General features: G+C 62.0%; 53 protein-coding genes, 1 tRNA gene and 1 riboswitch (1 of these 55 cut by a window edge). Of the genes, 8 read left to right on the top strand and 46 right to left on the bottom strand.

All coding sequences use genetic code 11. The annotated features are described in order from the left end of the window. The 32 genes from hisG to JFX23_RS07255 all read right to left on the bottom strand — a co-directional run. A protein-coding gene (gene hisG / locus JFX23_RS07410) for an ATP phosphoribosyltransferase (protein WP_198776360.1) crosses the window boundary here: on the bottom strand, positions 1 to 785 show its 5' portion. Its footprint begins 61 nt before the window's first position; 785 of the gene's 846 nt are visible here — the first part of the coding sequence; it begins with the start codon at positions 783 to 785; the stop codon falls past the left edge of the window. Between the two features lie 157 nt (positions 786 to 942). Next, complete coding sequence (locus JFX23_RS07405) at positions 943 to 1206, bottom strand: phosphoribosyl-ATP diphosphatase (protein ID WP_005963674.1); 264 nt, start codon at positions 1204 to 1206, stop codon at positions 943 to 945. A 112-nt stretch (positions 1207 to 1318) separates the two neighbouring features. Next, positions 1319 to 2344 (bottom strand): ABC transporter substrate-binding protein, encoded by a 1026-nt coding sequence (locus JFX23_RS07400; RefSeq protein ID WP_198776359.1) that lies wholly within the window; start codon positions 2342 to 2344, stop codon positions 1319 to 1321. Between the two features lie 10 nt (positions 2345 to 2354). Further along, complete coding sequence (locus JFX23_RS07395) at positions 2355 to 3128, bottom strand: ABC transporter permease (RefSeq protein ID WP_416153024.1); 774 nt, start codon at positions 3126 to 3128, stop codon at positions 2355 to 2357. Positions 3129 to 3184: 56 nt separating this feature from the next. Continuing rightward, a riboswitch (FMN riboswitch) is annotated at positions 3185 to 3310 on the bottom strand. Positions 3311 to 3377: 67 nt separating this feature from the next. Continuing rightward, positions 3378 to 4040, bottom strand: coding sequence for a ribulose-phosphate 3-epimerase (gene rpe, locus JFX23_RS07390; protein ID WP_198776358.1), 663 nt, complete (start codon positions 4038 to 4040; stop codon positions 3378 to 3380). 36 nt (positions 4041 to 4076) lie between these two features. Then, positions 4077 to 5552, bottom strand: coding sequence for a transcription antitermination factor NusB (locus tag JFX23_RS07385; RefSeq protein WP_198776357.1), 1476 nt, complete (start codon positions 5550 to 5552; stop codon positions 4077 to 4079). Continuing rightward, the gene (gene fmt, locus JFX23_RS07380) at positions 5552 to 6493 is read right to left on the bottom strand and encodes a methionyl-tRNA formyltransferase (protein ID WP_198776356.1); all 942 of its coding nucleotides are present in this window, start codon (positions 6491 to 6493) and stop codon (positions 5552 to 5554) included. Before fmt ends, JFX23_RS07385 begins: the two co-directional genes overlap by 1 nt. 31 nt (positions 6494 to 6524) lie before the next feature. Next, complete coding sequence (locus JFX23_RS07375) at positions 6525 to 8474, bottom strand: primosomal protein N' family DNA-binding protein (RefSeq protein WP_198776355.1); 1950 nt, start codon at positions 8472 to 8474, stop codon at positions 6525 to 6527. 81 nt (positions 8475 to 8555) lie between these two features. Next, positions 8556 to 9188 (bottom strand): vitamin K epoxide reductase family protein, encoded by a 633-nt coding sequence (locus JFX23_RS07370; protein ID WP_198776354.1) that lies wholly within the window; start codon positions 9186 to 9188, stop codon positions 8556 to 8558. Next, positions 9185 to 10378 carry a methionine adenosyltransferase gene (metK, locus tag JFX23_RS07365; protein WP_198776353.1) on the bottom strand — a complete coding sequence of 398 codons (1194 nt, stop codon included), beginning with the start codon at positions 10376 to 10378 and terminating at the stop codon, positions 9185 to 9187. Before metK ends, JFX23_RS07370 begins: the two co-directional genes overlap by 4 nt. Continuing rightward, positions 10375 to 11658 carry a bifunctional phosphopantothenoylcysteine decarboxylase/phosphopantothenate--cysteine ligase CoaBC gene (coaBC, locus tag JFX23_RS07360; RefSeq protein ID WP_198776352.1) on the bottom strand — a complete coding sequence of 428 codons (1284 nt, stop codon included), beginning with the start codon at positions 11656 to 11658 and terminating at the stop codon, positions 10375 to 10377. Before coaBC ends, metK begins: the two co-directional genes overlap by 4 nt. Before the next feature lie 5 nt (positions 11659 to 11663). Beyond that, positions 11664 to 11930, bottom strand: a complete 267-nt coding sequence (rpoZ, locus tag JFX23_RS07355; protein ID WP_005963659.1) for a DNA-directed RNA polymerase subunit omega — start codon at positions 11928 to 11930, stop codon at positions 11664 to 11666. A 47-nt stretch (positions 11931 to 11977) separates the two neighbouring features. Beyond that, positions 11978 to 12535: a guanylate kinase gene (gene gmk, locus JFX23_RS07350; protein ID WP_198776351.1), complete on the bottom strand. Its 558-nt coding sequence runs from the start codon at positions 12533 to 12535 to the stop codon at positions 11978 to 11980. A 41-nt stretch (positions 12536 to 12576) separates the two neighbouring features. Beyond that, positions 12577 to 12888 (bottom strand): integration host factor, actinobacterial type, encoded by a 312-nt coding sequence (gene mihF, locus JFX23_RS07345; protein ID WP_005963655.1) that lies wholly within the window; start codon positions 12886 to 12888, stop codon positions 12577 to 12579. A 300-nt stretch (positions 12889 to 13188) separates the two neighbouring features. After that, on the bottom strand, positions 13189 to 14028 hold the full coding sequence (gene pyrF / locus JFX23_RS07340) for an orotidine-5'-phosphate decarboxylase (protein ID WP_198776350.1): 840 nt from the start codon (positions 14026 to 14028) through the stop codon (positions 13189 to 13191). Continuing rightward, positions 14025 to 17321, bottom strand: coding sequence for a carbamoyl-phosphate synthase large subunit (gene carB / locus JFX23_RS07335; protein ID WP_198776349.1), 3297 nt, complete (start codon positions 17319 to 17321; stop codon positions 14025 to 14027). Before carB ends, pyrF begins: the two co-directional genes overlap by 4 nt. Continuing rightward, on the bottom strand, positions 17321 to 17911 hold the full coding sequence (locus JFX23_RS07330) for a carbamoyl-phosphate synthase domain-containing protein (RefSeq protein WP_198776348.1): 591 nt from the start codon (positions 17909 to 17911) through the stop codon (positions 17321 to 17323). The genes carB and JFX23_RS07330 overlap by 1 nt, the downstream gene beginning before the upstream one ends. Next, entirely contained in the window at positions 17911 to 19230 is a 1320-nt protein-coding gene (locus tag JFX23_RS07325) for a dihydroorotase (RefSeq protein WP_005963650.1), read from the bottom strand. Before JFX23_RS07325 ends, JFX23_RS07330 begins: the two co-directional genes overlap by 1 nt. Further along, entirely contained in the window at positions 19223 to 20215 is a 993-nt protein-coding gene (locus tag JFX23_RS07320) for an aspartate carbamoyltransferase catalytic subunit (protein WP_198776347.1), read from the bottom strand. Before JFX23_RS07320 ends, JFX23_RS07325 begins: the two co-directional genes overlap by 8 nt. A 1-nt stretch (position 20216) precedes the next feature. After that, on the bottom strand, positions 20217 to 20786 hold the full coding sequence (gene pyrR / locus JFX23_RS07315; protein WP_198776346.1) for a bifunctional pyr operon transcriptional regulator/uracil phosphoribosyltransferase PyrR: 570 nt from the start codon (positions 20784 to 20786) through the stop codon (positions 20217 to 20219). A 190-nt stretch (positions 20787 to 20976) separates the two neighbouring features. Then, positions 20977 to 21651, bottom strand: coding sequence for a transcription antitermination factor NusB (gene nusB, locus JFX23_RS07310; protein WP_198776345.1), 675 nt, complete (start codon positions 21649 to 21651; stop codon positions 20977 to 20979). Further along, positions 21651 to 22214 (bottom strand): elongation factor P, encoded by a 564-nt coding sequence (efp, locus tag JFX23_RS07305; RefSeq protein WP_005963646.1) that lies wholly within the window; start codon positions 22212 to 22214, stop codon positions 21651 to 21653. Before efp ends, nusB begins: the two co-directional genes overlap by 1 nt. Positions 22215 to 22238: 24 nt before the next feature. Beyond that, positions 22239 to 22769: a shikimate kinase gene (locus JFX23_RS07300; RefSeq protein WP_198776344.1), complete on the bottom strand. Its 531-nt coding sequence runs from the start codon at positions 22767 to 22769 to the stop codon at positions 22239 to 22241. Beyond that, positions 22766 to 24355: a 3-dehydroquinate synthase gene (aroB, locus tag JFX23_RS07295; RefSeq protein ID WP_198776343.1), complete on the bottom strand. Its 1590-nt coding sequence runs from the start codon at positions 24353 to 24355 to the stop codon at positions 22766 to 22768. Before aroB ends, JFX23_RS07300 begins: the two co-directional genes overlap by 4 nt. After that, the gene (gene aroC, locus JFX23_RS07290; RefSeq protein ID WP_198776342.1) at positions 24352 to 25563 is read right to left on the bottom strand and encodes a chorismate synthase; all 1212 of its coding nucleotides are present in this window, start codon (positions 25561 to 25563) and stop codon (positions 24352 to 24354) included. Before aroC ends, aroB begins: the two co-directional genes overlap by 4 nt. Before the next feature lie 43 nt (positions 25564 to 25606). Further along, positions 25607 to 26380, bottom strand: a complete 774-nt coding sequence (gene hisF / locus JFX23_RS07285; protein ID WP_198776341.1) for an imidazole glycerol phosphate synthase subunit HisF — start codon at positions 26378 to 26380, stop codon at positions 25607 to 25609. 76 nt (positions 26381 to 26456) lie between these two features. Continuing rightward, positions 26457 to 27428, bottom strand: a complete 972-nt coding sequence (locus tag JFX23_RS07280) for an FKBP-type peptidyl-prolyl cis-trans isomerase (protein WP_198776340.1) — start codon at positions 27426 to 27428, stop codon at positions 26457 to 26459. Continuing rightward, positions 27425 to 28813 (bottom strand): Pup--protein ligase, encoded by a 1389-nt coding sequence (pafA, locus tag JFX23_RS07275; RefSeq protein WP_198776339.1) that lies wholly within the window; start codon positions 28811 to 28813, stop codon positions 27425 to 27427. Before pafA ends, JFX23_RS07280 begins: the two co-directional genes overlap by 4 nt. Position 28814: 1 nt before the next feature. Further along, positions 28815 to 28997 carry a ubiquitin-like protein Pup gene (locus JFX23_RS07270; protein ID WP_005963634.1) on the bottom strand — a complete coding sequence of 61 codons (183 nt, stop codon included), beginning with the start codon at positions 28995 to 28997 and terminating at the stop codon, positions 28815 to 28817. Between the two features lie 17 nt (positions 28998 to 29014). Continuing rightward, positions 29015 to 30526 carry a depupylase/deamidase Dop gene (dop, locus tag JFX23_RS07265; protein WP_198776338.1) on the bottom strand — a complete coding sequence of 504 codons (1512 nt, stop codon included), beginning with the start codon at positions 30524 to 30526 and terminating at the stop codon, positions 29015 to 29017. Further along, on the bottom strand, positions 30523 to 32082 hold the full coding sequence (gene arc / locus JFX23_RS07260; RefSeq protein WP_198776337.1) for a proteasome ATPase: 1560 nt from the start codon (positions 32080 to 32082) through the stop codon (positions 30523 to 30525). Before arc ends, dop begins: the two co-directional genes overlap by 4 nt. After that, a complete protein-coding gene (locus JFX23_RS07255; protein ID WP_233050671.1) occupies positions 32075 to 33154 on the bottom strand; it encodes a tRNA (adenine-N1)-methyltransferase in 1080 nt (359 codons plus the stop codon). Before JFX23_RS07255 ends, arc begins: the two co-directional genes overlap by 8 nt. Before the next feature lie 79 nt (positions 33155 to 33233). Between JFX23_RS07255 and JFX23_RS07250 the strand changes: the two genes are divergently transcribed. Continuing rightward, the gene (locus tag JFX23_RS07250; RefSeq protein WP_198776336.1) at positions 33234 to 34082 is read left to right on the top strand and encodes a RecB family exonuclease; all 849 of its coding nucleotides are present in this window, start codon (positions 33234 to 33236) and stop codon (positions 34080 to 34082) included. 261 nt (positions 34083 to 34343) lie between these two features. Here the strand turns inward: JFX23_RS07250 and JFX23_RS07245 are convergent, their stop codons facing one another. Next, a complete protein-coding gene (locus JFX23_RS07245) occupies positions 34344 to 35015 on the bottom strand; it encodes an HAD family hydrolase (RefSeq protein ID WP_198776335.1) in 672 nt (223 codons plus the stop codon). Beyond that, positions 35015 to 35872 (bottom strand): undecaprenyl-diphosphate phosphatase, encoded by an 858-nt coding sequence (locus tag JFX23_RS07240; protein ID WP_198776334.1) that lies wholly within the window; start codon positions 35870 to 35872, stop codon positions 35015 to 35017. The genes JFX23_RS07245 and JFX23_RS07240 overlap by 1 nt, the downstream gene beginning before the upstream one ends. 86 nt (positions 35873 to 35958) lie before the next feature. Between JFX23_RS07240 and JFX23_RS07235 the strand changes: the two genes are divergently transcribed. Continuing rightward, positions 35959 to 36897: an aldo/keto reductase gene (locus JFX23_RS07235; protein WP_198776333.1), complete on the top strand. Its 939-nt coding sequence runs from the start codon at positions 35959 to 35961 to the stop codon at positions 36895 to 36897. Positions 36898 to 36964: 67 nt separating this feature from the next. Here JFX23_RS07235 and JFX23_RS07230 read toward each other — a convergent pair whose 3' ends face one another. The 6 genes from JFX23_RS07230 to JFX23_RS07205 form a co-directional block, all read right to left on the bottom strand. Continuing rightward, positions 36965 to 37249, bottom strand: a complete 285-nt coding sequence (locus JFX23_RS07230) for a DNA primase (protein ID WP_198776332.1) — start codon at positions 37247 to 37249, stop codon at positions 36965 to 36967. 32 nt (positions 37250 to 37281) lie between these two features. Next, positions 37282 to 38379, bottom strand: a complete 1098-nt coding sequence (locus tag JFX23_RS07225; RefSeq protein WP_198776376.1) for an FAD-dependent oxidoreductase — start codon at positions 38377 to 38379, stop codon at positions 37282 to 37284. A gap of 91 nt (positions 38380 to 38470) precedes the next feature. Further along, positions 38471 to 39511, bottom strand: a complete 1041-nt coding sequence (locus tag JFX23_RS07220) for a GNAT family N-acetyltransferase (protein ID WP_005963613.1) — start codon at positions 39509 to 39511, stop codon at positions 38471 to 38473. 2 nt (positions 39512 to 39513) lie between these two features. Next, positions 39514 to 40194 (bottom strand): DsbA family oxidoreductase, encoded by a 681-nt coding sequence (locus tag JFX23_RS07215; protein WP_040314123.1) that lies wholly within the window; start codon positions 40192 to 40194, stop codon positions 39514 to 39516. A 74-nt stretch (positions 40195 to 40268) separates the two neighbouring features. Beyond that, positions 40269 to 40354, bottom strand: a tRNA-Leu gene (locus JFX23_RS07210). 161 nt (positions 40355 to 40515) lie between these two features. Then, entirely contained in the window at positions 40516 to 41031 is a 516-nt protein-coding gene (locus JFX23_RS07205) for a MarR family winged helix-turn-helix transcriptional regulator (RefSeq protein ID WP_005963609.1), read from the bottom strand. On the opposite strand from JFX23_RS07205, the gene JFX23_RS07200 reads away from it, so the two are divergent. Continuing rightward, positions 41030 to 41785, top strand: a complete 756-nt coding sequence (locus tag JFX23_RS07200; protein ID WP_198776331.1) for an HAD hydrolase-like protein — start codon at positions 41030 to 41032, stop codon at positions 41783 to 41785. The genes JFX23_RS07205 and JFX23_RS07200 overlap by 2 nt on opposite strands. A gap of 252 nt (positions 41786 to 42037) precedes the next feature. Here the strand turns inward: JFX23_RS07200 and dnaE are convergent, their stop codons facing one another. The 4 genes from dnaE to JFX23_RS07180 all read right to left on the bottom strand — a co-directional run bounded on the left by dnaE (position 42038) and on the right by JFX23_RS07180 (position 51133). Beyond that, a complete protein-coding gene (dnaE, locus tag JFX23_RS07195; RefSeq protein WP_198776330.1) occupies positions 42038 to 45649 on the bottom strand; it encodes a DNA polymerase III subunit alpha in 3612 nt (1203 codons plus the stop codon). 213 nt (positions 45650 to 45862) lie between these two features. Further along, complete coding sequence (locus JFX23_RS07190; RefSeq protein WP_198776329.1) at positions 45863 to 48979, bottom strand: DEAD/DEAH box helicase; 3117 nt, start codon at positions 48977 to 48979, stop codon at positions 45863 to 45865. Between the two features lie 70 nt (positions 48980 to 49049). Next, positions 49050 to 50663: a DNA polymerase Y family protein gene (locus JFX23_RS07185; RefSeq protein WP_198776328.1), complete on the bottom strand. Its 1614-nt coding sequence runs from the start codon at positions 50661 to 50663 to the stop codon at positions 49050 to 49052. Continuing rightward, positions 50660 to 51133 carry a hypothetical protein gene (locus JFX23_RS07180; protein WP_198776327.1) on the bottom strand — a complete coding sequence of 158 codons (474 nt, stop codon included), beginning with the start codon at positions 51131 to 51133 and terminating at the stop codon, positions 50660 to 50662. The genes JFX23_RS07185 and JFX23_RS07180 overlap by 4 nt, the downstream gene beginning before the upstream one ends. A 364-nt stretch (positions 51134 to 51497) precedes the next feature. Here JFX23_RS07180 and JFX23_RS07175 point away from each other — a divergent pair, with 364 nt between their 5' ends. Together JFX23_RS07175 and JFX23_RS07170 are read left to right on the top strand one after the other, a co-directional pair. Continuing rightward, a complete protein-coding gene (locus JFX23_RS07175) occupies positions 51498 to 52031 on the top strand; it encodes a YbhB/YbcL family Raf kinase inhibitor-like protein (RefSeq protein WP_005963599.1) in 534 nt (177 codons plus the stop codon). 63 nt (positions 52032 to 52094) lie between these two features. Then, positions 52095 to 52556, top strand: coding sequence for a tRNA (cytidine(34)-2'-O)-methyltransferase (locus tag JFX23_RS07170; RefSeq protein WP_198776326.1), 462 nt, complete (start codon positions 52095 to 52097; stop codon positions 52554 to 52556). A 159-nt stretch (positions 52557 to 52715) separates the two neighbouring features. Here JFX23_RS07170 and JFX23_RS07165 read toward each other — a convergent pair whose 3' ends face one another. Then, entirely contained in the window at positions 52716 to 53249 is a 534-nt protein-coding gene (locus JFX23_RS07165; protein ID WP_198776325.1) for a hypothetical protein, read from the bottom strand. A 179-nt stretch (positions 53250 to 53428) separates the two neighbouring features. Between JFX23_RS07165 and lpdA the strand changes: the two genes are divergently transcribed. After that, positions 53429 to 54802: a dihydrolipoyl dehydrogenase gene (lpdA, locus tag JFX23_RS07160; protein WP_198776324.1), complete on the top strand. Its 1374-nt coding sequence runs from the start codon at positions 53429 to 53431 to the stop codon at positions 54800 to 54802. A 25-nt stretch (positions 54803 to 54827) separates the two neighbouring features. Next, the gene (sucB, locus tag JFX23_RS07155; protein ID WP_198776323.1) at positions 54828 to 56564 is read left to right on the top strand and encodes a 2-oxoglutarate dehydrogenase, E2 component, dihydrolipoamide succinyltransferase; all 1737 of its coding nucleotides are present in this window, start codon (positions 54828 to 54830) and stop codon (positions 56562 to 56564) included. Between the two features lie 78 nt (positions 56565 to 56642). Here the strand turns inward: sucB and JFX23_RS07150 are convergent, their stop codons facing one another. Continuing rightward, a complete protein-coding gene (locus JFX23_RS07150; RefSeq protein WP_332874690.1) occupies positions 56643 to 57092 on the bottom strand; it encodes an IS3 family transposase in 450 nt (149 codons plus the stop codon). A gap of 32 nt (positions 57093 to 57124) precedes the next feature. Between JFX23_RS07150 and JFX23_RS07145 the strand changes: the two genes are divergently transcribed. Continuing rightward, positions 57125 to 57397: transposase (locus tag JFX23_RS07145; RefSeq protein ID WP_198776321.1), on the top strand; the 273-nt coding region annotated here is incomplete at its 3' end.

Raw genomic sequence — 57397 nt, 5'->3', positions numbered from 1 at the left:
CGATCCATCACAAGATTCACGCCCTTCGCGGGCACCATGACGCGCACGGCCCGCCACTCCGAGTTCATCAGCGGACTCACCGTCGGAGAATCAAAACCGGGGGCGATCTCAATCGTCGCATCCAGATCACCCTCGCGCACGTTGTAGTCGACAAGCACATAGGAGCGGGCGAGTTGCACGCCCTGCAAACGCCGATCCAGGGTCGCGAGGGCGGGGTCGTCCACGCAATCTTCACGGGTGATGAGGACCGCCTCCGACTCCAAGATGGGCTCTTCGAAAACCTCAAGTCCCGCAGCCTTCAAAGTCGAACCGGTTTCCACGACATCAGCGATCAAATCAGCGACGCCCAGTCGGACGGAGGATTCGACGGCGCCATCAAGGTGCACGACCTCAGCCTCGATACCGTGTTGAGTGAGATAGCGGCGGACCAGGTGATCGTAGGAGGCGCCCACTCTCTTGCCCGCAATGTCTGCAAGGGATGTCATCTGGCCGAGGGGGGCTGCGAAACGGAAAGTGGAGTGGGCAAAACCCAATGCACGGTGCTCGATCGCGCTCGTGCCCGAGTCAAGAAGCAGATCCCGGCCGGTGATGCCTACCTGGATGGAACCACGCCCCACGTACACAGCGATGTCTCGGGGACGCAGGAAGAAGAGTTCAACATCGTTCGTTGAATCAGTGAGCACGAGTTCACGGCCACGGCGGCGAGTCTTGTACCCGGCCTCCGCGAGGATCGAGATCGCCGGTTCAGACAGGGACCCTTTGTTGGGGACTGCGATACGGAGCATGTTTTCCTTCAAGTCGATGAGTGAATAACGGGCTTGCGGGGCGTTCACAAGAGGGGACCGCTGAGAGCTGGGGCGGGGGCGCCATCTCCGCTGAAGCCCCGACCATTCGCAAGTGGCGTGAGACTCGGATCAGGCGCAAGCCCCGGTGAAGCCCGGATCAAAGATGCCGGTACACGTCCTCGAGGCTCAGCCCCTTCGCGATCATCATCACCTGAGCATGGTAGAAGAGCTGAGAAATCTCCAAAGCACAGTCATCGAGGCTTTCGTATTCGGCGGCCATCCACACTTCACCGGCCTCCTCAATGATCTTCTTCCCGATGAAATGAACGCCCTTGTCGAGCTCCTCGACTGTGCCCGACCCTTCAGGGCGGGTCTGGGCCTTCTTCGACAATTCGGCAAAAAGATCTTCAAAAGTAGTCACGCGCACACTCTAACCACAGGCGGCGGGGTCCGAGGAATTCAACCACTCCCCGGACCCCGCTCCCACCACTGGGCTCCGATCAGCCTGTTGGGCCGATCAGAACCCTAGAATCTCAGTTGTTCGCATACTCGTTCGTCATCACCTTCGACGCGTCAACCGGGCCTTGGAAAAGCCCCGGCACCTTCGCAAGGAAATCACCCATCCGCGCCCAAGTGTCAGCGTCTTGGACGGGGCTCACCTGATCCGAGGAGTTCTTCAGCAGCGGGATCGTCGCTTCAAGGACCGCCTTCGCAGTCGCCCGAGTGTTGGTGTCCGAAAGGGACTCATCGCGCGTCGCCGTCGAATCGAGAGCCTTCTCCGGGTCGGAAACCGCGAGGGCCGCACCAGCAGAGGTCGCCTGGACGAGCGCCCTCGTCGCTTCCGGATGCGCCTGGGCCCATTCGCGAGTCGTGATCATCGCAGCTGCAACCAGGGGCGTGTCTTCCTTGAGGGGGATGGCGCGCACATCAAGGCCCGCGACCTGCATCTGGACGAGATCATTATTCGAAAAACCAAGGACCGCGTCGACACTGCCCTGGGCGATCGCCGCCCGCTGCGTGTAGCCGATGGAGGTGAGCACGACATCCTCCGTCGTCAAGCCAGCCTCCTGGATTGCGGCGAGAGCTGCGAAATAGCTCGAGCCGTATTCACCGGGAATACCCAGGCTGTGGCCCTTAAGATCCGCCAGAGAGTGGATCGGTGAAGAGGCCGGGACAATGACGACACCCGGAAGGTGCGAGTAGAAAGCGCCGACCGACACCAGGTCCATGCCCTGTGAAGCAGCGACAAGGGCCTCGTCACCGGAGGCGATCACGAAGTTCTCTTCGCCGGACAAAAGCGCGGTGAACAGGCCCTCGTCAGAGCCGTGGTGACGGACCTTCGCGTCAAGGCCTGCTTCCTTGTAGAGGCCTTCGTCCTCCGCGAGGTAGACGGGCGAGAACTGGACATTCGGGATGTATGTCAAGCCGACCGTGACCGCTTCAGCGCTCGTCTTGAGCTCCGGCTCTCCGGTCGAGGATGTGGCCGCCGTTGAGCATGCGGCAAGGGAGAGGGAAGCGAGGAGGGCGAAGGCGCCGGTGAGGAAACGCTTGTGGATCATGAGACTGCTTTCATTCGGAGATCGTGTATTTGCTGGTGCACTCAAGCCGATACACGAAGATGTACACCGCCGTCGCCATGAGACACAGGAGGATGATCGCGACGAACATCCCGGCGGTATCAACATTCGACCTCGCCTGGACCAGGACCTGGCCCAGTCCCTTGCCGCCCATCACCATTTCACCGACGACTGCGCCGGTCACCGAGAGGGTGAATCCGTTGCGCAGGCCGCCAAGAATGGAGGGCGCGGCGAGTGGCAGTTCAACTCCGAACGCCATTCGCCACCCCGAGGCTCCATCAAGTTCGGCCGCCTCCAGCACTTCAATGTCGAGATGGCGAAGGCCCACGACAGTGGAAACGAGGATCGGGAAGAACACAATAAGGGCGCACAAGGCGGTGACCGACCAGAGCCCGTAGCCGATCCATAGGACCAGGAGGGACGCTAGCGCAATCGCAGGGAGAGCTTGAGTGGCGCCGAGGAAGGGTTCGACCGCAGCCGAGACGAGTGGAGAGCGGTAGACGAGATACGCGAGCGGCAAAGCGACGCAAGCGCCGACGAGGGAGCCCGCCAGTGCTTCTAAAGCGGTGAGCGCCGCCATGCGCCACATCGACGTGTTCATCGTCATCGCAACGCCGCGGTTCCACGTATCAAGAGGCGACGGGAGTCGCCAAGATTCGATGCCGGTGAAAGAGGTTGTGGCCCACCACGCTGCGATGAGAACGATGAACAGCACAATGGGTGCCATGATCGTCATGCGTCTCGAGGTGACTCGGCGGCGTGCCACTTCCAGCCCTTCCGGCATCCGGGTACGCGCGGCGCGAAGTACGCGCGAGGCGCGTACTCTTGCTCCTCCCATCCGGACTTTCACCGTCGGTATCGGAATTACACCGATTCAACCGCCCTCTTTGCGAGCGGGTCGCGGACTTTCACCGCCGGTTCGGAATTACACCGACCCCGGAGCTAGCTCCATCATGCCATTGAGCCCCGTCTCATGTGAAACGGGGCTCAAAAAATGAACTGGAATGATCGTGGATCAGTGCTGGTGGCGGGCCGCAAGAGCTCGCAAAGCCTCGACCTCCGCGTAGGCGTCCTCGGCCCTGAACACCGCGGAGCCCGCAACGAAGTTATCCGCACCAGCTTCGGCCGCCAGTTCGATCGTCTTCCTTGACACTCCACCATCAACCTGGATCGACACTTCCAAACCCGAAGCGTTGATCGCTTCGCGAGTGCGGCGAATCTTCGGGATCATCGAGTCAATGAAGGACTGGCCTCCGAATCCGGGTTCGACAGTCATCACGAGGATCATGTCGAACTCGGAGAGGATATCCACGAAAGGCGCAATATCCGTCGCAGGTTTCAACCCCAGACCAACCTTCGAGCCGAGGCGGTGGAGTTCACGGGCCAGACGTAGGGGCGCGTGAGCGGCCTCCGCGTGGAAAGTCACCGAGGAGCATCCGGCTTCAGCGTAGGCGGGCGCCCAGCGGTCCGGGTCTTCGATCATGAGGTGCGCGTCGACCGGGAGGATTCCCGACTTCACGACCGCTTCGGCCACCGGCAGGCCCCATGAAAGGTTCGGGACGAAGTGATTGTCCATGACGTCCACATGAGCCACATCGGCCCCTGAGATCTTCTCGAGTTCAGCGCGCAGATTCGCGATATCGCAGTTGAGGATGGAAGGTGAAATAGTCACTGTCATGGGGGCAATGCTACAGCTCAGAGCACCATCCTGTGATCATTCTCCCACTCGCCGAAGGGCGGCGATGAACATCAGATCCGTCCCATGGCGATGCTCCCAAAGCTGCAAGCTCCTTCCCTTCGCCCCGGCCACGAGTCCCGCGCTTTCGGGGATCTCCAAAGACATTGGAACCAGGTCCTCTGCGATCGCGACAGTATCGAGCAATTCGAGCCCGCCCTCGCTAAGAAGAGCCTCAAGCTGATCGACCGTCTCTTCCTTATGCGGAGAGCAGGTGATGTAGGTAAGGACCCCTCCGGGGCGCACAAGATCACGGGCGCGACGTAAAAGCTGCGCCTGGAGTATCACGAGTTCCCCAACATCCGCCTGTGACCTGCGCCACCGGGATTCAGGACGACGACGCATCGACCCCATTCCCGAGCAAGGCGCATCAACAACCACCCGGTCGAAAGACCCCAGAGCCCAAGAAGTGTTGCGCCCACCGAAGCTACGACCATCGGAAGAGACGACATCAACATTGTCGAGCCTGCGGCAGGCCCGCTCGACAAGGCGGGCGCGGTGAGGGTGGAGTTCATTGGCGACAAGATGAGCCTGACGTTGGCGAGCCAGGGCACCAAGCAACGCCGCTTTACCGCCAGGACCTGCGCAAAGATCCAGCCAGGACACGTCAGGGCCTTCGAGAGGAGCCGCAGCGGCGATCAGAGCCGACAACTGAGAACCCTCATCTTGGACCCCGGCAGCCCCACTGCGGATCGATTCGAGGGCCGCAGGATCACCCGACTCGATCAGGACCGCCCTGGAACTCACAGTGCCCATCGCGACACGCGTGTCGAGCACTTCCTCAGCCTCGTCGGCAAGCTCCTCAGCTTCAATGAGCCCGGGTCGGGCCACGAGAGTCACATGGGGCGCAATGTTATCGCCCTCGAGAAGAGCTTCGAGCTCGTCTGAGGAATACCCGTGGGCTGTGAGGGCCTGGGAGAAAGCCTCCACCATCCACGTCGGATGTGAGGTCAGTGCTCCGAGACGCTCAATGGGATCCTCAATCTGTTCCAAAGCCTCTTCGATCGCGCCCTCCTCCTCACGGGTGATGGAACGAAGAACCGCATTCACCATTCGTGTCGGCCCGTCGGTCAGATTCATCCGCGCAAGATCAACGGTCGTTGAAACCGCCGCATGATCGGGTACACGCATATTGAGGAGCTGATGGGCACCGAGACGCAGGAGCACCGCGACAGGTAAGTCGAGTTCCTCAATGGGGCGCGTCAAATACCGCGCAAGAACCGCGTCGAGGCGACCTCGCCCTCGTAGAGTCCCATTGACGAGTTCCGAAGCGAAAGCGGCGTCCCTCGCATCGATCCTTTCGTGCTGTCGAGCTTGACGCAGAGCCTTCGCGAGGGCGATGTTCCCAAAAGCCCCGTCCCTTTCGACCTGCATGAGCACATCGAAGGCGATCCTCCGCGGGGCATCCGCATCACGAAGAGCACGGTATCCATCCGAGTACTTGCGGGTCCCCATCAGTCCTCCTTCACGCCCAGGCGGGCGCCCTCTTCGAGGCGTGCACCGCGAGCCCAGGCGGCAGCATCCATCCACCCCTTACCCGCCGGGGCGACCCGCCCCAAGCTGACCTGCCCCTGAGCGCAGCCGACCTCGACACTCTTCTTTGAAGCGCGGATCACGCCCGGTCCTGCCTCCCCCTGAGGATCGGGAGTCACGGGTCCGAGTTTGAGGCGCACTCCCCCGGGCAGGAGTGTCCACGCCCCAGGGTTCGGGGTCACGGCACGGATAATGCGGTCGACCTCTTGAGCACTCTTCGTAAAATCAATGAAACCATCATCGTGGGTCAATTGGCGGGCCCGACTCTTCGCCGGATCTTCCTCGTCTTGGGGGACGGCGCACGCACTGCCCTCAGCGATAGAGTCAACGACCTCGAGGATCTGCGCCGCTCCGAGCTCGGACATGATCTCAAGGAGTTCGCCGGCAGTCTCACGCCCAATCGGCACGGGCAGGCGTGAAAAAACCGGCCCCGTGTCGAGCCCTTCTTCGAGTTGGAACACGCTCGACGCGGTTCTTTCATCTCCGGAAAGGACCGCCCATTGGACGGGGGCTGCTCCACGCCAACGCGGCAAATCAGAAAAGTGCAGGTTCACCCAGCCGAATCTCGGCATGTCGAGGACCGCAGGTGGGATGAGCGCACCATAGGCGACCACGACTCCCAGGTCCGCGTTCAAAGCTTCAACAGCATCCAGGACCTTCGTGTCTGTGAAGCCACTCGCTTCGATCAGGGGCACTCCGGCTTCTTCGGCAACAGTGGCGACCGCGGAGGGCACGAGGCTGCGACCGCGCCCGGCCCGTGCGGGCGGACGCGTCACAACCCCAACGACCTCGTGGTGAGAGTCGAGGAGGGCTTGGAGCGTGGGGACGGCAGGGGCGGGTGTTCCCGCGAAGACTATGCGCACCAAGCCAGTGTAACGGGGAGGGGAAGGGAGCTCAGAAGAGCTCAGGGGGATTGACGCTGATGCGCAGCGGATCAAGTTTCCTTGAAGAGCGGTGGGCTTGGAAGGAGGCAAGACTGAGGAGGACCTGTGTGCGTTCCGCACGTTCAACTCTCACCAGCGCCCGCACCGTGGGTTCCGTGTCACTCAGGGGCAGGGTGCCGATCAGCTCCCCTCCTGCAACCTCGGCTGCGGCCGTGACATCTCGTGGCTCGCCGTCAATGGCGATAAGCGTCTTCGCGGGGAAGAAACCGAGGGCGACGCGTTCATCCAAGAGACGCTGGGCGTAGTCAGCCGGGTCGAAACGAATCATGGCCTGCGCCATCGTGGGTTCAACTCCTCCGGCGATGAGCGCGGGAGCTCCTGCACGGGCGAGGGAAAGAGCGTTGAACCAGCGCCTCAAGGCCTCTTCGGGGGCCCAAAGTTCCGCACGGCCCGCGATCGAGCGCGCGTCAAGAATAATGATCCCCGCGTATCCGCCTTCAGCTCTCGGTTCCGCGCCCGCAGTCGCCACGACGATCCTCTTCGAGTTCGGGATCTCTCTGGTGATCTGGTGTGTTGAAGAGGAGACGAGGACCGGGGCTCCTGGAATTGCTCGGGCGATCTCCTCCCCCGTCCGTTCCGAACCGATCCTCGCGTTCCTCAAGCGCGTTCCCGAACAGCTCCGGCAACGCCAATCACTCACGGCCCTGGAACACCATGCGCACGCCACCTGCCCATCCGCATTCATCTGCAGGGGTCCTTGGCAAGAGGGACAACGGGCGATCGCCCGGCAGCGTTGACAAGACACAACCGCGACGTAGCCCGCGGAGGCGACGTGAACGAGGACGGGACCGTGCTCCAGGCTCTCCCTGATGGTGCGGGTCACCTGCGGAGGGATCCTTGAGCTTCCCGCGTCGCCCGCTGCGGCAGCATCAATGTCATCGAGGACCCTGACCGTCGGACACAAGGAACGCCTGATGGGCAGATCATCCGTCAGGGAGACCGCCCAGGAGGAGGAGACGAGGGACTGTGCTTTCACGGAACGCGAATAGGAAGCGAGGACGAGGGCGCACCCTTCGATAAGAACCCGGGTGATCGCCACATCAAGGGCATCGCATCTGGGGGCGCGCCGCTCCCTCAAACGATCATCCCCGTCATCCCAGATGATGATGAGCCCGAGGTCTTTCATTGGAGTCCAGGCCGTCGAACGTGTTCCCACGAGGACGCGAAGCCTGCCCGTCATGGCCTCGAGATGGCATCGGTAGCGCTGCGCCGGAGAAGAATCCGTATCCACGAGACCGACCGGGATCGACAGCGTCTTTGAGAGGATCTGCCAGAAAGCTTCGGCTTGGGCTGCGGTCGGAGCGATGAGAAGTACACCCCTGCCCGAGGAAGCGCAGGCCCAGACCACTTCGATGAGCCGCTGATCGCGCGTCGGCCCCAGAGCCGTCCACACGGCTCTAGGCGCATCCCCCTCACCCAATCGCCTGAGGAGGGCAGGGCCCGCCGGGTGGTCCGCCCAGGCCAGGCCACTCGGCGCACTCGGGGTGGGGGTGTGAACGGCTGGTTCTTCGAGGAAGGCCTTCTCCGTGGAGGCGTGGCGGGCCGGCACCGCCACGGAGAGGGTCTGGGAGAGGGTCGCGACATTCGCGTCGCTGATCCTGCGGGCGGCGGCGAAGATTTCGGGGGTGACGAGGGGAAGCGCTGTGACGACGGCTTCGATCGGGTTGACACGATGGATCGGATGTTCTGTTCGAACATTGAGGACCCAGCCGCTCATTCGCCTGCCTGCGAGTCTGACGCGAACCAGGACCCCCACTTCGACGCGATCAGCGAGCTCGTCGGGGATCTCATAGTCGAGGGGCCGGTCGAGGTGTGCGAGGTCCGCGTCGACGATGACTCCGGCGACCCGGATGGGGGCCGAGTCCTCCTCGAATCCTTCGAACGCACCCTGCATGTCCATGCTCCTATTGGAACACGCGCCATGGGCATTTGCGTGCCTGAAGGGGCCTGCCCACCAGGGTCACGACACGAGTGTGAGCGGTCACGACACGAGTGCAAGCCCGTATCGTCCGACGATCATCGCGGCCATGATGAAAAGCAGCAAGAAGGTGAAAGCCCAGTCGTAGCCCAGGGCGATGATACGGCGCAGCCCCCGGGGGGCGGGCAGTGCGCCCTCGCGGATCGAAATGCGCGTCATTGTCGCAAAAACGAAGACGGTCGTCGCAGCGGTGACAAGGCACCAGGGGCACAGCACGTGGATCACGAAGTAGGACTGGTAGAACAGCCAGCCGGCAAAAAGGAGTCCACCGGCTCCAAGGAGAGTCGCCCCCAGCTGGTACCACCTGGCAAAACGCGTCCCAGAAGCCAAGGCCACTGCAAGAGAAAAAATGACCGCTTCGAAAGCGATCCCCATGAACGCGTTCGGGAAGCCGAAAACCTGGGCTTGGGGGGTCTGCGCGACCGCCGAACAGGACAGGACCGAGTTCACATCGCAGGCGAAGCTCGCAGCAGAATCCTTCGCGAGGTGCCAGGCTTCAACGGAAAGGACCATTGCGGACACGAAACCAAGGAGCGAGGCCACGGCCATAACGATCGCAGACCTTCGCCGCCACGACAGATCAAAGTCAGGCGTGCTCAGGGAAAGCTCGCTGGCGCTCTCATCTAAAGAGCTCATTCGATCGCTGCCTTCAGCGCATCAACCCGATCGAGGGCCTCCCAGGGGAAGAGTCCTCGTCCGAAGTGGCCGTAAGCGGAGGTCTCCTTGTAGATCGGGCGCAGCAGATCAAGATCTTCGATCATGCCAGCCGGGCGAAGATCGAACACTTCAGTGATCGCATCAGCGATTCTGTGGTCTTCAACGATTCCCGTTCCAAAAGTGTCGACGTAGAGTCCCACCGGGTGCGCGCGTCCGATCGCGTAGGCGAGCTGCAGCTCGCACCTGGAGGCCAGCCCCGCTGCCACGACATTCTTCGCGGCCCAGCGTGCAGCGTAAGCGGCAGAACGGTCGACCTTCGAGGGGTCCTTACCGGAAAAAGCGCCGCCCCCGTGGCGGGCCATGCCCCCATAGGTGTCAACGATGATCTTCCTACCGGTCAGGCCCGCATCACCCGCGGGCCCACCAATGACGAAGCGTCCCGAAGGGTTGACGAGGATGGACATGTCGGCGCGAGCCAGTTCGAGTCCGCATTCGTCGAGGACGGGGGTGATCACCTTCGATGTCACGAGATCACTGAGGGCCGTGTTCGACAGTGTCTCGTCATGTTGGGTTGAGACGAGCACCGTGTCGATCGCAACCGGGCGCCCCTCCTCGTAAGCGAGAGTCACCTGGGTTTTGCCATCGGGGCGCAGCCCCTCAGCTTCACCACTGTGACGAACCTCCGCCAGGCGTTTCGCGAGCCTGTGTGCGAGCCAGATCGGTGCGGGCATGAGGTCCGGGGTGTCATTGCAGGCGTAGCCGAACATGATGCCCTGGTCTCCGGCGCCCTGTGAATCCCTTTCGTCACGGGCACTGCCTTCACGCGCTTCGAGTGCGCGGTCCACGCCTCCGGCGATGTCGGGGCTTTGCTGATCGATCGACACGGACACGCCGCACGAGGCTCCGTCGAATCCGACTCGCGAGGAGTTGTAGCCGATCGCGAGGACCTCTTCCCTGATGATCTGCGGGATCTCGACGTACGCTTCCGTCGTGACTTCACCCGCAACATGGACCAGGCCCGTCGTCGTCATCGTTTCAACGGCGACGCGCGCATGAGGATCCTGGGCGAGGATCGCATCAAGGATCGAATCGGAGATCCGATCACAGACCTTGTCCGGGTGTCCCTCGGTAACGGATTCAGACGTGAAAAGCAGGCGGTTTGAAGTCACCTGGACAGTCTAGCGAGTCGATCCCCGATCGCGCTGACAAGGGCTTGAGCGACCCTGGATTTCGAGCCCTTGGTGCTCTCAAGCATCAGGCCCGCAGAGTCGAGGAGCCACACCTCATTATCGACCTCGCCGAAGCCCGCTCCCCCGCCAACGCGGTTCACGGCGAGAAGATCCGCTCCCTTGCGCAGGGCTTTTTTGGTGCCGAGATTCAACACGTCCTCGGGTGTTCCGGTTTCTGCGGCGAAACCGAGCACCACTTTCGGCCGGTCCTTGGACACGCACACTGAACGCAAGATGTCGGTGGTGCGAACAAGGTGGAGGATCGGCGCATCCGTTGAGTCCGGGTCCTTCTTGATCTTGTCCTCCCTTGCCGCTTCGGGCTTGAAGTCGGCGATCGCGGCGGCCATGACGAGCGCGTCACAGTCTTTCAGCCTGCTCATCACGGCCTCTTCAACATCGATGGACGAGGGCGCGGGCACAACGTCGATTCGAGAATCGAGTTCAGAGAGCATCTCGGATTCAATATTCGAGGCGAAGAGAGTGACCTGTGCGCCCGCAGCGAAAGCAGCTTTCGCGATCTCAATGCCTTGACGCCCCGAGGAGCAGTTCCCAATGAAACGCACCGGGTCAATGGGTTCTCGTGTGCCACCTGCGGTGATGAGGATACGCGCACCCGCGAGGGCCTGCTTCTGTTCAGTTTTCGCAGCTGCGTCCAATTTCACAGCTGCCTCGAGGCTGTCTTTCACCTTCCCCCGGCCCAAGAGCTCAAGGGCCTTCTTGGCGATCGTCTCAGGATCGACGAGCCTGCCGATCCCAGAATCTCCTGAGCCGAGGGCCCCAGTGTCAGGGTCGAGGACGTGCACTCCCCGCTCTCTCAGGACACGAACATTGTCCTGAGTCGCTGGGTTCGTCCACATATTCGAATGCATGGCCGGGGCGATGAGGACCGGGCAGTGAGCCGCCAAGACACTCGTCGTTAAAAGATCGTCCGCAACGCCCGAGCGAAGACGAGCGATGAGATCAGCTGTGGCCGGTGCGATGACAATGAGCTGCGCCACTCGAGCCAACTCCACATGGTCGGCGCCGGGAAGATCCGCGACTCCCGTTAAGACGGGCTGGCCACTCAGCCCCTCCCAGGTGGTGCGTCCAACGAAATCAAGGGAGCGAGGAGTGGGGACGACGTGGACTTTCACGCCGGCGCGCATGAGTGCGCGTACAAGAATCGCCGCCTTGTAGGCGGCGATTCCAGCACCCACCCCGACGACGACCGTGGGGGCCATGATTCTCAGGCCTTCTCGTCGGCCTCGAGGGACAACAGGCCCTCGTTGATTTCGCGCAGAGCAATGGCCAGGGGCTTCTCGTCGGGAGCGGTCTCAACGACGGGGCCCACGTACTGGATCATGTTCTGCTCGAGCTGAAGATTGTACGAGTTGATCTGCCGGGCGCGACGGGCGGCGAAGATCACGAGCGCGTACTTCGAATCGACGTGCTCAAGAAGATCGTCGATCGGCGGGGACGTGATGCCTTCGGGCTGCGCGACAATTCCGGACATTCGACTCCTCCTGGTTCTTCACGGCCAAACGGCCACGGCTCGTCAGTCTACTCCAGGCCCATAACCTGGGCCAGTTCCGCCACGGCCACATCGAGGTCGTCGTTCGTCACAGTCACATCGAACTCGGACTCCGCTGCCAGCTCCGTCTTCGCGGTTTCCAGCCTCCGTGCCCTCTCCTCTTCGTCCTCGGTGCCCCGCCCGAGCAGACGCGCAACCAGCACATCCCAACTCGGCGGCGCGAGGAAAACGAAATGGGCTTCGGGCATGGAACGGCGCACCTGGCGCGCGCCATCCAAGTCGATTTCCAAAAGCACGCTCTTGCCCGCAGTGAGAGCCTCTTCAACGGGGCGGCGGGGAGTGCCATAGCGGTGAAGCCCATGGACCCACGCCCATTCGAGCATTCCCCCGTCCTCGACAAGCTCATCGAATTGGGAGTCACTGAGGAAGTGATAGTGGACTCCGTCGATTTCTCCGGGCCGTGGTGCGCGCGTCGTCGCAGAAACCGAAACGACGAGTTCAGGATGCCGGAGCCGAAGGGCCTGGACGACAGTCCCTTTGCCGACAGCGGTCGGACCTGCGAGAACAGTGAGTCGTGGAGTCGCCATGAAACCATCCTGCCATCGCGTGGACGTTCAGCCGAATCCTTTCACCCGAACCTGTCAATGAGGGCCTGGGCTTGAACATGCCCGAGGCCGCGCACGCGCCGGGTCCTGGCGATCCCGTACTCATCCATCAGATGATCTGCGGTGGTGACTCCGACTCTCGGCAAAGACTCAAGAAGAGCGAGGACTCGCATCTTCGCGACGGCCTCGTCATTCTCAGCGAGCGCGAGAACCTGTGAGAGGCTGAGCTCCCGGTTCTTCAATTTTCCTTTAATCTCAGCGCGGCGACGCCTGGCGACGGTTGCCTTCTCAAGTGCTTCAGCACGCTGTTCGGGGGTCAGATGCGGTAGTGCCATCGCTGCCCACTCCTTCACGTGGAGGTAACCTTTCGCAAAGTGTATAGCTCAGCTCACATTCCGTGGAAGAAATGGGCAGCGCTTTGGCGAATCGTAATGAGGCTGTGCCCTAAGCGCCCGAGGAGAGACGACTCACGCCAGCGCCCCTTTCGACTGTTCTTGGACTCCGCCCCCGGCGTGCCTCAAGCGAAGCGCGGATGCAGTCGGCACACCAGCTGGCGCTGGACTCCGCTCCCGCGCGCCTCATAAGAGGAGGCTGGGTTCTTTCTTTACCCGCCACGCTCAATGAGCCCCCGCGCCTCAAGAGAGCAGACTCACCGCCTCCTCATAGGCTCCGCGCAGGCCGTCCGGGCTCGGTCCTCTCGCCAGAACCGCCCTCGACGAAGAAGCGAGCACCGCTTGACGCGCACGCCCGAACACTTCAGCAAGCTCATCGGGCCCCGCACCCTGGGCGCCGACCCCGGGAGTGAGGATCGCCCCGTGCAAGGATTCGAGGTCGATCCCCAGGTCCTTCACCGCACTTCCCACGGTCGCGCCAACAACGACCCCCGCAGGGCCGAGGGAGTCAAAACCGCACTCTGCATTGAAAGCCGCGAGCTCTTCCACGACGCGGGCTGCGACCGAACGGCCCTCACTATCCCGGCAATGCTGAACAGATGCCCCTTCAGGATTAGAGGTGAGGGCAAGCACGAACACTCCCCTATTATTCTCGGCAGCGAGCTCCAGGGCAGGACGCAAAGACCCGACTCCCAAATAGGGGGAAAGAGTCACCGCATCCGCCGCCAGAGGCGAGCCCTGAGCGAGATACGCATCCGCATAACCCTTCATCGTTGAACCGATATCGCCGCGCTTCGCATCGACAATGCACAAGCTCCCCACCCCAGTGCAGGCTGCAATCACCTCTTCGAGGACACCCACGCCCTTCGAACCGAAACGCTCGAAGAACGCGGACTGGGGTTTGAAAGCACCGACCCTTCCTCCCAACGCTCCAACAACACCGAGGGAGAAGTGACGAAGCCCCTCAAGGGAAAGGGGAAGACCCCAAGCGTCGAGCAGGGCCGGATGCGGATCAATGCCGACGCACACTGGGCCGCACTCCCTCATGGACGCCGCCAGGCGGTCACCGAATCCCAGGCTCATCTCATTTCCTCCTTGCGCACGGCATCCCACTCCTGGAGTGAACGCACACTAAACGCCCCACAAAGACGAGCCTCAATCGCCTGGACCACCGCGTTGAAGGCCTGCAGGGTCGTGATAATCGTCCGATCATTCGCCGCAGCGGCCGTGCGGATCTGATAGCCGTCATGACGATTCGAAGACTTCTGCGGCGTGTTGACAATGAGATCAATCAGGCCGTCATTGATGAGATCAACAACCGTCGGCTCCCCATTGGGGCCCCGCCCAGTCGAGCTCTTACGAACAACAGTCGCCTCAATGCCATTACGCCGCAGCACCGAAGCCGTTCCCGCGGTCGCGAGAATCGTGAAACCGAGCTCACGCATCCGGGCCGCTGGGAACACAATCGCCCGCTTATCCGAATCCGCAATGGAAATGAAGACCGTTCCTTCAGTCGGCAGTTCACCACAAGCACTCGACTGGGACTTCGCGAAAGCCCTCGGGAAATCCCGGTCAATGCCCATCACTTCACCGGTGGAACGCATCTCAGGCCCGAGGATCGTATCGACCACGGAACCATCCTCGCGGCGGAATCGACGGAAGGGAAGCACAGCCTCCTTCAAGGCGATGGACCCGCCCTCGTCAATGAAACGCGCATCCTGGGCGGGCAAGATCCCCTCCTCGCGCAAGGATGCGATCGATTCGCCCACCTGGATGAGTGCCGCAGCCTTCGCGAGGGCGACGCCACTCGCCTTCGACGCGAAAGGAACCGTTCGTGAGGCTCTCGGGTTCGCTTCAATGACGTAGAGGGTGTCGGAAAGCAGGGCGAACTGGATATTGACCAGGCCCCGCACGCCAACACCTCGGGCGATCTGCTCCGTTGAAGCGGCGATCCTTTCGAGTTGACGTGAGGAAAGGGTCATCGGAGGCAGGACGCACGCCGAGTCGCCTGAGTGGATCCCGGCCTCCTCAATGTGCTCCATGATCGCTCCGAGGAAAAGTTCCTCGCCGTCGTACAGGGCGTCGACGTCGATCTCGGTTGCGGCATCGAGGAAACGATCAATGAGCAGCGGGCCGCGTTCGAAGAGCTGATCAATATCGGGCCGGTCAAGATAGTCGGACAGGGCCGCAGTGTCATTAATGATCGCCATGCCCTGTCCGCCCAAAACGAAGCTCGGGCGCACGAGGACCGGGAAACCAACCCTTTCTGCGACCTCGTGGACCTGCGCCACCGAATGAGCGACATCGTGCGCCGGCGCGGGGCAAGCGGCCTGGTCGAGAATCTTGCCGAACTCCTCACGGTCTTCAGCTAATTCGATCGACTCCGGGCTCGTCCCCAGGATCGGCACACCCGCCTTCTTCAGACCCTCCGCAAGAGAAAGCGGGGTCTGGCCGCCGAGTTGGACGATGACGCCACGGATCGGACCTGCGGCCAACTCCGCGCGGTAGATCTCAAGCACATCTTCAAGAGTGAGGGGCTCAAAGTAGAGGCGGTCTGAAATGTCGTAGTCCGTGGACACGGTCTCCGGGTTGCAATTGACCATGATCGTGTCGAAACGACTGCGCAAGGCCATCGCGGCGTGGACACAGGAGTAGTCGAACTCGATGCCCTGGCCGATCCGGTTCGGGCCCGCGCCCAAAATGATGACGGCCTCACGCTGGCGAGGACGGACCTCGTTTTCCTCCTCGTAGGTGGAATACGCGTAAGGAGTGCTCGCATCGAATCGGGCCGAACAGGTGTCGACCATTTTGAAGACCGGGTGAATTTCGAAGGCGCCGCGCACTTCACGCACAGTCTCCTCAGACAGGCCACGGATCGTGGCGATCTGCGAGTCGGAAAACCCGTGACGCTTCGCCTCCTCGAGGACCTCTCGGTTCAGAGCCGGAGCGGCTTCCAGACGCTGGGCGACCTCGTCGAGGAGGAACATCTGGTCAAGGAACCAGGGGTCGATCTTCGTCGCCTCATGCAGTTCTTCAAGGCTCGCTCCACCTCTGATCGCCTGTTGGATCTGCACGAAGCGCGCCTCGGTCGGCACTTTCACAGCTTCAACGAGGGCCGTGGTCTCCTCCGGCGTGGGTGCGGGCTCGTTCCAGTGGAATTGGACTACCGGCTTGTCGATCGACCTCAACGCCTTTTGCAGGGCTTCCGTGTAGGTGCGGCCAATCGCCATCGCCTCACCCACGGCCTTCATTGAGGTCGTGAGCCTCGGGTCGGCACCCGGGAACTTCTCAAAAGTGAAACGCGGGACCTTCACGACGACGTAGTCGACGCTCGGATCCTTTGAGGCAGGCCTGCCCGTGATGTCATTCGTGATCTCATCGAGGGTGTAGCCGATCGCGAGCTTCGCACTGATCTTCGCGATCGGGAATCCCGTCGCTTTCGACGCCAATGCGGAAGAACGCGACACCCTGGGATTCATTTCAATGACGATGACGCGCCCCGAGCTCGGGTCGAGTGCGTATTGGATATTGCAGCCGCCCGTGTCCACACCGACTTCGCGGATGATCTTGAAACTCAGTTCACGCAGCTGCGAGGCCTGTTCTTCGCTGAGCGTCAAGGCGGGAGCAATGGTCACGGAGTCTCCCGTGTGGACGCCCACAGGGTCGACATTGTCGATCGAGCACACGGCAATGCAGGTGTCGGCGCTGTCGCGCATGACCTCGTACTCGATCTCTTTCCAGCCGAGAATGGACTCCTCGAGGAGGACCTCGTTCGTGATCGAGTTCGCCAAGCCCTCCCCGGCGATGCGTTCAAGCTCTTCAGGGGTGTGGGCGAATCCTGAGCCCAGGCCGCCCATGGTGAAGGAGGGGCGCACGACGAGGGGGTAGCCGAGTTCACGGGCCGCCTCGTGGCACTCCTTGAGGCTATGCGCAATGAAGGAGCGCGCCACTTCGGCGCCGCAGCGTTCAATAATGGCTTTGAATTCGTCTCGGTCCTCACCTGACTTGATCGCTTCGAGGGACACTCCGATCAGCTCGACGCCGTAACTGTCGAGGACTCCGGCCTCGCCGAGTTCAACGGCCGCGTTCAACGCGGTTTGCCCACCCAGGTTCGCGATCAGCGCGTCAGGACGCTCCTTGTCGATGATCGACGTGATGACCTCGAGGGTCAGGGGCTCGACGTAGGTCGCGTCCGCCATTCCCGGGTCGGTCATGATCGTCGCCGGATTGGAGTTGACGAGGATCACGCGGTAGCCCTCGGATTTGAGGACGCGGCACGCCTGGGTTCCCGAGTAGTCGAATTCGCAGGCCTGACCGATGACGATGGGCCCAGAACCGATGACGAGGATCGATTCGATGTCTGTTCTGCGGGGCATCAGAGGCTTCTTCCTTCAGAATCGGCAATCGCGGCCCACCTGGAGGTGACATGCGAAAGGAAGCGGTCAAAAAGGGGCGTCGCGCCCGTTTCCTCCACGCCCTGCGGGAACAATTGTGCTGCCGCATCGTCCAATGAGAGGCGGCGCACTCCCCTATCGACAAGGACCTGGGCCGAAGCGGGCAAAGCCCGCCCGGAAACGATGAAGGCCCGCATTGAGGGATTTGCGCGCAGGCGATGCGTCACCGCCCTCGTGTCGATGCCACTGATTCCCACGACGCCCTGATCTTTGAGTTCTTCAACGAGTTCGCGCCTGCGGGTCCACGAGGCGGGTCTGGCCCCCTCTCGGATGACGAGTCCCGTGGCTGTGATCCTCGTCGGCTCAGCCTCAGGGTCGAAACCGGAAATCCCCACATGGGGGCTCGTCATCACGAGGATCTTACCCGCATGATCCAAGCTGGTGAGGGCCTTGTGCTCGCCGTTCATCTCCACGCAGAAGTCGGCGGGACCCTGGGCGATCCCCTCGGCGCCGAAAGGGGCGCCGAGGTGGACGCTCCCGTCCTCGAGGACGAGAAGTGCAACAGCGGGCATCAGCGGTTCTCCTTGGAGATGAGCTCGCCCGCGAGGACCGTGGATTCGCCCCGGTGGAAGGTGTAGAGCACCTGTCCGGGCAGTTCCATTCCACGATACGGTGAGTTCGAAGAGCGGCTCTGCTGGGTCGCCGGATCGACGATGCGGCGCACCGAAGGATCGACGAGGGTGATGTTCGCAAGAGCACCGACGACGAGGCCCTGCCCCTGCGTTGAGACGCGGCCGATCTTCGCTGGCGTGGTCGACAGGACGCGCGCAATATCCGCCCAGGTCATGCGGCCCGTGTTCACCATTGTTTCAATGAGGATCGGCAGCGCAGTCTCCAGTCCGGTCATGCCGAAAGCTCCGGCCTGCCATTCGCAGTCCTTCGATTCGAGCGGGTGGGGCGCATGGTCCGTGCCGACGACGTCAATCGTCCCATCGGCCAGGCCTTGACGGACCGCCTCCACGTCCTCGGCGGTACGTAAGGGCGGGTTGACCTTGTAGAGCGGATCGTAGGAGCGAGCGAGTTCCTCCGTGAGGAACAGGTGGTGCGGGGTCGCTTCGGCGGTGACCTTCACTCCCATTTTCTTGCCCCAGCGGATGAGCTCGACTGATCCTGCGGTCGACAGGTGGCAGACGTGCACGCGTGAGCCGACGTGCTTCGCGAGGAGAATATCGCGGGCGATAATCGCCTCTTCGGCGACGGCGGGCCAACCGGGCAGGCCGAGTTCACCCGAAAGCGGGGACTCGTTCATCTGGGCGCCCTCAGTCAGGAGCGGGTCTTGGGAATGCTGGGCGACCACACCGTCGAAGGTCTTGACGTATTCGAGGGCGCGGCGCATGAGCACCGGGTCGGAGACGCATTTGCCGTCGTCGGAGAAGACACGGACTTTGGCGCGCGAGTTCGCCATTGCGCCCATCGCGGAAAGCTGTTCGCCTTTGAGGCCCTTGGTGACGGCTCCGACGGGACGGACTTCCACCCATCCGCATTCGCGGCCGATCTCCCAGACCTGGTCGACGACCGAAGCGGTGTCGGCAACCGGGGTAGTGTTCGCCATCGCGTGAACTGCGGTGTAGCCGCCCGCCGCTGCCGCTCGGGTCCCTGTTTCAATGGTTTCGGCGTCCTCTTGGCCGGGTTGGCGCAGGTGCGTGTGAATATCGACGAGGCCGGGAAGGGCGATGAGTCCATCGGCGTCAACCCTGCGGGCATCCTTCGCCCCATCGCGGGCCTCATCTCCGATTGCGGCGATCACGCCGTCCTTGACGAGGATGTCGTGACGCCCCTCGCCGAGGATATCAGCGGAGGAGATGAACCAGGTGCGAGTCGAATCAGTCATGAGAGTGTCCTTCGGGTGCGAGCAGGAGGTAGAGGGCGGCCATACGAACGCTGACGCCGTTCGAGACTTGCTCGACGACGACAGCACGAGGTGAGTCTGCGGCTTCCGCGCTGATTTCCAGGCCTCGATTCATCGGGCCGGGATGCATGACGATCGTTTTCTCGGCAAGCTTTTCGAAACGCTGACGGTCGAGGCCGTAGGCTGCGTGGTATTCACCGGGTGAGGGGAAGAATCCTCCGCCTGCGGCGCTCATGCGTTCACGTTGGACGCGCAGCATCATGACCGCATCGGGCTCTGAAGCGAGCGCGTGGTCGAGGTCGTAGTCCACGTCGCAGGCCCAGCCCTCAATGCCGACGGGCAGCAGGGTCGGAGGTGCAACGAGGATGACCTGCGCTCCCAGAAGCGTCAGGAGGTCAACGTTGGAGCGGGCAACACGCGAGTGCAGGACATCGCCGACGATGACAACCCGGGCGCCTTCAAGGTCAGTGCCGGGTGCGAGGGGCTCAACTTCAGGCGAACTCGGGTCCCTCTTGTAGTGGCGGCGCAGGGTCATCGCATCGAGGAGCGCCTGAGTGGGATGCTGGTGCGTACCGTCTCCGGCATTGAGGACCGGCAAGTCCATCCACCCCGCGTGAGCGAGGCGGTGTGCCGCCCCGGAGGAGGAGTGTCGTACGACAACAGCATCGGCACCCATCGCTTGGAGGGTCAGGGCCGTGTCTTTGAGTGACTCGCCTTTGGACAGGGAGGAGCCCTTCGCGGAGAAGTTGATGACATCTGCGGACAGGCGCTTGGCTGCGGTCTCGAAGGAGATCCTGGTGCGCGTCGAATCCTCAAAGAACAGGTTGACGACCGTCCGCCCGTGCAGAGTCGGGAGCTTCTTGACTCGATGGGATTGGGTTGCGGCCATCTGCTCGGCCGTGTCAAGGAGGAGGAGCGCCTCACTGTATTCGAGGTCGCGGATGGAGATGAGGTGATCGAGACTCATTTCAATTCTCCTTTCCGAGCAGGACGCCGTCGCGTCCGTCGCTTTCCTTCAGGAGAATGGTCACAGTCTCCTGGCGAGAGGTCGGCAGGTTCTTGCCGACGTAGTCGGGGCGGATCGGCAGTTCACGGTGTCCGCGGTCAACGAGGACGGCGAGCTGGACGCGGCTGGGGCGTCCAATGCCGCTGAGAGCATCAAGGGTTGCTTTGATGGTGCGTCCGGTGTAGAGAACATCGTCAACGAGGATCACGGTACGCCCGTCGATTCCCGCAGGGGGAATGAGCGTGGGTTTGGGAGTGCGCAGTGGTTTGTCGGCCAAGTCGTCGCGGAACATTGTCGGATCGATGATCGCGTACTCCGCAGTGAGGCCGCCGACTTCGCTGATCCTTTCCACGAGGCGCTTGGCGAGAAAAGCTCCGCGCGTCGGGATTCCCGCGATGACGAGTTCCTCGGTGTCGCCATTGCGTTCAATGATTTCAAAGGCGATCCGTGTGAGGGATCTGGCCACGTCATCGGCTCCGAGGACTTCTTTGCCTCTCAAAGCTCGTTCGTCGGATGAATGCACTGATCCCATGCGGATCTCCTTCCCCGCCTCTCTGGACGGTCCTTAAAGGAATGCTTCCGCGCTCAACGATAGCGGGCCCAAGGTGGGAATAGCCAGACGTTCATCCCGTGGAACACAATCCATCCTGGGCAATCCCCTCCCAGGGACACGTTTAGGGCGGCCCACCTTCATGGTCGGCCGCCCCAGGCGTGTGAGTCGATCAGTATTCGTCGAGGAGTTCGTCAAGCTCGGCAAGCTCCTCATCGCTGAGCTCGTCTGCGGGCCCCTCCTCACCAGGTTCCGCAAGCTCGGGTGATAGTGGCGCGTCTTCAGCGTTGTCGTGTTCTTCCGTGGGCTCTTCGCCCTCGTCCTCAAGGCCGAGCGCGGGCCCGTCTTCAGAATCGAGCGCGGGCTCGTCTTCAACGACTGAGGATTCGCGGCGCGTCCACGCCGGAGCCTCAAGATCCTTACGGATCGCATCGAGGACCGCATTGACGAAGCTCGGCGCAGCATCCGTTGACAAGGACTTCACGATCGAAATCGCTTCATCGATCGCAATGATCGGAGAAACATCCTCAGAGTTTTCGAGCATCTCCCACACTGCGACGCGCATGACCGCAAGGTCCACGGCCGCAATGCGGTCCAGTCCCGAGACCTTCGCGCGAGCGGCAATGAGATCGTCGATGCGTCGCAGGTTATTCGCAACGCCCTCGATGATCTGAATCGAGTACTCGGGAAGGGGGGTTTCCGCGGCGGTGATGACGCGGCGCTGACGCAAAAGGTCGCGCAGGACCTCCGAGTCGCGTCCCATGCCGCGCTGGTCGGCTTCGAAAACGACGTCGGCCGCGCGTTTGCGGGCCTTCGTGCGGGAGGTGAAGCGGAACGCGCGCGACATCAGTCGGTGACGCGGCCGGAGTAGGAGCCGTCGCGAGTATCGACCTTGACGCGGGTGCCTTCCTCCATGAAGAGGGGAACCTGAATCTCGTAGCCGGTCTCGAGGGTCGCGGGCTTCGTGCCCGCCGAGGAGCGGTCGCCCTGCAGGCCCGGCTCGGTGTGGGTGATCTCGAGGACGACGGTGGCGGGAAGTTCAACGAAGAGGACAGTGCCCTCGTGGAGGGAGACGATGACATCCTGGTTCTCGACCATGAAGTTCTTCGCGTCGCCGACGGTCTCAGCGGACACGTTGATCTGCTCGTAGGTCGACTGGTCCATGAAGACGTAGTCGGTGCCGTCCTGGTACAGGTAGGTCATGTCACGGCGGTCGACGGTCGCAGTCTCGATCTTGAGGCCAGCGTTGAAGGTCTTGTCGACGGTCTTACCGGAAAGGACGTTCTTGATCTTCGTGCGCACGAACGCGGGGCCCTTGCCCGGTTTGACGTGCTGGAACTCGACGACCTGCCAGAGCTGGCCATCGATGACCATCACGAGGCCGTTCTTCAGATCATTCGTCGTTGCCACAGGGGTACCTCACTGTCGGGGAGATTAAGAATCGCCCGTAAGTCTACACTCCCGCACAATCGACTCCGCGATCTCCCGGGGCTCACGGCCACCGGTTTGTACTGATGAATCCGCCACATCCAGGTACCGGGCCCGAAGAGTCTTCATCATCATGGCGAGCTGCGCCCTCGGTGCACCCAGAGCTAGTGAACGTGGAGCGTTCAATCCCTGACGTCTCGCGAGCTCGCTGATCTCGACACTCAGCTCGACGACTCTCGTGCCCTGGGCTTTCGCATCGTGCAGGGCACGCAGCGTCTGCTCGTCCTCGATCTGGCTGGCGCCCAGCGTCACCACCGCCCCCGGGCTCGTCAAAACCCTCAGTGCGGCATTCCTGCGGGCCTCGGCAAGCCCTGGCGCATTGCGGATCACGAGCTCAGCAATGGGCGCACCGAGGGTGTTCTCCACGATGTCATCGGCCTCAAGGAAGTCGACCCCGAGTGTGTCGGCGAGGAGGCGCCCGACGCTCGTTTTGCCCGCGCCGGACACGCCGACAAGCACGAGGAGCGGCGTGTTCATGAGTGAATCCCGATCCTCTCTGCGGGCTCATCCAGTTCAGAGGGCTCGACCTGGAAGGCTTCAGGGCGGGCGATTCCTTTGAGGAGGATGAACCTCATGCGCCCCTGACGCGCCTTCTTATCGGAGGCGATCACATCCTTCAATTCCCCGAGCGTTGCGCCCTCGTAGGAGGTTGGAAGCCCCATTTTCGACAACACGCGAATATGGCGCGCCACCTCCTCTTGGGAGACTAGCCCCCGCAGCTGCGCCAGGTGTGCGGCGAAAACGCAGCCAACGGCGACCGCTTCGCCGTGACGCCAGGTGTAGTCCTCGCAGCGTTCAATCGCGTGAGCGAAAGTGTGCCCGTAATTGAGGATCTCGCGCAGCCCGGATTCTTTGAGGTCTTCGGAGACGACCCGCGCTTTGACGCCGATCGCCCGTTCAAGGAGTTCACGAAGCTCAGGTGAAGTCGGGTCGATCAGAGTGTCCGGCTCCGCTTCCTCAACGATGGCGAGGATCTTCTCGTCACAGATGAACCCGCATTTGAAAACCTCAGCCATGCCGGCCCGAAAATCACGCTCGGGAAGGCTTGAGAGGAAATCGAGATCGCACAGGACCCGCCTGGGAGGGTGGAAGGAGCCGACGAGATTCTTACCCGCCGCCGTATTGATCCCCGTCTTGCCTCCGATTGCGGCATCCACCATCGCCAAGAGTGTCGTCGGCACGGTCACGAGGTCGATGCCCCGAAGCCAGGTCGCAGCGACGAAGCCCGCCATGTCGGTGGTTGCTCCACCACCGATCGCGACAAGCGCGTCCGCGCGTCCGAGTGTGATCCGTCCCGCCAGATCCCACAGGCCCGCGACGACGTTGAGGCTCTTCGCGGCCTCGCCCTCGGGGTGGGAGGCAAGATGAACTTCGAGTCCTTGGGCGCGCAAGCCCTCAGCAATTTCCTGTGCCGCCTCCTCCACTGGGGAGGCGTGAACGAGGAGGACCTTCGTTGCCTGGGGGCGGAGGACCTCCAGGATCGCTTCGGCGGTGATTCCCCGTGTGATGAGCACATCGTAGGGGGCGCTGCCTTTGACGTGGATCGTGCTCCTGTGCGTGTCAATGAGACCGAGGAGGCGTTCGGCGACCTCCAGGGCGGGGCCATCATCGGAGGGCAGTGTCACGGTTTCAACCTCCCGGTAGTAGGGTTCGCGCTCCTCGCGCAGCCTGAGCAGTACCCCATCAGGGTCCTCTCGCAGCAGTGGACGGTGGTTCTTCTTCGTGACCCTGCGTAAGAGCTCTTCGTGTTCGACTTCGATCCGTACGACGTCAACGTTCTTGAGGAGTTCACGTACCCTGGGCGAAGTGACGGCCCCGCCTCCCAAGGAGATGATCGCTTTCATCTTGAGGGCGCGTTCCACGGCCTGAGCCTCGCGCTCACGGAACCCCGCTTCGCCTTCTTGGGCGAAGATCGTCGAGATCGAGCATCCCGCTTCTTCTTCGATGAGCCGGTCCGTGTCGATATGCGCAACACCGAGGGATTGAGCGGCGAGGCGCCCGACTTTCGTCTTTCCGGCACCGGGAAGACCGACGAGCACGATCGGCAGCGAGAGGGACGTCATGCGCGCTCCCCCACTCGCTGGCGGTAGGCCTCAAGATTGCGCCTCATTTCGGCGACGCTTTTTCCTCCGGCGTGTTCGAAGAGGGCATCGGCGAGGACGAGGGCGAGTTCGGCCTGGGCGATCAGTGCGCCGGGCACGAGCTGACAGGTGTCAGAACGCTGGTGAAGGCCGAGGGCTTCTTCTCCGCTTGCCAGGTCAACGCTGCGCAGGGCGCGGGGCACGGTTGAGATCGCTTTGAATGCGGCGCGCACGACGATCGGTTGGCCGTTCGAGGTGCCGCCCTCGATTCCGCCGGCGTGGTTGGAGGCCCGCAGCAGGTGGCCGTCTGGGCCTTTGAGGATTTCATCGTGGGCCTCAGAGCCGAGCATCGCCGCCTGGGCGAAGCCGTCACCGATCTCCACGCCTTTGACTGATTGGATCGACATGAGGGCGTGAGCGATCTTCGCGTCCAAGCGTGCGCGGGCGCTCACATGGCTTCCCAATCCGATTGGAACACCCCAGGCGATGACCTCCACGACCCCTCCGATGGTGTTGCCATTGGCTTTCGTGTGGTCCACGAGTTCGCGGAATCGTTGATCGAGATCCGCGTCGAGGGTCCGCATCGCGGAGGCGTTGAGTGCTTCCTCGTCGCCCGGCATCGGCAGGATGGGTTCTTCGGCACGCAGGCTTCCGACCTGGATGACGTGGCTGAGGAGTTGCACTCCCCCGACCTGGGTGAGAATCGCTTCCGCCACCGCCCCGAGGGCGACGCGCGCCGCGGTCTCTCTCGCTGAGGCGCGCTCGAGGACGGGCCTGGCGTCTTCAAGTTCGTAGGAGAGCATTCCCGCCAGGTCGGCGTGCCCGGGGCGGGGTCTGGTCAAGGGCTTGTTGCGCGCGATTTCGCGTTCGTCCCCGCTTCCCGCATCGATAAGCAACGCTTCGGGATCCACCGGGTCGGCCGACATGACGGTCTCCCATTTCGGCCACTCCGAGTTCGCAATCTCAATAGCAATCGGAGCGCCGAAAGTCAGGCCGTGGCGAACCCCGCCGAGGATCCTCACTCGGTCCTTCTCAAACTTTTGACGGGCTCCTCGCCCGTGTCCGAGTCGGCGCCTCCACAGCGCCCTTTCAAAGTCTGAGGTCTGTAACTCCAGGCCAGCAGGAACCCCTTCGATCACGGCGACCAGCGCTGGCCCGTGCGATTCTCCCGCGGTCATCCATCTGAGCATGCCCTCAGTCTCCCACAGCGAAGGGCCCCGGCCCCGGTGGTCCTCAGATGCGGACCTCGAAGCCCACCTTGTGAAGCGCGTTCTTCACGTCTGAGATCGCAACTTCGCCGAAGTGGAACACCGAAGCGGCTAGGAGCGCGTCCGCGCCCGTTCGCGCCGCTTCCAGGAAATGCTCGACCGTGCCCGCTCCCCCGGAGGCGATCAGTGGGATGGTGACTTCGGAGCGGAACACGGTGAGCATCTCAAGGTCGAAACCCGTGCGCACCCCATCAGCGTCCATGGAATTCAACAGAATCTCCCCTGCGCCAAGGGAAGCGGCTTTCAGAGCCCATTCGAGGGCGTCAATGCCGGTGGAGCGTTTGCCGCCGTGGGTCGTCACCTCAAAACCGGAGGCCGTGGTCACGCCCTCGGGACATCTGCGTGCGTCAACGGACAGGACGAGGACCTGATCGCCGAAACGATCCGCGACCCTTGAGATGAGATCAGGGTCTGCGATCGCGGCCGTGTTGATGCCGACCTTGTCTGCGCCGTGGGCGAGGAGGCGGGCCACGTCCTCGACACTGCGGACCCCACCTCCGACCGTGAGCGGCACGAAAACCTCTTCGGCGGTCTTGGCGACGACATCGAGCATTGTGGCGCGTCCCTGTGAGGAGGCCGAAACGTCGAGGAAGGTGATTTCGTCAGCGCCTTCTGTGCTGTAGCGGGAGGCGAGTTCCACCGGGTCCCCGGCATCGCGAAGATTCTCAAAATTCACGCCTTTGACGACGCGACCAGCATCAACATCAAGGCAGGGGATGATACGCAAAGCTACGGGCATGCTCTGATCCTAGTTGCCCGGATGCGGCTTCTTCGAGCGCAGTCCAGAAAAGTGGGCGTTCGTCACCCCGCCCTGTTCAACGCGCGGACTCGTCCTCAGCTTCGGGCTCATCCTCCCCGGCGGGCTCCGTTCCGAGAATATCGATGACAATGCACAAGGTGTCATCTCCGGTAGCAAGATCGGGTGGGACCGTGATCGCCAGGCGTGAACCGACCCTGCGGTCGACCAGAGCCTCCGAAAGTCCCTTCATCGTCGAGTCGAGGGGAACAAGTTGGGGCATCCCATCGAGCCAAGTCGACGAGCGGACGAGGGAATCGGACCATCCGATCACGGCATACTGTGCGACAACGCGATCATGTTCCCTCACCTGGGGGCCGTCGCCGCGGATGAGCGTTTGGACGCTCGTCCCCCTCGGCACACTCGCATCGTGAGTGACGAGGGGGCCGTCCGCGGTCATCTCAACCTGAAGGGGCCCCGCATGTTCTCCAGTGTTCTCATCCCCGTAGGCGCTCGAGGCGAGAATATCGATCACTGTGATCTCACTTGGCGTCGTACCATCGGCCTGAGAACCGAGGGGACGGATCGTCACGATCCGGGCCCCTTCCTTCTGGCCGATGACCAGGCTCGCCAGATCCACGCCGAGTGCTTCGGGATGCGCATGCCCGACGACGAGGCGGGGCCGCCCCCTTGGGGACTTTGACGCTCCGGAAGTCCCGTCGAAAGAACTGAGGGATAAGAGCACCGGGGAACCCGAGCTGATGTCCCTGCCCTCCCCGTTTTCCAGGACTCTGAATTTCAGGGCCCCAACTGTCAGTGGTCTCGTCAAAGAGATGACGGGGGTCGCTCCCGCGCGCCCGGAAACAGACACCGCATCCAAAGCCCCGAGGGGCGCTGATTGGGCCGTGTCTGTCGCTTCTTCCCAGGGGCGCAGGACTGCGAGTACGCCCAAGCTGAAAAGCAGCACAAGAACGAGGCCGAGGAGAACCCAAGGCAGGCGCCTCTTCTTCGGACGTTTCCTGTGGCGTCGATCAGGGAAAGGAGAGCTCATGCTGGCAACACCGGGGCGTGATCGTAGATCTTCTCAATGAAAGCGTCGACGCGCGGATCCTCGCTTGCCAGAGGATCTTGGAGGGAGAGCGGGGGCGTCATATGGTCATCCAATCGGGCGTGCACCCAGTCGACACTCACATCGGCGCGAGCATCTTCCGCTGCGCCAATGATCGCGCCCCGCAGGCGCGCACGGGTCGTTTGCGGGGGCGTCGTGATCGCGCGCCTGACACCTTCAGGGCAGGTGAGGCGCTTGACCAGGCCCGCGCCTTCGAGTTTTGGCAAGAGCCCCTGGGCGGTGATGTCGTGGTACGACAGTTCGAGTCGCGCGACTCTGGGGTCTGCAAGTGTCGTGCCGATCTTCGCCGCGTAGGTCGATAAGAGCTTGCGCTTGATCGCAATATCGAGTTCCGTTTCCACAGTGGACCAGTCGCCACTTGAAATCGCGTCGAGGCCGCGCCCCCACAAGTCGACGAGGTACAGGTGCATCTCATCCATTGAATCCGGGTCAATGGAGTCAAGCACGCGCTCGCGGATCGTTTTTTGAATCTCGATCGGAGTCGCCCAGCGGCCATTGGCCAATTCGATCCGCGTTGAGCCGCTCAGATCCACTGAGATCTCGCGGATCGCCCGCATCGGGTCCGCCAAAGCGAGATCCTCAATGACAAGTCCGTCTTCCACGGCCTGCAAAAGCAGCTCCGTCATGCCGATCTTCAGGGCGCTCGTTGGCTCTGCGACATTCGTGTCGCCAACGATGACGTGCATGCGTCGATAGGAGCCCGAATCGGCGAGGGGTTCATCTCGGGTGTTGATGATCGGTCGTGAACGCGTCGTCGCGGAGGAGACCATGTCCCACATCTGTTCGGCGCGTTGGGAGAAGCTCAGTGCCGCCCCTGAAGCGCTGTGCCGAATCTTGCCGTTGCCGACGAGGATCTGACGGGTCGTGAAGAAGGAGACGAGGGCGTCGGCGACCTGGCGGAAGTCGCGTCTGCGGTGCAGGAGGTAGTTCTCGTGGCAGCCGCAGGAATTGCCCTGAGAATCGAGGTTGTTGCGGAATAGGTGCAGCCTTTCAGGCTGTCCGAGTTCTTCGAAGGCCTTATCGGCTTCGAGGGCAAGTTCAGCCAAAATCAGCGAACCTGCGCGGTCTTGTTCGAGCAGGTCTTCGAGGCGGTCGCATTCCGCGGTCGCATATTCAGGGTGGGCGCCGACGTCGAGATAGAGGCGTCCCCCGTTCCTCAAGAAGAGGTTGGAGGATCGTCCTGCGCGAAGGAAGGGGTTGAAGAGCTGCGCTGCCGCGTGCTCGGCGTCCATGCTGGAAGCTCCGCCTTCGGCGGTGGCGGCCATGAGCCCGTACTCGGTCTCGATTCCGACGACTCGGCGCCTCACCTCACTGGCCGCCCTTCTGCACGAAGCCCTGAACGAAGGCCTCTGCATTGGTTTCGAGGACGGAGTCGATTTCGTCGAGAAGATCATCGAGGGACTGGGTGAAGGCCTGAACCTGGCCTGCACCGCCGAGTTCCTCCGGCTCGTTGTCCGGGCCGGAGGGGGCGAAGATCTGCCTGCTGTCCATGTGTGTTCTCCTTGGGTTCACAGTTCGCCGCTGCTCGCGGCATCGGCGATGGGGTGACGGATCAGGTCGCCCACCCCGGGGTCGAGGACGAGGGAGGTCCACGATGCCTTCACAAGGTCTTTTCTTTGGGCGACCGCCAAGCCGCGCCCGTAGGCGCGGGTGTTCGTCGGAGGAGTGTCTGCCGCCTTTTCAACCTGTGTCTCGGTGAAGAGCCTCGTGACGCGCCCCGCCTTCGCGAGGCGCATCGCGAGGGAATGCTCGGGGCGAAGATCCGCCCATTGCAGGTCCATTGCCGCGAGCCTCGGGTCTGACCATTCACAGCCTGCTCGCTCGCGCGCGCGGGCGAGCAGCTGGTATTTTCCGACCCATTCGACATCTGCGGCGACTGAGAAAAGATCGGCGCGCATCCGGTCGAGGACGGATTGCCACATTTCAAGGACCCGGGCGTCGACCTCGTCGGGAGTGGTTCCGAGACGCTCGAAGGTCGCCAGGACCAGATCAAGGTAGAGCTGCTGGAGTTCTGCCCCGTTATAGGAGCGTCCCCCAGCGGTTGCGATCTGATAATCGAGCTCGGGGTGGTGGGAGACGTTCCAGGTTTCTTGAACCGGGTCGTCGAGGCCGAGGGCTTCCCATTCGAGGCCGAGCCCCTGTTCAATGGCCCAAAGCACGAGGGATGTCGTGCCAAGTTTGAGCAGGATCGACACGTCGAAAAGATTGCCGTCGCCGCCGATGACGTGGAATCTGCGGTGTTTCGCAGGGTCGTCGTGGGCTTCGTCGCGAGTGTTGATGATCGGACGGTTGAAGGTCGTTTCCAAACCGACCTCGTTCTCAACGAAGTCCGCGCGCTGCGACATTTGGAACCCAGGGATCTGGGACTTTTGCCCGAGGCCGACGCGCCCGGCTCCGCAGATCACGGGGCGCGTCACCATGAAGGGCGTCATCCCCCGAACAATGTCCTCGAAGTCGACGCTGCGTTGGACCCGGTAGTTCTCATGGGTTCCGTAGGCGGCGCCCTTCCCATCGGTGTTGTTCTTCACGAGGACCAGGGGCGTGCCCTCGGCTTGGGCGCGTTCCATGATGCGCCGGGCGATGACTTCGCCCGCACGGTCCCACAGTGCGGCGTCGAATGCGCCGAGCGCCTCCGGGGAGGAGTATTCGGGGTGCGCGTGGTCAACGTAGAGGCGCGCACCGTTCTTCAAGACCGCTGTGGTTTGCGCGGGAAGGGCGAGCTCTTCTGGACTTGGGCGCGCGATCGTCTCTGAGCCGCCCGAAGGCGCCAAATGGTAGGGATCGTCCGTCAACAGGGAGGGGTCGGCTGCCGCCCGTGATAGACGCATGCCGCGCATATCGTTGAGGGGGTCTTCTGCCGTGTAGTCCCAACGCACCGGCGCCGCGCCCTCGGCCTCGGTACCGTGCCGGGAGATCTCAGCGTAGAGGCGAACGGCTTGAGTCGACAAGGCAATCGGGTTCGCCCAGGGGTCACCGGGCCGGTAGACGCCGTATTCGGTTTCAGTCCCGATGATCCTCATTCATCCCCTCCTCTGAGTTGTGAGATCGCAACGATCTCTTCTCGAAGGTCAATGGTGCGTGCCCAATCTTCCGGGGAGGAGGTCTGGGCCAGTTCCACCGACTCGCGCATCTCTTCGTGAACGCCTGAGAGGATGTGGGCCACTGACAGGCCGTGTTCTTCACCTTTGAGAGCATCTTTGATGGCGAGTTTCTTCGCCCGCTCCACGATTCCCGCGATCATCGCCCCTGAGATGACATCCCTGAAGTAGATCCGTTGTGTCCGCCCCGAGGCGAGGCGCGCGTCAAAAAGGGCGCTCGTCTCGTCTGTGACGAAGAGACGTTCCACGGCCTGGTCGATCATGTGATCGACCGCGGCTTCTGCGCAGCCGTGGGCCGCGATTTCCGTTTCACGGATCGGAATCCTGGGGGTGAGGTATTTCGTGAAAATGTCTCGCGCTCCGACCCGGTCGGGCCGTTCGACGCGGATGCGCACATCAAGACGACCAGGCCGCAAGACCGCAGGGTCGATCATGTCGGCCCGGTTCGAGGCTCCGATGATGACGACATTGTCGAGGGCTTCAACCCCGTCCATTTCCGCGAGGAGCTGGGGGACGATCATGGTTTCCACGTCGGAGGAGACACCGGTTCCGCGGGTCCTGAAAAGCGCTTCCATTTCGTCGAAGAACACGACGACGGGCACATCCCCAGCGGCCAGGGAGCGCGCCCTCGAGAAGATCGCGCGGATCTGCCGCTCCGTCTCTCCGACGAACTTGTTGAGAAGCTCCGGTCCTTTGATCGACAGGAAGTAGGTGCGTTTCCCGCTGCCCGCCTTCGATAGGGAATTCGCGACGGCTTTCGCGATCAGAGTCTTGCCCGAGCCCGGCGGACCGTACAAGAGGATGCCCTTGGGGGGTCGTAGACCGTAGGCGCGGTACATCTCGGGGTGGGTGAAGGGCAATTCGATCGAGTCGCGGACCTGGGCGATCTGTTCGTCCAAGCCCCCGATGTCCTCGTAGTTCGTGTCCGGAATCTCCGGGGTGAGGAGTTGCTCGACATCGGAGCGGATGATGCGTTCCAAGGCGATTCCCGAACGCAGGTCCACTACGAGGGAGTCGCCGGGGCGCAGGTTGCCGTGACGCACAGGGCCCGCGAGGAACAGCATGTGCTCTTGCCCGCCCTCCCCTGAAACGAGGACGCGATCGTTTCCGACGAGTTCAAGGACGGAGACGATCGAGCCTGTGCGTTGGAAACGGTCAGGAGCGACGGCGACAAGGTTGTCGTCGATGCGGATGCGCTGACCGTAGGCGAGGCTGTGCAAGTCCAATGAGGGGGAGACGGCGAGGCGCATGTGGCGCCCATTGACGACTGCTTCGATCTGCCGGGAAGCGATGTCGGCGTTGAGGAAGATCCCAAGAGTAAGCGGTGGACGATTCACTTCGAGGAGTTGCGCCTGTGCTTTGACGAGTTCACCGCGCGCCTGATGGAGGGCTTTCGCGAGGCGATCGTTCTTCTCCTCGAGGGAGACGATGAGGCGGCGCATGTCCTCCGTGGGCTCAGCCTTGAGATCCTCATTCATCGGTGTTCTTCTTCCCCTCGACCCAGGCTTCGGCCTTCGCCTGCACGTCCCTTCGGACTTTGCGCAGTTTCTTCTCGGAAGCTGTTCTCAGGCCCACCGCCGTATCGGACCAGGAGTCTTCCTCGTCCCATTGGCCCCCGAGTCCTTCTGAGGACTTTGCGGGACGAGTCGAACGGGTTTGAGGCGAGACCCCGGGAGCGAGGCGCCGAGTTGAAAGGAGGAAGCCGGTGTGGGCAACCATGCGGTGTACGGGGCGCACGGCGAGGCCGTCGACATGCCATTCGCGGCGCATGTCCTCCCAGGTGATCGGGTCTGTGAAGCATTGGGCGCCGCGTAGTTCCTCCATGAGGCGCGAGAGCTGCGTGACGGTCGCGATGTAGCAGACGAGGACGCCGCCGGGTGCGAGGACTCGGGTGATCGCCGTGATGTTCTCCCAGGGGGCGAGCATGTCGAGAACGACCCGGTCGACGCTGCCTTCTTCCATTGTGGCGAGTTCGGCGGCGAGGTCCCCGACTCTCAGATCCCAGGCCGGGTGAGCGGCCCCGAACCACAGATCGACATTCGCTCTGGCGATATCGGCGAATTCTTGTCGGCGCTCGACGGAGATGAGGTGGCCTTCTGGGCCGACGGCGTTGAGGAGCGCCATCGACAGGGCTCCCGAACCGGCTCCAGCTTCGACAACGGTCGCGCCGGGGAAAATATCACCCATATGGGTGATGACGCCGGCGTCTTTGGGGTAGACAACGGCCGCGCCCCTGGGCATTGACATGACGTAGTCGACCATGAGGGGCCGCATGATCTGAAATTCGCGTCCTTCCTCGGTGATGATGACCTGGCCATCAGGACGGCCGATGACTTCGTCGTGTAAGAAGCCTCCGCGGTTTGATTGGAACTTCCCGCCATGCACGAGGATGATCTGGTGAAAACGTCCCTTGGGGTCTTTGACTTGGACGCGATCGCCCTCGGCAAGGGGGCCGCGCCGATTCTCTTGGCCGAGTCGAGTCTGCTGGCTGAGTCGAGTCTGCTGGATGTGCGCGGCGGGGGCGTTGTCAGGCGTGGGGGTCTCATTCATCCTGTTCAGTCTATCCTCCAAGGCTGCTTCGCCCCTTGTGAGATCCGCAGATGAAGATGGGGCGCGCTAGCGTTGAGTCATGAGTTCTCCGACGCCACGAACCCAGGGCCTGAAGGGCCCCGCTCTTTCAGCTTCGCGCGCGAAGGAGTACGAGCGCTGCCCCTATCAGTACCGTCTCCATGTCGTCGACAAGATCAGCGACCCGCCGAGCAAGGCGACTGCGCTGGGGACTCTCGTGCATTCGGTGTTGGAGCGCCTCTACGATCTTCCTTTCAAAGAGCGCAGCGTCGAGGCCGCGATCGGACTGCTGGAAAAGGAATGGGATGCGAAGAAGGTGTCCTCTCCTGAGGTTCTCTTTGTTTTTGAGGCCCCCGAGGAAGAGGGCCCGTGGCTCGAGTCGGCCCGTAAGATCGTCACCGCGTATTTTTCGATTGAGGATCCCCAGTGGCTTGCGCCCGCGGCCCGTGAGCAGTTGGTCGATGCTGTCACTGCGGATGGGATCCGTCTTCGCGGTTTCATTGATCGGATTGATCGTTCTGCTGCGGGGGATCTGCGGGTTGTGGATTACAAGACGGGCCGTGCGCCCTCGCCGCGTTTCCAGGATGAGGCGCTCTTCCAGATGCGTTTCTACGCTCTGCTCTTGCAGTTGACGGATCGTTTGCCCGCCAGGACTCAGCTCCTCTACTTGAAGTCGGGGCAGGTCCTTACTTTCGACCCCGATCCTGGTGATATTGCGCGTTTTAGCGATCAGATTTCTGAGTTGTGGGGGCGTATTGAAGCGGATGCCAGGCGCGGGGAGTTCATGCCTCGCCGCAATCCGCTGTGCAATTGGTGCGGTGTCAAGCACCTGTGTCCTCTTTTCGAGGGGCGGGCCCCCGAGCCCCCTGAGGGGGGATTCGAGCGTCTCTTGCGTACCAGGGTGTCGTGAAGAGTGTCCTGAGCTGCGCACTCGGGTGTCTGACGACGATAGGCTCGTGGCAGGACCCGTTGGTGTGCGGGGCTCAGCTGATGGAGAGGGCCTAGGTTTCCTGCGAGGGGCGCGGACGAAGACACGCACTCACAAACGATGTGCTAGGTCGAAGAGGCGCATATGTGCCGCAGGCGGAGGCATGCACTCGCAAGCGATGCACAAGAACAAAAAGACGCCTGTGCGGCGCGGGCGGGGTCGTGCCCCCCTTGTGCCTTGGCCTCACAGGAGGTCGAAGCGCTCCCCCGCCATGAGCGCCTCAAGCAGCTCAATGCTCACATCATCAAGGCATGTCACACGCGAGTAGGCCGGTGAAGCGGGGACATCCACAACCCCGGGGATCACGACGACGATTGCTCCCGACGCGAGGGCCGATCGAATCCCCGTCAAAGAATCCTCGACGGCGACGCATCTGCGGATATCCGCCCCGAAAAGACGCGCAGCCTTCACATAAGCGTCCGGCTCTGGTTTGGGCCGAGCGATATCCTCACCCGTCACAATGCGGGCAAAACCCGGCTCTGGCGCGGCCTGGGCAACCCCATCAGCGATCTGACGCCACGAGGAGGTAACGAGGCCGAGGGGCACTCCCGCCGCATTCATCCGATTGAAGAGGCTATGAACGCCCGGCATCCACGGCACTCCCCCCGATTGGACAAGTCGAGCGACCTCGGACACGAGTTGGATCTCCAACTCCTGAGGATCACGATTCGCGCCCGTCGCCTCAAGCATGATGTCGATCGTGGTGCGCAGCGGACCGCCGATCATCTTCTCGCGCATGTCACGCGTCAACTCGCCCCCGAGGGAACGCATCATCTCCGCCTCGGCCTGTTCCCACAGAGGTTCGGAGTCGATGAGGGTGCCGTCTTGGTCGAGGAGGAGGGCTTCGGGCAACATCAGGCGAGCCCTGCGGTGGAGGCGGGCATGAGAACACCTGTGAGTAAGAGGGCGGCGACCACGATCGCAAGGCCAATCCGGTAGTAGACGAAGGGCTTATAGGACTTCGTCGACACGAGCTTCAAGAACCAGATGATGACCGCCCAGGCGACGAGGAAAGCGATGAGTGTCGCGACCGCCGTCTGCGGGACGGCGACCACATCTCCGCCTGAGAAGACCTTGTACACCTTGTACAGGCCCGAAGCGAAGACTGCGGGCATTGCGAGGAGGAAGGAGTAGCGTGCGGCGGCTTCGCGCGTATACCCGAGGGCGCGTCCCATGGTGATCGTCCCACCCGAACGCGACACGCCTGGGATCAGGGCCATCGCCTGGGCGAGGCCGTAGAGGATTGCATCGCGCCACGACATGCGATCGAGTGTGCGGACCTGACGCATCTTCGAATCCACGAAGCCGAGGAGCACGCCGAAAAGGGCCAACATGACGACCGTGATCCACAGGTTCCTAAAACTCGTGTCGATCCAGTCCTGCAGGAGGAGCCCGAGGATGCCGATCGGCAAAGAACCGAGGATGATCATCCACCCCATGCGGGCATCCGGATCTGAAGAGGGCAGGCGTTTCGCAGCTGGGATGAACGGCAGGGCTTTCCACCAGTGCGAAAGGATCCGCACGATGTCCTTCCAGAACACGATGACCACCGCAGTCTCTGTGCCGATCTGGGTGATTGCTGTGAAGGCCGCGCCCGGATCCTCCTTGCCCACGAGTTCACCGAGGATGCGCAGGTGCGCGGAGGAGGAGATCGGGAGAAATTCGGTGAGGCCTTGGACCAGACCGAGGAAAATCGCATCAAACCACGTCATGTTCTCACCCTACGGGCGAGGCGCGCCTTCACCGCTTTCACGATGCCCGATCGCGGTGTGGAACCGAACACGGCTACCCTGGCCACATGGACTTTCGCCAGTGCGGATCAAGTGGCCTTCGCGTCTCCGACTTGGGACTCGGCACCCTCACCTGGGGGCGAGACACCGAGGCGGCTGAGGCCGTTGATATGCTCGCCCGTTTCGCCGACGAAGGGGGATCCTTCATTGAATGCGGTCCCCTGGATGGTGATGGGCGTGCGCTCGATGTGTGCGCCGAAGCGATTCGCCCGCTCGGACGCCATCGTTTCGTCCTCGCATTGCGTGGAGGGGCCCGGCGTCTTCCCGATGGGAGTTGGGCATCCTCGGGGGCGCGCGGGGACATGCTCCGTTCTTTCGACGATGCCCTTGCCCGTCTCGAGGTCGACGATGTTGATCTGTGGCTCGCCTCCTATGATCCTTCCATCCCTGTGGAGGAGACTCTCGGGGCTGTGGAAACCGCTTATCGAAGCGGAAGGGCGCACTACATCGGTCTCGCGGGCTTTGGACTGTGGGATGCAGCTCAAGCGCTCACTCTTCTTCACTCCCTCAAAGGCATTCCCCTTGCCGCGATCCATGTGCCTTTCTCGATTCTCACGGCAAGCGAGAGCCTCGAGCTTCGCAATCGGGTCACTGATGCGGGTATCGGGGTGATCGCAGCTTCTCCTCTCGCAGGTGGGGTTCTCACCGGAAAATACCGCCATTCCACTCCCCCGGATTCTCGGGCTGCTTCGGCGCGGATGCGTGCGCTCGTCGATCCTTTCCTTGATACGGAAAATCGCGCCATCACCGAGGGCGTGGTGAGGGCCGCTGAAGGCTTGGATCGCACGCCCCTGGATGTGGCCTTGACGTGGGCGAAAGACGCTCCTGGTGTGACGACTGCTCTCATTGGGCCGAGGACTGCCCGCCAATTGGAGCAGATCCTCGAGGGGGGTGCTCCTCTTCCCCAGCCGATCAGGAGGGTGCTTGATGAGATCGCTGGTCTGTGAAGGCCCGTAGAGGCGCAGCTGGGGCCTTGGACTCAACGTCCAAGGCCCCAGGTCTCACGCCGAAAAATCAGTCATCAACGTCGACGAAACCATCATCGGAATCCTCGTCGTCCTCGAAATCCTCGTCGTAGTCTTCGTCCTCGTCGTAATCGTCGTCGAGAAGATCGAAGGGCAGTTCAACGCCGAAACCGGTGAAAAGCTCATCATCGTAAGTGAAGAAAGCATCACGCAGCGTTTCCTCGGCCGATTCCAAGGCCTCAGCATCCGCGTCATCCCCCTGCCGGGCGATGGCAAAATGCTCATGAAACGCTGTGATAAGGCGCTCGAGAGCGCCGCGGGGATCCTCAGTCATGCTTCGATCCTAGCCTTGAGAACACGATTCGATCAGGGAAGATTGAGTTGCGAGCGGATAACGGAGACCATGAGATCAGCCCCCTTGATCTCCGTTGTCTGATCCGCACCGACGATGCGCGACACGCCCTCGGCGTCTACAAGCTGCGAAGCGCCCATATTCGGGCCAAGCGGCAAAATCACCCACTCCTTCGTCGGCTCATACACGGCCTCAGGGGGCTCCCCTGCGATCAGAGCGGAAAGATTGGCGATCACGACTCGAGCCTGCTGGCGCGCCGCATCCGCTCTCTTCGACTCGCGCACATCCGTTAGGTCACCGACGGCGTAGCTGCGCTCATGGCCCACGACCTGCAGGCTCTTCTCAACCCGGAGGGTGCCATTGGGGTGGAGGAACTCCTCATAGTCGGTGCCGTGCAAATAGCCCGTGTTCGCAGCCGCCCCATAGCACTGGAACCAGATATCACCCTCGATCTGCTCACCGCCAAGGGTCGAGACCTGGAAGTGTCCGAGCTCGCCGACATTATGCGGCGGAAGGAAAGCGAGTTCGGATCCGGTGATCACGCGTATGCCGAGTTCGGCGAGCTGAGCGGAGATCTCTTCGCGCAGTTCCTCGGAGTATCCGGGCGAAGAAAGGATCGTGTCTTCCTTCTCGACGATAATGATCTCCATCCCGGGGAAGGTGTGGGCGAGTTCCCCGGCGAATTCAATGCCGACCGTGCCACCGCCGACGAGCATCACGGAGCGTGCGCCTTTGAAGTTCTCATGCAATTGGGCGAGGCGCGCCCTCGCGACCGCCGAATTCGACGAGGAGTACTTCGCGGGGAAGGGGTAGGTCGAGCCTGTGGCGAACACGAGGTAGTCAGCCTCGATCGGGTCGTGCCCGTAAACATGCACGGTGGTGCCTTCGACGCGCGAGACGGTGCCGTGAACGAAACGCCCCCTGGTGAGCAGGTTTGTGTAGGGCATGAAGATCGCCTGTTCCCAGACCTCGTCCACGGCGGCACGCAAAGCGGCTGCGTGGTGCACGAACTGGTCCTTCTGTTCAACGAGGACGACCTCGGCGATCGGGTCGAGGCCCTTCGCGACGGTGATTCCGCCGTATCCACCGCCGATGACGACAACACGAGCCATGGTGTTCTCCTTCAATGTGTCGAGCTGTACGTATTGTGTCATTGCCTTCGCTTCCTCGCCTGGGACGATGAGCGAATTTGAAGCGCAAGGCTTAGTTCTCGGCGTCGAGTCCGAGGGCGCGGCGAATATTCGGGGCGAAGAAACCGGGGCCTTTCAAGACTTTCCCGTCTTCACGAAGCTTGACGGAACCATCGGGCATGAGCTTCGACAGGTTCGAGGCCTGTACTTCTGCGAGGACCTTGTCGAGGTCGATCCCCGATTCGATCGCCATCCCGTAGATGACATAAACGAGGTCGGCGAGGGCGTCGGCCGTTTCAATGAGATCACGAGTGCAATCATCTGAATCGACCGCCTGCTCGCTCGCGACTTCCACGATGGAGCGAGCGGCTGCCCCGTAGACCGCGCCCATGAGCTCGGCGAACTCTTCTTGGATGAGCGACATCCTCATGTGGATGCGCTCGTAGTCGATCGTCGGTGCATTCCCCGTCCCCAGGCGCACCGGCATCGAATAGGTCCGATGGAATTGTTCAACGAGCTTTTGAGGCTGGGAGGGGTCGAGGGCGGGGCCGCGGCCAGCTCCCGGCCCGTCCCAGGGAGCCACGGGTTTTCGAGGATCCGTCTTCAACAGGGCCGCAGTCCACTGGTCCGGGCCCTTGAGGCAACGGCGCACTCCCTCCCGGGTGAAGCCATTGCGCCACACGGGTTTCCAGGATCCCCAATTGCCGACCTGGGCGCGCCATTCGACACGTTCGACGCGCATGTGTCCGAAGGCGTAGTCGAGCGCGAGGCCCACGGCCTCGGTCATGAATCCTTTGCCCCACTGGTCTTGGCGAATGAAGAAGGCGATTTCGCAGGCTTCGGGGGTTCTCGGGGAACGGATGAGTTCGATGCGTCCGAGCAGCGCCGAGTCAGCTGCGCTCCTGATCGCGAAGTCTGCGCTTCCCTTCGCCCATTTCTCTTCAGATTCGGCGAGGTTCTCCCGGGCCATGTCGAGGGTGTAGGGGAAGGGCACGCTCGTCGTCTCGCTGATCCGAGGATCTTGGAGGCACTCGCACAGCTCCTTGGCATCCTTGCTCGTGATCGGCGTGAGGATAAGCGTTTCTCCGATCAGGCGCGGCTCTTCCTGGGGCATCTTCAAAGATCCTTTCCCGAGTTCTCGTAGGCGGTTGCCAAGATGTTGCTCAGCGCCGTCACCGTTTGATGATCCTCGACGACGAAGCGGCGGTCGAAAAGGTAGGTCGGCAGGCACCCGATCCCCATTTGGATGCCGATCTGGAAGTCTGAGAAGACTCTGGACGCGTACTCGCTTGAGGCGAGGGCTTCGACGACGTATTCGGCGGGCATGCCGATGTCTTGGGCGCATCCGATGAGCACATCCGGGTCGGAGATGTCGAGCGCCATTTCGAAATATGCGCGTCCGATCGCCTCGGCGAGCTTCAAGGCGCTCGTATCTGCTCCGCAGCTCGTGTCATTGACGAGGTCGAAGTCCGTGGCGGCCGCGACTGCACGATGCGCGCTTGTGGTCGGGGCGACGATCGCATGGTCGAAGTCGAAGACGATCCCCTCCGCTCTTCCGAGTTTCTCCAAGCGGGCGTCCTCGGCGAGGACCTCGTCGAGACTCTCACCGAGGTCCTCAATGCGGTGAACTTTCCTGGGGACGTCGAGGGCGTGGTCGAGTTCTGCTTCGAGGAGGAAGGCGTGCAGGCAGACCTCAACCTGCGTGGCGTGGGGGAACTCGGCGAGGGCGCGCCGAAGGTGGCGAATGCCGAGATAACACCAGGGGCAGCTCAGCTCCGCCCATACATCGATATGCACGAGGGTTCCTCCTTGGCTCAAGAGGCTGTGAACATAACAGGAGAGCCCGGAGCTAAAGCCCCGGGCTCTCATCGTGCGCGGAGGGGGACTTGAACCCCCACCCCCTAATACGGGGACTAGCACCTCAAGCTAGCGCGTCTGCCTATTCCGCCACCCGCGCAGGTGACTGCGTGTTCTCAGCGAAGTTTCCCTCGCTTCGGACGAGGAAGACTCTAACACGATCTCACCTTCGAATACCAAATCGAGGTCCATGATTGAGGCTCCCAGCAGGGTTTTTCGCCGGATCTGGCCGAATTCACCTTTCGCGGTGAATGAGTGAACTCAGGCGCGGATCTTGGAGAGTTTGTCGCCAAACCCCTGGACGATTCGCACGATGTCGCAGATTTCCTCCTCATTGAAGCCCTCGAGGAGGTATTCGCGGATCATCCCTTGGTGAAGTGCGTTCGCCTTTTTCACAACCTCTTCACCCTGTGAGGTCAGACACGCGCAGGAGCTGCGTCGATCCTCCTTCACGCTCGTCTTCTCAATCCACCCGTCACGTTCAAGATGAGTCGTGATGTAGGTCAATCGCGAAGGGGAGAAGATCACTCTTTGGGCCAGTTCTCCCATGCGGAGCGCATGATGCGGAGACTCCCAGAGGGCGAGCAGGACATTGTAGTCGGACAGGGTCAAGCCGAATTGGCGCTTCAAGCGGTTCTCAAGGATCCCTTGAAGACGGGCGGATGCTTCGAAGAAGATCCTCCAGGCACACATCCTCGTGCCTTCCGCATCCGAAGGGTCGTGCTTATCCGATGAATCGGGCGTCGTATATCGTGAAGCTTCGTCCTGCTGGATCATGACGATCATCATAACCGCGACAAAGAGGCTCACCCTCGTCGCATTCCTTGCCGAAGATGCTCGTCAACGCACATCTAAGGAGATCCCGATGAGTTCACACTCACGCTGGAGCAGCGTTCTTTTTGATATTGACGGGACCCTCGTTGATTCAGCCTCCGTCGTGACGAAAGTCTTCGGGATCGTGCTCTCGTCAAGGGGATTCCCGGTTCCTGAAGAATCGGCGCTCATGAAGTATGTTGGTCCGCCCTTGTGGTGGTCTTTCACTGATCTGGGATTCGAGGGTGATCTTGTTGAAGAGCTCGTCACCTCTTATCGACGCACATACATTGAGTTCTACCTTGAGCCCCTTCCTTTCCCCGGAATCACGGACCTCATCTCCCTCCTCCACGCGGCTGGTTTTCCTCTTGCCACGGCCACTTCGAAGCAGCAGCCCATGGCTCTTGCGCAGATTGCGCACTTGGGGCTCGAGGATTCTTTTGATGTGGTCGCCGGTGCGACTCCGGGGCGTGATTCCACGAAGGCGAGTGTCATCGCCGATGCCTTGAGTCGACTTGAAGCTCAAGGTCATGATGTGTCCCGCCCGGTCCTCATCGGGGATTCCATTTGGGATGTCGAAGGAGCCGCTTTAGCTCGGATTGATGTCATTGGTGTGAGTTGGGGGTATGCGCAGCCGGGTGATTTGGATTCGTGCACGGCCCGTGTTTCTTCTCCTCAAGAGCTTGCTGAGCTTCTCGGACTTTCAGAGCCCGAGTGAGGGCGTCTCATTTTCACCGCACTACGGGGTCACGATGCGGGTTTCTTTACTGGCGAGGACCTCGCTTTGGCGTTGAGATAGTCCTTCCAGAGGGTTTTGTGCGCCTCCTTGCACGCGTTGTTTCCTTTGCTTCAAGCGCGTTGCAACGCACTGTTCCATTCAGTGCCGATTGTGGCCACTCTTTCGCTGCTTGCACATTGTCTTGCAGCTGCTTCGTTATGCACCTGGCCTCCTCTTTCCTATAGGTGATGTTCATCTGAAGTCCCGTGAAGAGGTGTGCACGGGCAGGGCGATTGCCTTCATCCGGTGGGCCGTGATGCTCACGGCACCATCCCCGTATTCGACCCGTCCTCGTATCTCAAGAGCCTTCGATCCGAGCGCAATCCCCTTATGCGCATTCCACATGTCCGGCGAGCAGGAAATATTCACAATCCCCGTTTCATCCTCGAGGCTGAGGAAAATGATTCCCTGGGCGGTGTGGGGCCGCTGCCTGTGAGTCACGATGCCCGCAACGCAGATCACCTCACCACAGTGCTCAGCCCCCACCTGCTGGGCCACAAGGACTCCGCGCTCAGCGAGTTCGTCGCGCAGCAACTCGAAAGGATGACGCTGAGGTGAAAGACCCATGGACTGATAGTCGCTGATGAGGGCCTCCTCCTCGTTCATCTCCGGCAGAAGCGGAGCTTTTGCGCCCACTTGAGTGCCGGGCAGGCAGGGTTGAATCCAGGAGGAGACTCCCAGGGCCCCTGCTGCCCACACTCCTTCTCGCCGTGAGATGCCAAGACTTGAGAGGGCTCCTGCCTTCGCGAGTCTGACGATCGAGGGCTCGTCGAGTTGGGCGCGGATGACAAGGTCCTCCACGGAGGTGAAGGGCCCCTCCCTGCGCGCTTCAAGGATCGCTTCGGCATCGGCGCCCAGGCCGGAGATGTCGTTGAGACCGAGACGCACATGCGCACCAGGGGTCGTGTCGAGACGGATCGGGGCTGTACTCGGGGGCGGCGCTTCTGTCTTTTCACTCCGAAGCCAACCCGCGGTATCGATGTCCCTTCCCCTTTCCAGGCTGATTCCCCTTTCCGGGCTTATTCCCTTTTCGCGGCCGGTGCCTCTGTGAGTGCCGATTCCCCTGTGAGTGCAGCTTCCTCTTTGATCGCTTCTTCCTCTTTGCGGGCTCATTGGCGCCGAAGGAGTTGCTTTCGCGCAATGACCCTCCTCCCCGCCGACGCCTGTTCTCGCACGCGGATCGCTATTTGCTGAGAACTCGACGCTTGCCTCAAGCTCAGAGGCGTTGACATCGGGAGCGAGGACGGAGAGCTCATGCCTTCGGGCGTCATGCACGAGGGAGGCCGGACTGTAAAAACCCATCGGCTGGGCGGCAAGGATCGCCGCATAGAACTCCTCCGGATGATGGACTTTCAACCATGCGGAGGCGTACACAATGTGCGCGAAGGAGAAGGCGTGGGATTCGGGGAAACCGAAGTCCGCGAATCCTTTGAGTTGAGTGAATATCCCCTCTCGTGCTTGTTCTTCCACGCCGCGAGCCTTCATCCCCTCCATGAGGGGCCCGCGGAGTTCCTCCATCAGTTCAGGAGATCGTTTCGCACCCATTGCCCTTCTCAGACGATCAGCCTGAGCGGGAGTGAATCCTGCGACGTCAATCGCGATCTGCATGAGTTGCTCTTGAAACAGGGGGACCCCCAGGGTCTTCTCAAGGGCGGGGCGCATCAGGGGATGCAGGTAGGAGACTTCTTCTCGGCCCCTGCGTCGACGCAGATAGGGGTTCACGGCCCTGCCTTGAATGGGGCCGGGGCGGATGAGGGCGACTTCTACGACGATGTCGTAGAAGCAGCGGGGTGCGAGCCGGGGAAGGGTGTTCATCTGTGCGCGCGACTCCACTTGGAAGACGCCGACGGTGTCTGCCGCACAGAGGAGCTCGTACACTCTTGGATCTTCTTCGGGCAGATTATGCAGCCCCAATGGCGATCCGTTCCTGCCAAGAACTCCACGTTCCCTCAGTCGCTCGAAAGCGATTCTCAGGGCGGAGAGCATTCCCAGCCCGAGGAGGTCGAATTTCACGAGTCCCGCGTCCGCGCAATCTTCCTTGTCCCATTGCAGAACGCTCCTCCCCTCTTTCGCCGCCCACACGATCGGGCAGATCCCCGAAACCGGCTGATCGCTCAGCACCATGCCACCTGAGTGGATCCCCATGTGTCGGGGGAGTTTGTGTAGCGCGGAGGCGACAGAGAGGACGAGCGGGGGCGCCCCCGAGTTGCCTTCATCCTTTTCAGCCCCACTCCCTTCACTCCCACTCCCCCGCGTCTGGACCCTTTTCCTTCCTGCTCCCTCCTCTTCCTTCCTTTCTGCCCCGTCTTCGTCCTCTTTCTTTCCCCGCCCACTCCCCTTAGCCCTGTTTTCCTCCAGGGACGCAAAGGAGTGACGAGATATCCCCTTCGACCAGGCAGCAGCGAGCCCCGCAGGGTATCCGAGGGCGCGAGCGGCGTCTCTTATAGCGGATCTGGGCCGATAGGTGATGACATTCGCAACTTGAGCGGCCCGCTCGCGCCCGTAGAACTCGTAGACGTGTTGGATGACTTCCTCTCGACGCCCAGCTTCGATATCAACGTCAATATCGGGCGGAGAGGAACGACCCGTCGACAAGAAACGCTCAAAAAGAAGGCGATGTCGAACAGCGTCGACCGCAGTGATCCCCAGGGCGTAGCAAACCGCCGAATTCGCAGCCGAGCCGCGTCCCTGACACAAGATCCCACGCTCCTGACAAAAATCGACGATCTCTTTCACGATAAGGAAATAGCCGGAGAATCCGAGAGTCTCAATAACCTCAAGTTCATGCTCAATCGTCTCCCAGGCGCGCGGATGCTTCTCGCGTGTCCCGTAGCGTTCAAGGGCCCCGCGCCTGGTGAGTTCTGCGAGCCAAGAGGCGTTGCTGTATCCCTCCGGTATGTGGGTACGCGGCAGGCGCGGGGCGAGAAGACGCAGGTCGAAGGCGATTTCACCTCCGATGTGAGCAGCTTGGGACACGGCTTGGGGATTGCGATGATGAATGCGGAGCATCTCTTGCGCCGAACGCAGAAAGGGCGGGAATGCACCCAGATGAGGCTCGACGCGCCCGAGGGGCTTCCCGATCCGTATTGCCGCAAGAACATCCGCAAGCCCCTGGGAGCGAGGAGTCGCGCAGCGAACCGCTCCCGTTGCGAGGAGTCGGAGCCCGCGTTCTTGTGCGAGAAAGGCAAGCACGTCTCCCAGCTGGGGGTCATCAGTGGGCGTCAGGGCGGATTCAATGAGGAGGTGTTCTTCACCGAAAGCGTCGATGAGGAAGTCACGCATTCTTCTCGCCCCCTCGATGCCGCCCGAGTGGAGGGCACGGCGAAGTGGACCCCGTCGCGTTCCCGAGAGGATAAGCCAGTCCTTCTTCGCGTCGGCAAGTTCTGAAATGAGGTGGGCAGCCTTTCGAACACCGGGGCGCGCAAGAGCGTGGGCGCTCATCGCCGAACTGAGCGCCGTGTACCCCTGTGGGCTCGAAACGAGGATGGGGAGGCGGATTCCTGGGTCTTCGGCCCCCGGGGCGAGCCCCCATCCGGGATTCACAGCATCGTGCTCGGCCTCGAGAAGACCTGTCGGGTCGAGGCTGAGTTCTGCGCCGTGAATGATGGGCATGCCGAGTCTTCTGCCCGCAGTTGTCGTCTGGATGGCGGAATGCGTGCCGTCAATGTCGAGGATCCCCAGCCCTTCCAGGCCGAGTTTCACTGCAGCTTCAACGAGCGCAGCGGGCAAGTCGGCGCCCTCGAGCAGGGTGAATGCGGAATGCGCATGAAGTTCGGCGTAAGCGGCAGGAGCATTGTGGATCACCCCCACAGCCTATCGAACACCTGTTCTATTACGAGTCTCTTCCCCTTCGCACTCTCCCCTGAGGAGCACACTTCTCAGCGAAGAAGCGCTGGCATCGCCACCCCTGCACCCCGTCGGCCGAGAAGCACGCGCATCTCATGAAGCCGCCCCGCGAGCAATGGCCTCAAAAGAACACGAGCCCCCGCCCTCGTCAAAAAGGAAGAGCCAGCACCCCTACTCGAGCAAAGAGGCGATATCCGCAGGCTTGAAACCGCTCGCCTGGCCCGCCTCTTCAACGACCGAAGTCACGAGCCTGCGTTTCCTCTCCTGCAGGGCGACGACGCGGTCCTCGATCGTGTCGGCAGCGACCAGACGATAGACATTCACCTTCTTCTTCTGGCCGATCCGGTGAGCACGGTCAACGGCCTGTTCTTCTGCTGCGGGATTCCACCACGGGTCCATGACATACACATAGTCGGCTTCTGTGAGCGTCAAACCCGTGCCACCGGCCTTGAGTGAAATGAGGAAAACCGGAGCCTCGCCCGAACGGAACTCTTCGATCACTCCATCTCGATCCCGAGTCGTCCCATCGAGTTGAACGACTCGCACCCCCCGGCGTTCGAGGAAGAGGCGGATCCTTGCGAGGAAGGAGGTGAACTGGCTGAACACGAGTGCACGGTGGCCTCGTGGGATGATCTCATCGAGCTGATCGGCAAGATACTCGACCTTCGTCGATCCGATCGAAGCGTAATCCTCCACGACGAGCGCAGGGTCGAGGGCGAGTTGGCGCAGCCTCGTGATGGATGCGAGCAAGTCGATCCTGGACTTCGCATCGTCCACGAGGGAAAGGATCTTCGCGCGTTCACGCATGAGGTACTGCTCGTAGATCCGCCGGTGCTCAGCACCCAAGTCAATGCGCAGCACCGACTCGACCTTGTCAGGCAGATCCTCGGCGACGCCTTCCTTTGTACGTCGCAACATGAAGGGAGCGATGAGGCGATGGAGGCGTTCAAGAGCAGCCTCATCCCCTTCTGTTTCGATTGGTCGACGGATCTTCTCAGTGAAGGTCTTCCACCCGGGCAAAAGACCGGGAGTGGTGAGTGTGAGAATCGCCCACAGGTCGGTCAACGAGTTCTCAACCGGGGTGCCCGTCACCGCGAAAACCCAGGGGGTCGTGATCTCTCGTAGGACCTTGTGGATCGCGGTTCTCGGATTCTTCGCCGCCTGCGCCTCATCAATGACGAGACCCCCGAACTCTTGCGCCTCCCACTCTTCGGCGTCCAGGCGGGCGATCGTGTAGGAGGTGATGACCAGGTCAGCTCCTGTGATGATCGAAGGCAGATCCATTCCTCTGCGTCTGGCAGTCTCAGCCACCACTTCCACGATCAGTTCGGGGAAGAAGCGCGCGGCCTCGCTCTTCCAGGTCGACAGGACCGAGGTCGGTGCGACGACGAGGACGGGCGCGTGGACTATTCCACTTCCTTTCAGCGTGGCGATTAATGTCAACACTTGCAGGGTCTTGCCCAGGCCCATGTCGTCGGCGAGGATCCCGCCGAAGCCCGCTCCGGCCCGCGTTGTCAGCCAGTCAATGCCCTCGAGCTGGTAGGGGCGCAGTGTGACGCAGGCCGGGTGCACGATCGGGAGTTCTTCTGGCGTAGCGTCAAAGGCACTCAGGCGCTTTCGCCATTCGCCCGGGGCGCCGAGCACGTCAGCGTCCTCTTCGATCTGCTCCCACAGGCCCACGTGGAGTCGGTTCAGGCGCGCTTGGGGACCATCCCCGAGGAGGCGAGCCTCTTCGAGGAGAGCAGCAAGTCTTCGCAGCTTCGGCCCGTCAAGACTCACCCATCGCCCTGCGACACAAAGATGCTCCTCCCCCGCTCCGAGAGCTTCGAGGACTTCGGCCAGAGGCACTTCAACGCCCTCGACTTCGAGTGAGATTCTCAGGCCGAACCAGTCCGAGTCGAGAGGATCGATGTCGGCGTGGATTCTTGCAGGACTCTCATCGAGGACGAGGCCTGCGACCTCCTCACTGAGGTCCCATTCGAGTTCAGGGTCTGTGATCCTGGCGACGAGTTTTTCGCGCAACTCCTCGGCTCTCCAGGCCGGCAGGCGCAAGCTCGAAGGCCCCTTCGCCCACAAGCCCTCAGAGACGAGCGCCGCTCCTCGAGCGTCAATGCGTTCGGCGATCCTTTTGACTTGCGGATCGTCCATTGCCCTGCTCAGAGGCAGGCGCGAGGGTGTTCCGGCGTAGTCGAATTCGACCCACCAGCGCACGACGATGTTCTCGCCTGTTTCCATGCGGGCCGTTGCGACGAGGCGCACACGGGGCGCGGAGTCGAAATCAATGCTGGAATCGGAAGAGACGATCGAGTACCTGCGTGACAGCCGTGGGAGGAACTCGGCTCGGAATTCGGCAATGTCCTCGGCGGGGATTTTCACTCCCCTGCCGGGTATTTCCTGCAGAAGATCCGAGGGGGCGAGGCGGGCGAAGCGTCGGCCTCCGTCGAGAACGAGGAGGCGGGTCGCAGCTTCAATGTGCGGGCGTACGACGCTGAGTTCACCATTGCGGGCGATCACTCCCAGGCTGAGGGCCTCCTCTTCCATTCTCAGGTCGAGACCAAGATCCCAGGTCGTCGGATCGAGGACGAGGGGCTCGATCGGATCGAGAGAGTGTAAGAGGAGCACGCCATCTTTTTCGAGTCTTCGCAGCCAGTCGAAGCCTTTATCACCCAGGGATGTCAGGGAGACCTCTTGGCGTGACTGCCAAGAAGAATCGGATCGTGACAGGCGATATCCCTCGCGGATGAGGCCAAGGTGGACCGGGTCGATGCCTTCGGTGACGGATTCCCACTGTGTTGAGACAAGGTCGGGCCAGGAGGCACGTTTACGGGTCCATGGCACTGAGCGGCCGCGCCTGAGCGGTTCGAGGAGGATCGGGCGATTCGGGTCGCTCGCATCGACGAGGAGGGCGAGAGGCTCCCCCTTTCTTGTGGGCTCACCGACGAGAGAGACAAGGCGGGCTCGCCAGGGGGATTGCGTACGGGTTTCTGCTTGCGCTTGAGAGCGCAGGGCTTGGAGGAGTGCTGCGGAGTGGAAGCAGTCAACTCCTTCAGGACATGCGCAGCTCAGGGAGATGTTCCCTCCGAGCAGGCTCACCCAGGTCTTATAGGACAGGCCTCGGTCTTTGACCCTGCCGACGTAGACCTCGGGTTCGTCGTTTTCGATCGAAGAGACTTTGCCTGCGCGCAACGCTCCGGCGCCTTGAGCCCAGGTCGCTGGGCCGAGGCGCGCCATCAACGCGTCTTCGTCAAGGTCAACGAGGAGGAGCGCGGACTCTTCTGAGATGAGCATCCTCTCAGTTTATTCCTTCACTCGTAGGCAGAGGAGAGCATGGGGGCGCCCGCGTCACCGTGTTCTTCATTCAGTCGTATATCCCTTCGATCATCCATTGCCCCTCTCGATTCACGAGGAGGAAATCCGGGCTGTGTTCAGCGCCGAGGCGCAAGTAGATGCGCGGGCCGTGGAGTTCGTCCTGGTCCCACCATCTCCCGCGAATCATCCATGGACCTGCTCTTTTTTCGACGTCGAGGGTTCTTCCTGTAGCGAAGATGCTTCTCAGGCTCTGGGCGATCTTCTTCTCCCCTCTTTTGAGGCGCAGGAAACGAGGTTGCGAAGAGATGATCCCCCTGGAGTTCACGCTGACGGCTTCACCCTCGATGCTGAGGAGTTCGACCGGCACGGGAGAATCAAGGAGAGTCGCGGGGGCGGAGTCGACGCTCCCCTCCCACTCGCCTTCGCGGGGCGTGAGTGCTTCACGGGATGTCAGGGACTGCTCAACATTTGCCCAGGTGAGCAGTTGCACGCGGGTGCGTGGATCCCATCCTCCTTGGAGTCTTGGGACACGCACTCCTTCAATTCCGAGGAGGGATTGGAGCCGTTCGGCGGTCCTTTCGATCCGCGCACGCTCATTATCTTTTCCCCAGAGTGGAATGGAGGGGGCGCCCGTATAGGGCGAAAGGGCCGTGAGGATAACGGCCGTAGCCCCACCACTGGGGCCTTCTTGTGTTCCGAGCAGCTCGGCCCAGCCTTTGAGCTGCCATCTCACACGTTCAATGATGCTATCGGGGTCGAGAAGATCCACTCCCTGCCAGCGTCGACAGCGAGCTCTTTCCCCCGCAGCTTCGATTGATACTCCGAGGGCGTCGGCTTGCAGTCCAGCGCCTGCGAGTCCTTCTGCCAGTTCAATGGCGGCACGCCGAACGGAAAGGAGGATCTGATCAATCGAGTGGGCGGCTTCGTCGATCTCAATTTCGACGCTGTAGTCTTGCACAATCCGCTCGGGAGGGCGAAGAGCGACTTCCCCGCCGGAGGCGAGGGTGATCAGCGGCTCTGCTATCGCACCGAAACGTGCGAGGAGTTGTCCCCTTCCAAGATTCAGGAGTTCCCCGCAGGTCCTAATCCCGAGGTCGTGGAGAAGGAGGATCCCCTCTTTCCCTTCTTCTTGCAATCGAGGGGGAAGGAAAGGCAAGCACTCTCTAAGAGGGCGGGCTCCGAGGAATTCGAGGTTCTCCCGAGGCGGGATGATCCTGTGGAGTTTCGCGGCGGCGAAGGAGGCGAGGGGCCCTTCGGCGATGCCAACGAAAGCTTCCAGTCCTGTGAGATCACTGATCGTCTCCACGAGTGCGCGAGCAGCCTCTTCTTCTCCTCCGTGCCAACGCGCAGCACCTCTGGCCGGCGCCCAGGCCACACCTGGACGCAAGGAAACGACTCCAGCGGCGACAGAGTCGAAAGCTTCAAGGACAGTCTCGAAAGTGCGTCCCTCCCGGTCCTCGTCTCGGGGAAGGATGATGAGCTCGGGGCACAGGTACTGGGCTGTGACGACTCTCATTCCCGCGCGGACTCCCGCCTTTCTGGCGAGCATGGAGGCGCATTCGATCTTCTCCTTGCGGGCGACGGCTCCCGCAGCCCCCGGCGGAAGATCAAGGACGAGGGAGGCCAGGGGCCAATCGGGGATCCACAGGCTCAGGCGCCTCATGAGGCCACCGCCTGTAAAGGCGAAAGCCCATAGGGGCGAGAAATCCCCGTCCACGCCTGCTCCAAGAGGATCGTGCACTGACAAGAGCGCGCTTTCGCTGCCAGGGTTCGTCTTTCGCGAAGATTCAGGAGTCCTTCTCCGATGCAGACGACATCGAAAGATTCAATGAGGAGGGCTGCGATCCTGTCGGGCTCTTCTTTCGGGTCCGGGATTGTTAAGACGCGTTCCAAGTCGAGTCCTGCACGGGCGGCGGCCTCCCAGCCGAAGTCTGCAACTCCGAGGAGTCCCGCCCAGCCTCGGGCGGGAAGGAGGTCAATGAGAGCATTGATGAGCGCCGCACGTCCGCCCTCGACATGGTGGATTGCGCCACTCTTTTCCCCTAGGGAGGGCGAGCGGGTGAGACCGCTCCCATATTCTGCAGCGCGCAGTGCTTCTCGGGCCCTGCGCAGACGCTGCGCCGCGGATTCCATCCCCCACCCCCTGGCGAACACACCCTTAACTCGAACAGGTGTTCGACAGTATAGGAACTCCCTCAGACATCTGCGTCCCGTCTTCAAGAACTCATATCAGTCCTGAATTCGTACATCCCCCGAACTCTCATGCCCTGAAGGGAAGAACACCCCTTGTAGGCCCAGACCACGAGACTCGAAAAGTCGCGCATCCCCCTCACAGGAGGAACACCCCACCCGCAACACAAGCCCGGGCTCACCAGGGGAAGGTCCCCAGGCGTGCCATCCGCACGACCCCGCTTCTAGACGCACCGCCCCGCTTTTCAAGAAGCACCCCGCACACTCGAAAAAGGAGGAAACTTAAGGGGAGATCTAAAGGAGAGACATGGACCTGCTCAATCGCCCCATCGCCCCCGACCCCTACGATTCACTTCCTCCCGTCCCCTCATTCACTGTGACTTCACACGAGCTCGTCGATGGGGCTCCAATGCCCCACTCAGCGACCGAGGCCGGCGGCTCCATCTCCCCGCAACTGCACTGGGAGGGCTTCCCGCCCGAGACGCGCTCCTTCGCCCTCACCTGCTTCGACCCAGACGCGCCCACACCTTCGGGATGGTGGCATTGGATGATCCTCGACCTCGCCCCCGAGCAGACCTCCCTTTCCCAGGGGGCAGGCAAATCCGATCTGGAACTCGATGGCGCAGCATTCCATATCCGCGTCGATCATGGAGGATCGGACTATTTCGGCGCTGCCCCTCCGAAGGGAGATCGCCCGCACCGTTACATCTTCGCCATCCACGCCCTCGACCTCGACACCCTGGGCCTCGATGACGAGGCCACACCGGCGGCTTGCGCGGCGCAGATGCTGAGCCACACCATCGCCCGCGCCAGAATCACCGTCACCCACGAGATCCCCTGAGCCCACCCCATTCGCCTGAACTCGAATTCGCCTGCGCTCGACGAGGCAGGGCAGGATAGGCCCATGCTTCACCTCGTCTTCTTCGAGCCCGAGATTCCCGGGAACTCTGGTGCCGCCATCCGTTTGTCCGCATGCACTGGGGCGATGCTCCACCTCGTCGAGCCCCTCGGCTTTGATATGGACGATGCGAAGCTGCGCCGGGCGGGCCTCGACTATCACGATCTCGCGCATGTCGTCGTTCATCCGGATCTGGATTCGGCACTCGCAAAAGTGCCCGGGAAGGTCTGGGCCTTCACGGGGCATGCGAAGCACATGTTCACCGATGTGGAGTATTCCGATGGTGATGGGCTTCTTTTCGGCCGAGAATCCGTCGGACTATCCGAAGAGGCACTGAACCATCCTCGGGTGAACGCGCATGTCCGTATTCATATGGCCAAGGGGGTTCGTTCCCTCAACCTCGCGAACTCCGCGTCGATCGCCCTTTACCACGCGTGGGGCTCCCTCGGATTCCCCGGAGGAGTGTGAACCTCGCGGAGGAGGAGTGTGAACCTCATGAAAGAGGAGTGCGAGCCTCGCTGAAAGAGTCTGCTCGAGTAGCCGAGCCCACAGCTTGTCCGCATGCAGGCCCCTACTTCTCCCCGATTCTCCTTGCGGGCACGGGGAGAACGGCGTGGCGCGGGGTGGTCATTCGGCGGACTCCCGATTCTCCTTGCGGGCACGGGTAGGACGCTCAACCTGTTCGGCGATCTCAACGATCCTGCGCGGGTTGGAGTACCACATCCACGCCGCCCCGATCACGGAGACGAGCAGTGGCAGGTAGAAGAAGTCCGAACCGAAAGCTGCCCAGAGGGTTCGGGGCCCATTCGGGTATGCACGGCCAATTCCTGAGATGCTCACCAGGATCGGGACCATGATCGTTGTGCCAATGCACGCCCAGCCGAGGATCCTCATGCGCCGCCCATTGTGCGTCAGCGCGATCGCGGCAAGGAGGTAGACGATCCCGGCGAGGAGGGCACACAGGTGCGGCCACCAGGAGGCTTCGCGATGGTCGAGAAGATCCACGACTGCGACGCTGCTCGTCCATATTCCGATCCCCCAGAAGGCGGCCATAACGAGGCGTCCGAGGCCGAGGGCGCGCGGGCGATCATCGACTACGCCTCCAGGCGCAGGAGCGGAGCCGGAAGAACTCGGGCGGGAGACTTCGGGTTTATCGGACATACTCACGATCCTAATCGCCTTCTCCTTCACGACGGTTCAAGGTGGCCAGTCCGGTGTGTGCGGTTGCACCTCGAATGTGCGCTTCACCCCCGCGACATCATTCAGAACGAGTGGGACAATGGGCCTAGCCTGGGCGACGCTGCCCGGATGATCAAAGATTGATTCAAGGAGTGGTTTTCGTGACTGAAGCGGAATACGACATCGTGATCCTCGGTGCAGGTTCAGGCGGTTACGCGACCGCCCTTCGGGCCGCACAGCTTGGCATGAAGGTCGCCCTCGTTGAAGGCGACAAGGTGGGTGGCACCTGTTTGCATCGCGGATGCATCCCCACGAAGGCCTACCTGCACGCCGCCGAAACCGCCGACGCGGTCCGCGAATCCGAAACATTCGGAATCCTCTCAAGCTTCCAGGGCGTCGATATGGCCAAGGTTGGCGCCTACCGTGACTCGGTCATCACGAAGCTGTACAAGGGCCTCCAGGGGCTCCTCTCCTCGCGCAAGGTCGAGATCGTGTCCGGTTGGGGCCGTCTCGTCTCAGACAACAGCGTCGAGGTCAACGGACGCGTCCTCAGCGGCCGTCATATCGTCCTCGCGACCGGTTCCTACTCCCGTTCGATCCCGGGTCTGGAGATCGGTGGGAGGGTCATCTCTTCCGATCAGGCGCTCCAAATGGATTGGGTGCCGCGTTCGGCGATCATCCTCGGCGGCGGAGTGATCGGCCTGGAGTTCGCCTCCGTGTGGCGTTCCTTCGGCGCCGAGGTCACGATCATCGAAGCGCTCCCCCACCTTGCGAACAACGAGGACGAGGCGGTCTCCAAACAGCTCGAGCGCGCTTACCGCAAGCGCGGCATCGCCTTCCACACGAACACTCGTTTCTCGGGAGCGACTCAGGATGAGAACGGCGTTCACGTGTCGACTGAGACCGGTAAGACCTTCGACGCGGATATCCTCCTCGTTGCAGTCGGCCGTGGCCCCGTCACCCAGGGGCTGGGTTATGAGGAAGCGGGCATCCGTATGGATCGCGGTTTCGTCCTCGTTGATGAGCGTCTGCGCACCGGCGTTGGCTCGATCCGCGCGGTTGGCGATATTGTTCCCGGTTTGCAGCTCGCGCACCGCGGCTTCCTCCAGGGCATTTTCGTTGCCGAGGACATCGCGGGCCTCAACCCCGCCGTCATTGACGAGTCCGGGATCCCCCGCGTGACCTTTAGCGAACCCGAGATCGCTTCGGTCGGACTGACTGAGCGGGCAGCTCGCGAGAAGTACGGCGACGCGGTTCGCACGGTCGAATACAACCTTGCGGGCAATGGGAAGTCGAATATTCTCGGAACTGCGGGCTTCATCAAGCTCATCTCTGTTGAGAACGGCCCCATCGTCGGCTTCCATGGGATCGGTTCGCGTATCGGCGAGCAGATCGGTGAAGGTGAGCTCATGGTGAACTGGGAGGCCTACCCCTCCGATGTCGCTTCGCTCATCCACGCCCACCCCAGCCAGAACGAATCGATCGGCGAGGCCGCCATGGCTCTTGCCGGCAAGCCCCTTCACGCCCACAACTGAGCACAGACTTCCAAGGAGAGAGACAATGGCAACTGATGTTCTCATGCCCGCATTGGGCGAATCGGTGACCGAAGGCACCGTCACCACCTGGCTGAAGTCCGTCGGCGACACCGTTGACGTCGATGAGCCCATCGTTGAGGTGTCCACTGACAAGGTCGATTCCGAGGTTCCCTCCCCGGTTGCGGGCGTTCTTCTTCAGATCGTCGTCCCCGAGGATGAGACCGTCGAGGTCGGCACTGTGATCGCCCGTATCGGCGACGCCTCCGAAGCCCCTGCCCAGGCTGAGGCGGCTCCAGCTGTTCCCGAGGCTCCCGCCGCACCGGCTCCAGCTGCACCCGCGGCTCCCACTCCGACTCCGGCGCCCGCCGCTCCCGCGGGCGGCATCGAAGGCACCGAGGTCCTCATGCCCGCTCTTGGCGAGTCCGTCACCGAAGGCACCGTCACCACCTGGCTGAAGGCTGTTGGCGACCCGGTCGAGGCCGATGAACCGCTCTTGGAGGTGTCGACCGATAAGGTCGATTCAGAGGTTCCCTCCCCGGTTTCGGGCTTCCTCGCGGAGATTCGTGTCGACGAAGATGAGACTGTCGAGGTCGGCACTGTTGTCGCGATCATCTCTGCTTTGGCACCTTCAGCTCCTGCGTCCGCAGCTGCGGCAGCCCCTGCTCCGGCTCCGGCCGCACCTGCACCTGTGGCTTCCGCCCCGGCTGCTCCGGCTCCAGTCGCACCTGCACCTGTGGCTCCCGCCCCGGCTGCTCCGGCTCCGGCCGCACCTGCACCTGTGGCTCCTGCCCCGGCTGTATCTGCACCCCAGAGCGTCGGCGCAGTCACCACGACCGGCTACCTCACCCCGATCGTGCGCAAACTCGCCCGCGAGGCAGGCATTGACCTGTCCACCGTCACCGGCACCGGCGTCGGCGGGCGAATCCGTCGCGAGGACGTCGAGGCTGCTGTGAAAGCCCGCGAAGCTGCGAAGGCTACGGCCGTACAGCCCCTCGCCGCCCCCTCAGCCCCGGCCCGCTCCACCCAGCTCCGCGAACCCTCGCCTTTGAGGGGCACAAGCGAGAAGATGAGCCGCCTGCGTCAGACGATCGCCCGCCGCATGGTCGAGTCCTTGCAGACTGCCGCCCAACTGACGACCGTCATCGAAGTCGATGTGACGAAGGTCGCCGCGCTGCGCGCCCGTTCAAAGGACGCCTTCCTTGCGACTCACAAAACGAAGCTCACCTTCTTGCCCTTCTTCGTCAAGGCCGCAACCGAAGCCCTTCAGTACCACCCGAAGATCAATGCGAGGATCGACGAGAAAGAGGTCACCTACTTCGACCACGAGAACATCGGCATCGCCGTTGACACTCCGCGAGGCCTTCTTGTTCCCGTCATCGCGAATGCCGGAGCCAAGGACATCCCCGGCCTTGCAGCCTCGATCAACGATCTGGCCGCTCGCACCCGCGATTCGAAGATCGGCCCCGATGAGCTCTCCGGCTCGACCTTCACCATCACGAACACCGGTTCCGCCGGCGCGCTCTTCGACACCCCGGTTCTCAATATGCCCGAGACGGCGATCATGGGCGTCGGTACGATCGTCAAGCGCCCGATGGTGGTGAAGACCGCGGATGGTTCCGAATCGATCGCGATTCGTTCCATGGTCTACATTTCCCTCTCCTACGATCACCGTCTCGTCGATGGAGCGGATGCGTCGCGCTACCTCATGGACGTGAAGAAGCGCCTTGAAGAGGGGGATTTTGAAGCGGATCTTTCGCTCTGACCCCTTCTGATCTTCTCGGTGGGGCCGCGTCTTGGACTGCTCCCCGTTAGTTGGACGGGTTAAAGGGTACCTGTCGTTCTAGGCTGCAAGGGCCTGGTTTCGGAATTCTTCCGGGGTCAGGCCCTTGAGTCGTTCTTGGATGCGGTGGTGGTTGTACCAGGTCAGGTAGTCCTGGAGCCTGGTGAGGAAGTCTTGGACGCTGGTGAAGCGTTGCGGGTGGTAGAACTCGGCTTTGAGGTGGCTGAAGAAGTTCTCGGCCAGTGAGTTGTCGTAGCAGTTGCCTTTGCGGGACATGGACTGGATCGCTTTGGCTGCTTCGAGCTGGGTGCGCCAGGAGATGTGTTGGTAGTGCATGCCTTGGTCGGTGTGAACGATCAAGCCTGGTTCTGGGCGTTCACTAGCAATGGCCTTAGACAGGCAAGCAGCGGTCAGTTTGGTTGTGGGGTGCAAGGCATGGGTAGCGGCGATGACCTTGCCGTCATACACATCAATCATTGGCGATAGGTAGTGAATCGCTCCGGGTTTGATAGAGGCAGTGATGATTGGAAAGGATCACTGTCATGACGAGTTCGAGGAAGTATCTCGATGAGTTGCGTGAGCGTGCGACTCGGTTGGCGTTGGAGGCCCGTCGGGATCCTGAGCGGTCCAAGGGTGCGATCGCTCGGATTGCTGGTGAGTTGGGTGTTCATCCTGAGGCGTTGCGTACCTGGGTGAAGCGTTCGGAGATTGATGGTGGTCTTCGGGCGGGGACGACGAGTGCGGATGCCCAGCGGATCCGGGAGTTGGAGAAGGAGAACCGGGAGCTGCGGCGCGCCAACGAGATCTTGAGGAAA

It is taken from the genome of Schaalia cardiffensis, from assembly GCF_016405145.1.
In the GTDB taxonomy this organism is placed as follows: domain Bacteria; phylum Actinomycetota; class Actinomycetes; order Actinomycetales; family Actinomycetaceae; genus Pauljensenia; species Pauljensenia cardiffensis.
This window is presented reverse-complemented; position numbering and strand designations above follow the sequence as displayed.

Coding starts and splice junctions, on each gene's coding strand:
- JFX23_RS07400 (WP_198776359.1), bottom strand. CDS start 2,344: ATGATCCACAAGCGTTTCCTCACCGGCGCCTTCGCCCTCCTCGCTTCC.
- rpe (WP_198776358.1), bottom strand. CDS start 4,040: ATGACAGTGACTATTTCACCTTCCATCCTCAACTGCGATATCGCGAAT.
- JFX23_RS07385 (WP_198776357.1), bottom strand. CDS start 5,552: ATGGGGACCCGCAAGTACTCGGATGGATACCGTGCTCTTCGTGATGCG.
- JFX23_RS07375 (WP_198776355.1), bottom strand. CDS start 8,474: ATGGACATGCAGGGTGCGTTCGAAGGATTCGAGGAGGACTCGGCCCCC.
- JFX23_RS07370 (WP_198776354.1), bottom strand. CDS start 9,188: ATGAGCTCTTTAGATGAGAGCGCCAGCGAGCTTTCCCTGAGCACGCCT.
- coaBC (WP_198776352.1), bottom strand. CDS start 11,658: ATGGCCCCCACGGTCGTCGTCGGGGTGGGTGCTGGAATCGCCGCCTAC.
- rpoZ (WP_005963659.1), bottom strand. CDS start 11,930: ATGTCCGGAATTGTCGCGCAGCCCGAAGGCATCACGTCCCCGCCGATC.
- gmk (WP_198776351.1), bottom strand. CDS start 12,535: ATGGCGACTCCACGACTCACTGTTCTCGCAGGTCCGACCGCTGTCGGC.
- mihF (WP_005963655.1), bottom strand. CDS start 12,888: ATGGCACTACCGCATCTGACCCCCGAACAGCGTGCTGAAGCACTTGAG.
- pyrF (WP_198776350.1), bottom strand. CDS start 14,028: ATGAGCCTGGGATTCGGTGACCGCCTGGCGGCGTCCATGAGGGAGTGC.
- carB (WP_198776349.1), bottom strand. CDS start 17,321: ATGCCCCGCAGAACAGACATCGAATCGATCCTCGTCATCGGTTCTGGG.
- JFX23_RS07330 (WP_198776348.1), bottom strand. CDS start 17,911: ATGCCCGCTGTTGCACTTCTCGTCCTCGAGGACGGGAGCGTCCACCTC.
- JFX23_RS07325 (WP_005963650.1), bottom strand. CDS start 19,230: ATGACTGATTCGACTCGCACCTGGTTCATCTCCTCCGCTGATATCCTC.
- JFX23_RS07320 (WP_198776347.1), bottom strand. CDS start 20,215: ATGAGTCTCGATCACCTCATCTCCATCCGCGACCTCGAATACAGTGAG.
- pyrR (WP_198776346.1), bottom strand. CDS start 20,786: ATGGGATCAGTGCATTCATCCGACGAACGAGCTTTGAGAGGCAAAGAA.
- nusB (WP_198776345.1), bottom strand. CDS start 21,651: ATGTCGCGCGCGTTCCGCTTCACCTCCCGCACGAAGGCCCGCAAACGC.
- JFX23_RS07300 (WP_198776344.1), bottom strand. CDS start 22,769: ATGAACACGCCGCTCCTCGTGCTTGTCGGCGTGTCCGGCGCGGGCAAA.
- aroB (WP_198776343.1), bottom strand. CDS start 24,355: ATGACGTCCCTCTCGCTGCCGATCGTGCTCGTCGGTCTTCCCGGTGCC.
- aroC (WP_198776342.1), bottom strand. CDS start 25,563: ATGCTCAGATGGATGACCGCGGGAGAATCGCACGGGCCAGCGCTGGTC.
- hisF (WP_198776341.1), bottom strand. CDS start 26,380: ATGCCCGTAGCTTTGCGTATCATCCCCTGCCTTGATGTTGATGCTGGT.
- JFX23_RS07280 (WP_198776340.1), bottom strand. CDS start 27,428: ATGAGCTCTCCTTTCCCTGATCGACGCCACAGGAAACGTCCGAAGAAG.
- JFX23_RS07270 (WP_005963634.1), bottom strand. CDS start 28,997: ATGGACAGCAGGCAGATCTTCGCCCCCTCCGGCCCGGACAACGAGCCG.
- dop (WP_198776338.1), bottom strand. CDS start 30,526: ATGAGGATCATCGGGACTGAAACCGAATACGGCGTCTACCGGCCCGGT.
- arc (WP_198776337.1), bottom strand. CDS start 32,082: ATGAATGAGGATCTCAAGGCTGAGCCCACGGAGGACATGCGCCGCCTC.
- JFX23_RS07255 (WP_233050671.1), bottom strand. CDS start 33,154: ATGAATGAGACCCCCACGCCTGACAACGCCCCCGCCGCGCACATCCAG.
- JFX23_RS07250 (WP_198776336.1), top strand. CDS start 33,234: ATGAGTTCTCCGACGCCACGAACCCAGGGCCTGAAGGGCCCCGCTCTT.
- JFX23_RS07245 (WP_198776335.1), bottom strand. CDS start 35,015: ATGTTGCCCGAAGCCCTCCTCCTCGACCAAGACGGCACCCTCATCGAC.
- JFX23_RS07240 (WP_198776334.1), bottom strand. CDS start 35,872: ATGACGTGGTTTGATGCGATTTTCCTCGGTCTGGTCCAAGGCCTCACC.
- JFX23_RS07235 (WP_198776333.1), top strand. CDS start 35,959: ATGGACTTTCGCCAGTGCGGATCAAGTGGCCTTCGCGTCTCCGACTTG.
- JFX23_RS07230 (WP_198776332.1), bottom strand. CDS start 37,249: ATGACTGAGGATCCCCGCGGCGCTCTCGAGCGCCTTATCACAGCGTTT.
- JFX23_RS07225 (WP_198776376.1), bottom strand. CDS start 38,379: ATGGCTCGTGTTGTCGTCATCGGCGGTGGATACGGCGGAATCACCGTC.
- JFX23_RS07220 (WP_005963613.1), bottom strand. CDS start 39,511: ATGCCCCAGGAAGAGCCGCGCCTGATCGGAGAAACGCTTATCCTCACG.
- JFX23_RS07200 (WP_198776331.1), top strand. CDS start 41,030: ATGACGATCATCATAACCGCGACAAAGAGGCTCACCCTCGTCGCATTC.
- JFX23_RS07205 (WP_005963609.1), bottom strand. CDS start 41,031: ATGATCCAGCAGGACGAAGCTTCACGATATACGACGCCCGATTCATCG.
- JFX23_RS07190 (WP_198776329.1), bottom strand. CDS start 48,979: ATGCTCATCTCAGAAGAGTCCGCGCTCCTCCTCGTTGACCTTGACGAA.
- JFX23_RS07185 (WP_198776328.1), bottom strand. CDS start 50,663: ATGAGGCGCCTGAGCCTGTGGATCCCCGATTGGCCCCTGGCCTCCCTC.
- JFX23_RS07180 (WP_198776327.1), bottom strand. CDS start 51,133: ATGGAATCCGCGGCGCAGCGTCTGCGCAGGGCCCGAGAAGCACTGCGC.
- JFX23_RS07175 (WP_005963599.1), top strand. CDS start 51,498: ATGGACCTGCTCAATCGCCCCATCGCCCCCGACCCCTACGATTCACTT.
- JFX23_RS07170 (WP_198776326.1), top strand. CDS start 52,095: ATGCTTCACCTCGTCTTCTTCGAGCCCGAGATTCCCGGGAACTCTGGT.
- JFX23_RS07165 (WP_198776325.1), bottom strand. CDS start 53,249: ATGTCCGATAAACCCGAAGTCTCCCGCCCGAGTTCTTCCGGCTCCGCT.
- sucB (WP_198776323.1), top strand. CDS start 54,828: ATGGCAACTGATGTTCTCATGCCCGCATTGGGCGAATCGGTGACCGAA.